This window comes from Afipia sp. MLSD5-FHT05B12 (genome assembly GCF_058793355.1).
Genome location: NZ_JBXAFS010000002.1, coordinates 400,491 through 456,577, shown reverse-complemented (window position 1 = coordinate 456,577; position 56,087 = coordinate 400,491). Strand labels below are relative to the sequence as shown.

General features: G+C 63.4%; 54 protein-coding genes (2 of these 54 cut by a window edge). 27 read left to right on the top strand and 27 right to left on the bottom strand.

The annotated features are described in order from the left end of the window. The 8 genes from ygfZ to AC1Q6J_RS04370 all read left to right on the top strand — a co-directional run. A protein-coding gene (gene ygfZ, locus AC1Q6J_RS04405; RefSeq protein WP_492278111.1) for a CAF17-like 4Fe-4S cluster assembly/insertion protein YgfZ crosses the window boundary here: on the top strand, positions 1-491 show its 3' portion. Its footprint begins 391 nt before the window's first position; 491 of the gene's 882 nt are visible here — the last part of the coding sequence; the start codon falls outside the window, past its left edge; it ends in the stop codon at positions 489-491. After that, positions 488-1,111 carry a DNA-3-methyladenine glycosylase I gene (locus tag AC1Q6J_RS04400; protein WP_492278110.1) on the top strand — a complete coding sequence of 208 codons (624 nt, stop codon included), beginning with the start codon at positions 488-490 and terminating at the stop codon, positions 1,109-1,111. The genes ygfZ and AC1Q6J_RS04400 overlap by 4 nt, the downstream gene beginning before the upstream one ends. Then, positions 1,108-1,725, top strand: coding sequence for a YfbR-like 5'-deoxynucleotidase (locus tag AC1Q6J_RS04395; protein WP_492278109.1), 618 nt, complete (start codon positions 1,108-1,110; stop codon positions 1,723-1,725). The genes AC1Q6J_RS04400 and AC1Q6J_RS04395 overlap by 4 nt, the downstream gene beginning before the upstream one ends. Before the next feature lie 233 nt (positions 1,726-1,958). Continuing rightward, positions 1,959-2,465, top strand: a complete 507-nt coding sequence (locus AC1Q6J_RS04390; protein ID WP_492278108.1) for a tyrosine phosphatase family protein — start codon at positions 1,959-1,961, stop codon at positions 2,463-2,465. A 150-nt stretch (positions 2,466-2,615) separates the two neighbouring features. Further along, a complete protein-coding gene (locus tag AC1Q6J_RS04385) occupies positions 2,616-3,599 on the top strand; it encodes an NUDIX hydrolase (RefSeq protein ID WP_492278107.1) in 984 nt (327 codons plus the stop codon). A gap of 86 nt (positions 3,600-3,685) precedes the next feature. Further along, positions 3,686-6,361, top strand: a complete 2,676-nt coding sequence (locus AC1Q6J_RS04380; protein WP_492278106.1) for a DUF2339 domain-containing protein — start codon at positions 3,686-3,688, stop codon at positions 6,359-6,361. A gap of 44 nt (positions 6,362-6,405) precedes the next feature. Then, complete coding sequence (locus AC1Q6J_RS04375) at positions 6,406-6,981, top strand: TetR/AcrR family transcriptional regulator (RefSeq protein ID WP_492278105.1); 576 nt, start codon at positions 6,406-6,408, stop codon at positions 6,979-6,981. A gap of 60 nt (positions 6,982-7,041) precedes the next feature. Further along, positions 7,042-8,019: a zinc-dependent alcohol dehydrogenase family protein gene (locus AC1Q6J_RS04370; protein ID WP_492278104.1), complete on the top strand. Its 978-nt coding sequence runs from the start codon at positions 7,042-7,044 to the stop codon at positions 8,017-8,019. Positions 8,020-8,053: 34 nt separating this feature from the next. On the opposite strand, the gene AC1Q6J_RS04365 is transcribed toward AC1Q6J_RS04370, so the two are convergent. Next, positions 8,054-8,596, bottom strand: a complete 543-nt coding sequence (locus AC1Q6J_RS04365; protein WP_492278103.1) for a hypothetical protein — start codon at positions 8,594-8,596, stop codon at positions 8,054-8,056. A 140-nt stretch (positions 8,597-8,736) separates the two neighbouring features. Next, entirely contained in the window at positions 8,737-9,723 is a 987-nt protein-coding gene (acuI, locus tag AC1Q6J_RS04360; protein ID WP_492278102.1) for an acrylyl-CoA reductase (NADPH), read from the bottom strand. Positions 9,724-10,254: 531 nt separating this feature from the next. Between acuI and nadA the strand changes: the two genes are divergently transcribed. The 3 genes from nadA (at position 10,255) to nadC (ending at position 14,005) form a co-directional block, all read left to right on the top strand. Then, positions 10,255-11,367: a quinolinate synthase NadA gene (gene nadA, locus AC1Q6J_RS04355; RefSeq protein ID WP_492278101.1), complete on the top strand. Its 1,113-nt coding sequence runs from the start codon at positions 10,255-10,257 to the stop codon at positions 11,365-11,367. A gap of 134 nt (positions 11,368-11,501) precedes the next feature. After that, positions 11,502-13,109, top strand: a complete 1,608-nt coding sequence (locus tag AC1Q6J_RS04350; protein ID WP_492278100.1) for an L-aspartate oxidase — start codon at positions 11,502-11,504, stop codon at positions 13,107-13,109. Between the two features lie 38 nt (positions 13,110-13,147). Further along, entirely contained in the window at positions 13,148-14,005 is an 858-nt protein-coding gene (gene nadC, locus AC1Q6J_RS04345) for a carboxylating nicotinate-nucleotide diphosphorylase (protein WP_492278162.1), read from the top strand. Between the two features lie 238 nt (positions 14,006-14,243). On the opposite strand, the gene AC1Q6J_RS04340 is transcribed toward nadC, so the two are convergent. The 4 genes from AC1Q6J_RS04340 to AC1Q6J_RS04325 all read right to left on the bottom strand — a co-directional run bounded on the left by AC1Q6J_RS04340 (position 14,244) and on the right by AC1Q6J_RS04325 (position 19,436). Next, positions 14,244-15,716 carry a cell wall hydrolase gene (locus AC1Q6J_RS04340; protein WP_492278099.1) on the bottom strand — a complete coding sequence of 491 codons (1,473 nt, stop codon included), beginning with the start codon at positions 15,714-15,716 and terminating at the stop codon, positions 14,244-14,246. Between the two features lie 101 nt (positions 15,717-15,817). Then, positions 15,818-16,123, bottom strand: coding sequence for a hypothetical protein (locus AC1Q6J_RS04335; RefSeq protein WP_492278098.1), 306 nt, complete (start codon positions 16,121-16,123; stop codon positions 15,818-15,820). 132 nt (positions 16,124-16,255) lie between these two features. Next, entirely contained in the window at positions 16,256-19,132 is a 2,877-nt protein-coding gene (ppdK, locus tag AC1Q6J_RS04330) for a pyruvate, phosphate dikinase (protein WP_492278097.1), read from the bottom strand. Positions 19,133-19,292: 160 nt separating this feature from the next. Further along, the gene (locus AC1Q6J_RS04325) at positions 19,293-19,436 is read right to left on the bottom strand and encodes a DUF3096 domain-containing protein (RefSeq protein WP_083992656.1); all 144 of its coding nucleotides are present in this window, start codon (positions 19,434-19,436) and stop codon (positions 19,293-19,295) included. 323 nt (positions 19,437-19,759) lie between these two features. Between AC1Q6J_RS04325 and AC1Q6J_RS04320 the strand changes: the two genes are divergently transcribed. Beyond that, on the top strand, positions 19,760-20,119 hold the full coding sequence (locus AC1Q6J_RS04320) for a DUF1236 domain-containing protein (RefSeq protein WP_492278096.1): 360 nt from the start codon (positions 19,760-19,762) through the stop codon (positions 20,117-20,119). A 236-nt stretch (positions 20,120-20,355) separates the two neighbouring features. Here AC1Q6J_RS04320 and glyS read toward each other — a convergent pair whose 3' ends face one another. The 7 genes from glyS to AC1Q6J_RS04285 all read right to left on the bottom strand — a co-directional run bounded on the left by glyS (position 20,356) and on the right by AC1Q6J_RS04285 (position 27,217). After that, the gene (gene glyS, locus AC1Q6J_RS04315) at positions 20,356-22,779 is read right to left on the bottom strand and encodes a glycine--tRNA ligase subunit beta (protein ID WP_492278095.1); all 2,424 of its coding nucleotides are present in this window, start codon (positions 22,777-22,779) and stop codon (positions 20,356-20,358) included. Between the two features lie 15 nt (positions 22,780-22,794). Further along, a complete protein-coding gene (locus tag AC1Q6J_RS04310; protein WP_492278094.1) occupies positions 22,795-23,214 on the bottom strand; it encodes an endonuclease domain-containing protein in 420 nt (139 codons plus the stop codon). 92 nt (positions 23,215-23,306) lie between these two features. After that, positions 23,307-24,239, bottom strand: coding sequence for a glycine--tRNA ligase subunit alpha (locus AC1Q6J_RS04305; protein ID WP_492278093.1), 933 nt, complete (start codon positions 24,237-24,239; stop codon positions 23,307-23,309). Between the two features lie 506 nt (positions 24,240-24,745). Beyond that, positions 24,746-24,931: a hypothetical protein gene (locus AC1Q6J_RS04300; RefSeq protein WP_492278092.1), complete on the bottom strand. Its 186-nt coding sequence runs from the start codon at positions 24,929-24,931 to the stop codon at positions 24,746-24,748. 15 nt (positions 24,932-24,946) lie between these two features. Further along, the gene (locus tag AC1Q6J_RS04295; RefSeq protein WP_492278091.1) at positions 24,947-25,834 is read right to left on the bottom strand and encodes a S49 family peptidase; all 888 of its coding nucleotides are present in this window, start codon (positions 25,832-25,834) and stop codon (positions 24,947-24,949) included. A gap of 371 nt (positions 25,835-26,205) precedes the next feature. Further along, a complete protein-coding gene (locus tag AC1Q6J_RS04290) occupies positions 26,206-26,997 on the bottom strand; it encodes a tRNA1(Val) (adenine(37)-N6)-methyltransferase (RefSeq protein ID WP_492278090.1) in 792 nt (263 codons plus the stop codon). Then, positions 26,990-27,217 (bottom strand): putative signal transducing protein, encoded by a 228-nt coding sequence (locus AC1Q6J_RS04285; protein ID WP_425992064.1) that lies wholly within the window; start codon positions 27,215-27,217, stop codon positions 26,990-26,992. Before AC1Q6J_RS04285 ends, AC1Q6J_RS04290 begins: the two co-directional genes overlap by 8 nt. A gap of 83 nt (positions 27,218-27,300) precedes the next feature. Between AC1Q6J_RS04285 and AC1Q6J_RS04280 the strand changes: the two genes are divergently transcribed. Beyond that, the gene (locus tag AC1Q6J_RS04280) at positions 27,301-28,311 is read left to right on the top strand and encodes a polyprenyl synthetase family protein (protein ID WP_492278089.1); all 1,011 of its coding nucleotides are present in this window, start codon (positions 27,301-27,303) and stop codon (positions 28,309-28,311) included. Between the two features lie 149 nt (positions 28,312-28,460). On the opposite strand, the gene AC1Q6J_RS04275 is transcribed toward AC1Q6J_RS04280, so the two are convergent. The 3 genes from AC1Q6J_RS04275 to AC1Q6J_RS04265 all read right to left on the bottom strand — a co-directional run bounded on the left by AC1Q6J_RS04275 (position 28,461) and on the right by AC1Q6J_RS04265 (position 33,082). Further along, entirely contained in the window at positions 28,461-29,345 is an 885-nt protein-coding gene (locus AC1Q6J_RS04275) for a 4-(cytidine 5'-diphospho)-2-C-methyl-D-erythritol kinase (RefSeq protein ID WP_492278088.1), read from the bottom strand. Positions 29,346-29,472: 127 nt separating this feature from the next. Continuing rightward, positions 29,473-31,278, bottom strand: a complete 1,806-nt coding sequence (locus tag AC1Q6J_RS04270; protein ID WP_492278087.1) for a tetratricopeptide repeat protein — start codon at positions 31,276-31,278, stop codon at positions 29,473-29,475. 142 nt (positions 31,279-31,420) lie between these two features. Then, positions 31,421-33,082, bottom strand: coding sequence for an electron transfer flavoprotein-ubiquinone oxidoreductase (locus tag AC1Q6J_RS04265; protein WP_492278086.1), 1,662 nt, complete (start codon positions 33,080-33,082; stop codon positions 31,421-31,423). 132 nt (positions 33,083-33,214) lie between these two features. Here AC1Q6J_RS04265 and AC1Q6J_RS04260 point away from each other — a divergent pair, with 132 nt between their 5' ends. After that, complete coding sequence (locus AC1Q6J_RS04260) at positions 33,215-34,003, top strand: uracil-DNA glycosylase (protein WP_492278161.1); 789 nt, start codon at positions 33,215-33,217, stop codon at positions 34,001-34,003. 117 nt (positions 34,004-34,120) lie between these two features. Next, on the top strand, positions 34,121-35,332 hold the full coding sequence (locus AC1Q6J_RS04255) for an MFS transporter (RefSeq protein ID WP_492278160.1): 1,212 nt from the start codon (positions 34,121-34,123) through the stop codon (positions 35,330-35,332). A gap of 1 nt (position 35,333) precedes the next feature. Here AC1Q6J_RS04255 and AC1Q6J_RS04250 read toward each other — a convergent pair whose 3' ends face one another. The 5 genes from AC1Q6J_RS04250 to AC1Q6J_RS04230 all read right to left on the bottom strand — a co-directional run bounded on the left by AC1Q6J_RS04250 (position 35,334) and on the right by AC1Q6J_RS04230 (position 40,690). Beyond that, positions 35,334-36,662: an NCS2 family permease gene (locus AC1Q6J_RS04250; RefSeq protein WP_492278085.1), complete on the bottom strand. Its 1,329-nt coding sequence runs from the start codon at positions 36,660-36,662 to the stop codon at positions 35,334-35,336. A gap of 12 nt (positions 36,663-36,674) precedes the next feature. Next, the gene (locus AC1Q6J_RS04245) at positions 36,675-38,186 is read right to left on the bottom strand and encodes a glycosyltransferase family 39 protein (RefSeq protein ID WP_492278084.1); all 1,512 of its coding nucleotides are present in this window, start codon (positions 38,184-38,186) and stop codon (positions 36,675-36,677) included. Positions 38,187-38,249: 63 nt separating this feature from the next. Further along, complete coding sequence (rnhB, locus tag AC1Q6J_RS04240) at positions 38,250-39,008, bottom strand: ribonuclease HII (protein ID WP_492278083.1); 759 nt, start codon at positions 39,006-39,008, stop codon at positions 38,250-38,252. Between the two features lie 52 nt (positions 39,009-39,060). Continuing rightward, entirely contained in the window at positions 39,061-39,510 is a 450-nt protein-coding gene (locus tag AC1Q6J_RS04235; protein ID WP_492278082.1) for a VOC family protein, read from the bottom strand. A 19-nt stretch (positions 39,511-39,529) separates the two neighbouring features. Next, complete coding sequence (locus AC1Q6J_RS04230; protein WP_492278081.1) at positions 39,530-40,690, bottom strand: PA0069 family radical SAM protein; 1,161 nt, start codon at positions 40,688-40,690, stop codon at positions 39,530-39,532. Positions 40,691-40,919: 229 nt separating this feature from the next. Between AC1Q6J_RS04230 and AC1Q6J_RS04225 the strand changes: the two genes are divergently transcribed. The 3 genes from AC1Q6J_RS04225 (at position 40,920) to AC1Q6J_RS04215 (ending at position 42,667) form a co-directional block, all read left to right on the top strand. After that, positions 40,920-41,492 (top strand): glycosyltransferase family protein, encoded by a 573-nt coding sequence (locus AC1Q6J_RS04225; RefSeq protein WP_492278080.1) that lies wholly within the window; start codon positions 40,920-40,922, stop codon positions 41,490-41,492. Positions 41,493-41,582: 90 nt separating this feature from the next. Next, positions 41,583-42,518 carry a bifunctional helix-turn-helix transcriptional regulator/GNAT family N-acetyltransferase gene (locus tag AC1Q6J_RS04220; RefSeq protein ID WP_492278079.1) on the top strand — a complete coding sequence of 312 codons (936 nt, stop codon included), beginning with the start codon at positions 41,583-41,585 and terminating at the stop codon, positions 42,516-42,518. Further along, complete coding sequence (locus tag AC1Q6J_RS04215) at positions 42,518-42,667, top strand: hypothetical protein (protein ID WP_492278078.1); 150 nt, start codon at positions 42,518-42,520, stop codon at positions 42,665-42,667. The genes AC1Q6J_RS04220 and AC1Q6J_RS04215 overlap by 1 nt, the downstream gene beginning before the upstream one ends. A gap of 8 nt (positions 42,668-42,675) precedes the next feature. Here the strand turns inward: AC1Q6J_RS04215 and moaB are convergent, their stop codons facing one another. Beyond that, positions 42,676-43,227 carry a molybdenum cofactor biosynthesis protein B gene (gene moaB / locus AC1Q6J_RS04210; RefSeq protein ID WP_492278077.1) on the bottom strand — a complete coding sequence of 184 codons (552 nt, stop codon included), beginning with the start codon at positions 43,225-43,227 and terminating at the stop codon, positions 42,676-42,678. A 150-nt stretch (positions 43,228-43,377) separates the two neighbouring features. Next, a complete protein-coding gene (gene ypfJ / locus AC1Q6J_RS04205; RefSeq protein ID WP_492278076.1) occupies positions 43,378-44,322 on the bottom strand; it encodes a KPN_02809 family neutral zinc metallopeptidase in 945 nt (314 codons plus the stop codon). 537 nt (positions 44,323-44,859) lie between these two features. Here ypfJ and AC1Q6J_RS04200 point away from each other — a divergent pair. Beyond that, positions 44,860-45,993 (top strand): site-specific DNA-methyltransferase, encoded by a 1,134-nt coding sequence (locus AC1Q6J_RS04200; RefSeq protein ID WP_492278075.1) that lies wholly within the window; start codon positions 44,860-44,862, stop codon positions 45,991-45,993. A 316-nt stretch (positions 45,994-46,309) separates the two neighbouring features. Next, a complete protein-coding gene (locus AC1Q6J_RS04195; RefSeq protein WP_492278074.1) occupies positions 46,310-47,704 on the top strand; it encodes a calcium-binding protein in 1,395 nt (464 codons plus the stop codon). Positions 47,705-47,839: 135 nt separating this feature from the next. Here AC1Q6J_RS04195 and AC1Q6J_RS04190 read toward each other — a convergent pair whose 3' ends face one another. After that, positions 47,840-48,268, bottom strand: a complete 429-nt coding sequence (locus tag AC1Q6J_RS04190; RefSeq protein WP_492278073.1) for a nuclear transport factor 2 family protein — start codon at positions 48,266-48,268, stop codon at positions 47,840-47,842. Between the two features lie 92 nt (positions 48,269-48,360). Between AC1Q6J_RS04190 and AC1Q6J_RS04185 the strand changes: the two genes are divergently transcribed. Further along, positions 48,361-49,287, top strand: coding sequence for a LysR family transcriptional regulator (locus AC1Q6J_RS04185; protein ID WP_492278072.1), 927 nt, complete (start codon positions 48,361-48,363; stop codon positions 49,285-49,287). Here AC1Q6J_RS04185 and AC1Q6J_RS04180 read toward each other — a convergent pair. Then, complete coding sequence (locus AC1Q6J_RS04180) at positions 49,282-49,755, bottom strand: nuclear transport factor 2 family protein (protein ID WP_492278071.1); 474 nt, start codon at positions 49,753-49,755, stop codon at positions 49,282-49,284. The two genes, AC1Q6J_RS04185 and AC1Q6J_RS04180, sit on opposite strands and share 6 nt — an antisense overlap. Positions 49,756-49,773: 18 nt before the next feature. Beyond that, entirely contained in the window at positions 49,774-50,598 is an 825-nt protein-coding gene (locus tag AC1Q6J_RS04175) for a helix-turn-helix domain-containing protein (RefSeq protein WP_492278070.1), read from the bottom strand. A 160-nt stretch (positions 50,599-50,758) separates the two neighbouring features. Here AC1Q6J_RS04175 and AC1Q6J_RS04170 point away from each other — a divergent pair, with 160 nt between their 5' ends. Further along, positions 50,759-52,045: a flavin-dependent oxidoreductase gene (locus AC1Q6J_RS04170; RefSeq protein WP_492278069.1), complete on the top strand. Its 1,287-nt coding sequence runs from the start codon at positions 50,759-50,761 to the stop codon at positions 52,043-52,045. A 118-nt stretch (positions 52,046-52,163) separates the two neighbouring features. Here AC1Q6J_RS04170 and mutY read toward each other — a convergent pair whose 3' ends face one another. Continuing rightward, positions 52,164-53,288 carry an A/G-specific adenine glycosylase gene (gene mutY / locus AC1Q6J_RS04165; protein ID WP_492278068.1) on the bottom strand — a complete coding sequence of 375 codons (1,125 nt, stop codon included), beginning with the start codon at positions 53,286-53,288 and terminating at the stop codon, positions 52,164-52,166. A gap of 93 nt (positions 53,289-53,381) precedes the next feature. Between mutY and AC1Q6J_RS04160 the strand changes: the two genes are divergently transcribed. From AC1Q6J_RS04160 to smc, 5 genes are all read left to right on the top strand, one after another. Further along, entirely contained in the window at positions 53,382-53,663 is a 282-nt protein-coding gene (locus AC1Q6J_RS04160; protein WP_492278067.1) for a type II toxin-antitoxin system RelE/ParE family toxin, read from the top strand. Next, positions 53,638-53,955: a HigA family addiction module antitoxin gene (locus AC1Q6J_RS04155; protein ID WP_492278066.1), complete on the top strand. Its 318-nt coding sequence runs from the start codon at positions 53,638-53,640 to the stop codon at positions 53,953-53,955. The genes AC1Q6J_RS04160 and AC1Q6J_RS04155 overlap by 26 nt, the downstream gene beginning before the upstream one ends. 9 nt (positions 53,956-53,964) lie before the next feature. Further along, positions 53,965-54,444: a DUF721 domain-containing protein gene (locus AC1Q6J_RS04150; RefSeq protein WP_492278065.1), complete on the top strand. Its 480-nt coding sequence runs from the start codon at positions 53,965-53,967 to the stop codon at positions 54,442-54,444. Between the two features lie 185 nt (positions 54,445-54,629). Further along, on the top strand, positions 54,630-55,280 hold the full coding sequence (locus AC1Q6J_RS04145; protein ID WP_492278064.1) for a DsbA family protein: 651 nt from the start codon (positions 54,630-54,632) through the stop codon (positions 55,278-55,280). Positions 55,281-55,519: 239 nt separating this feature from the next. After that, a protein-coding gene (gene smc / locus AC1Q6J_RS04140; protein ID WP_492278063.1) for a chromosome segregation protein SMC crosses the window boundary here: on the top strand, positions 55,520-56,087 show its 5' end (the start). The gene runs 2,897 nt beyond the window's last position; only the first 568 of its 3,465 coding nucleotides appear in the window; it begins with the start codon at positions 55,520-55,522; the stop codon falls past the right edge of the window.

The window sequence follows — 56,087 nt, the reverse complement described above, 5'->3', positions numbered from 1 at the left end:
GCGTTTTCGTGCCCGACGATCTGGTGGATGAAACTGCCACCGCGCTCGGCGCGGAGGTCAGCGAGAGCGACGCCTATGAAGCACACCGCATCGCCTGCGGTGTGCCGCGCGGCGGGGTCGATTTCATCTACAGCGACGCCTTCCCGCACGAGACCAACATGGATCGTCTGCACGGCGTCGATTTCGACAAGGGCTGCTATGTCGGCCAGGAGGTCGTCTCCCGCATGCAGCATCGCGGCACCGCCCGGACGCGGACGGTCCGCGTCCGGCTCGGCGGCTCGGTGCCGGAAATCGGCCTGCCGGTGACAGCGGGCGACAAGGCCGTCGGTACCATGGGATCGTCGGCGAATGGCGTCGGCCTCGCGCTGCTGCGCACCGACCGCGTGTCCGATGCGCTCGAGGCCGGATTGCCGCTGACCGCGGGCGGCCTGCCGATCAGTCTGGTGTCACCCGATGATGTGAAGGCCGCGCCGAAGCAGGCCTCCGCATGAGAAGCGCGCGCCTGCATGACGATGGCCTGCACCGCTGCCCGTGGCCGGGCGAAGACCCGCTTTACATGGCCTATCACGACACCGAATGGGGCGTGCCGGAATACGACGACCGTGCGCTGTTCGAGAAGCTGATCCTCGACGGATTCCAAGCCGGGCTGTCGTGGATCACGATCCTGCGCAAGCGCGACAATTTCCGCAAAGCCTTCGACGATTTCGAACCGGCCAGGATCGTGCGCTACAGCGACAAGAAGATCGCCGCGCTGATGAACGACGCCGGGATCGTGCGCAACCGCGCCAAGATCGAAGGCACGGTCAACAGCGCCAAGGCCTATCTGAAGATCATGGAAGAAGGTCCCGGTTTCTCGGCGTTCCTGTGGGACTTCGTCGACGGCAAGCCGAAGATCAACAACTTCAAGACCACGGCATCGGTGCCCGCCGCGACGCCGGTTTCGACCAAAATGTCGAAGGAACTGGTTGCGCGCGGCTTCAAGTTCGTCGGGCCGACCATCGTCTACGCCTTCATGCAGGCCACCGGCATGGTCAACGATCATCTCGTGACGTGCCATTGCCACGAGACATGCGGCAGGCTGAAGAAGCCGAAGCGCGTAAAATCAAAATGACCGCGAAGAAACCATCCCCGTCGAAGACGATGGGGCGCGCCTGGCAGCGCATGCTGTCGGGCCGCCGCCTCGATCTGCTCGATCCCTCGCCGCTCGACATCGAGATCGAGGACATCGCGCACGGCCTCGCGCGTGTCGCACGCTGGAACGGACAGACCAACGGCGCGCACATCTTCTCGGTCGCGCAGCACACGCTGCTGGTCGAAGCCGTGCTGCGCCAGCAGACGCCGCGCGTCGATCACAGCATTCGCCTCGCAGCGATGCTGCATGACGCGCCGGAATACGTCATCGGCGACATGATCTCGCCGTTCAAGGCGGTGATCGGCGGCTCATATAAAGTGGTCGAGAAGCGGTTGCTGTCGGCGATCCATATCCGTTTCGGCCTGCCCGCCGTGCTGCCTGCCGAGATCGAGCAGCAGATCAAGGCCGCCGACATGGGCGCGGCCTATCTGGAGGCGACGCACCTTGCAGGCTTCGCGCAGGCCGAGGCCAGGCGCCTGTTCGGCCGCGATCCGAAGCTGCCCGCCGCGACCGAAAAGGATTATGTGACGCCATGGTCCGCCGGGCGGGCGGAAAAGCAGTTTCTCGCGCGATTCAAGGCGCTGCTCGGGTAAAGATCGCAATGCTTTCTTATCCCTCCCCCTTGTGGGGAGGGCGGCGCGTCGAAAGCGAAGCGAACGGCGCGCGGGTGGGGGTGAAAGGGTAGTCTCAACACTTGCTGAGTTCCCACAAGTTGCAGCCCCCACCCCGGCGCTTCGCGCCGACCCTCCCCCACAAGGGGGAGGGACAACTAACATGGCGATTTGGCTGTCGCAGGCATATACTCGTGCGGAACATAAGGACCGCCATGATTCACGTCTGCTCGCTCGCCGCCCTCCCCGCCACCGTCGAAGCCACCGGCGCGCAACACATCCTCACCGTGATGGCGAATGTCGCTCAGGTGGTGCGGCCGGCGTCGGTGCTGGAAGCCAATCACCTGCGCATCCAGATGGACGACATCAACGAGCCGGCGCAGGGATTCGTCGCGCCGTCGCATGAACATGTCGAACGGGCGCTGGCCTTCATCCGCAAATGGGATCGCACCACACCCATGGTGATCCATTGCTACGCCGGAATCAGCCGCTCCACCGCGAGCGCATTCATGGCGGCGTGCGCGCTCAATCCGCATCGGGATGAAACCTCCATCGCCCGGCAGATCCGCGCCGCATCGCCGAGCGCCTATCCCAACCGCCTCATCGTCACACTGGCGGACGAAGTACTCGGCCGCGACGGACGCATGGTCCACGCACTCGACGCGATGGGTCCGGGCAACATGACCATCGAGGGCCGACCGTTCCGGGTCGACCTCGAATGAGAAACGTATCTCCTTGCCGTCACCCTGAGGAGCCGCAGCGCAGCGAAGGCCTCGAAGGGCGACGGCATCACGCTTGCGTCCGCATCCTTCGAGGCTCGCCGCCAACGCGGCTCGCACCTCAGAATGACGACCTCATTATTCTCAGCCGCGATGACCGATAAAGTCCTCACACCGATCGAGATCGGGCTGACGGCAGCCATCGTGTCGATCGATGGCAACGAGCCGTCGATCCTGACCGCCTCCGGCGGCGACGGCAACGAGCTTGAAGGCCTGCCGTTCGGTCCGTTCGACGCGGTCGCTCACCGCACGCTGGATATCGGCCTGCGCTCATGGGTGGAGGAGCAAACCGGCCTGCGGCTCGGCTATGTCGAGCAGCTCTACACGTTCGGCGACCGCGGCCGCCATGCCCAGCGCGGCGACACCGACGCCCATGTCGCCTCGGTCGGCTATCTTGCGCTGACGCGCGCGGCGGACAACACCTCGAAGCCGCAGGTCGCGGGCGCGACTTTCAAGCCGTGGTACCGCTACTTTCCGTGGGAAGACTGGCGCGACGAGCGCCCGGCGATGATCGAGAGAGAGATTCTCCCCGCGCTGGAAGAGTGGGCGGCGCAGTCCGAGAAACCGGACGCCGCGCGCGCGCTGGCGCGCGGCGACCGTGTGCGGCTCTATTTCGGCACCCATGGTGCGCAGTGGGACGAAGAGCGCGTGCTCGACCGCTATGAACTGCTCTATGAGGCCGGGCTGATCGAGGAATCCCGCCGCGACGGACGCCCCGCCGCGCTGGCGCGCAAGACCCTGCCCGCGCTCGGATCGCCGATGCGGTTCGACCACCGCCGGATTCTCGCCACCGCCATCGCGCGGCTGCGCGCCAAGCTGAAATATCGCCCGGTGGTGTTTGAACTTCTGCCGCCGGAGTTCACACTAACGGACTTGCAGCGTACCGTTGAGGCGATCTCGGGGCGTCATTTGCACAAGCAGAATTTCCGCCGGCTGGTGGAGGCCGGCGCACTGGTCGAACCGACCGGCGAGATGTCGACCCAGACCGGCGGACGGCCCGCGGCGCTGTTTCGCTTCCGCCGCGAGGTGTTGCAGGAACGGCCCGCGCCCGGATTGCGGGTACGGGGACGACGCTGAGTTTAAGGCCCGGTTGTTCGGGGCTGCTTTGAATTTTTCGCGTGATCCGAAAGCCCTCGCTGAGGCGGATCACGCAAGGAGGAACGATGGAATTTATTGCGCTGGTCCTTGCACTCATCGCTGTCATCTGGGCGCGCAAGGCCAATATCCGTTCGCACGAAGTCAACGCGCGGCTGACGCAGCTTGAAGCCTCGCTCGCAGGCGGCGCCCGCCCCGTGACAATGCCGGCAGATGCCCCCATCGCGCCGCCGATCGTGCCTGACACAACGACGTCCGAGACGGACATCACCGAACGAGCGCCGTCCACACCGCCGCCGCTGCCGGCAGGAGGTGCGCCGTATCAAGGGCCGGTTGACGATGCGGCGCCTGAGACACCCGCCGAGGCCGGTCCCGGTTTCGAAGAACGTCTCGGCACCCGCTGGGTGGTCTGGGTCGGCGGACTGACTCTCGCGCTCGGCGGCGTGTTTCTCGTTAAGTACTCTATCGAAGCAGGCCTGCTCGGCCCCGGCACGCGCGTGCTGCTCGGCGGCCTGTTCGCGCTGGCGCTGCTCGCCACCGGTGAATACGCGCGGCGCAAGGAAAGCCTGTCCTCGATCGCGCCGCTGCCGATCGCCAACATCCCGGCCATCCTCACCGCTGCCGGAACGGCAGTCGCCTTCGCGACCGTGTACGCGTCCTATGCGCTCTATGGTTTTCTGTCGCCGCCCGTCGCCTTCGTCCTGCTCGGGGCGGTCGCGCTGGGCACGCTTGCCGCCGCTTTGCTGCACGGTCCGGCACTCGCGGGTCTCGGCGTCATCGGTGCGTTCGTGACGCCGGTGCTGGTGGCGTCGGACAAGCCCGACTACTGGGCGCTCTATATCTACATCGCCATCGTGACCGCAGCCGCCTTCGGCCTGGCGCGCATTCGCCTGTGGCGCTTGCTTGCCGGCACCACGATCGTGTTCGGCGCGGTCTGGATGCTGTTCGATATCGCGCGTCCCGATACGCTCGGCCCGCATGCGTTCGACATCATCGCCGGCTTTGTTCTCGCCGCAATCCTGGTGGTGGCCGGGTTCATGTTCGGGCCTTCGGCGGAGCAAGGCCGTGTCGAATCGGTGTCAACGATCTCCCTCTCGGTGTTCCTGTTCGGCGCGACAGCACTTGTACTGTGCAACAATCACGCCGATGCCGCGATGATCGTGTTCGCGCTGCTGGTCGCCGCGACTTTCGCGATTGCATGGCGCGCGGAAAGCGCTGTCGGCGCAATCGGCGCAGCCGCTGTGCTGGTGTTCGCGGTGTTTGCGGAATGGGCCATTCGCGCCAATCCCGATCTCGCCGTGGTGCCTGGCGGTCCCCTGCCCGGCGTCGGCCCGCGCGCCGATGACGGTTCGATCAGCATGCATCTCGTCACGGCGGCAGGTTTCGGCGCAGCGTTCGGCGCGGCGGGTTTCCTCGCTCAGGGCCGTTCCATCAGCGCCATCCTTCCGGTGATCTGGGCGGCGGCCGGCGTGTTCACGCCGCTGGCGCTGCTGGTCGCGCTCTACGCGCGTATCGCGCATCTCGACCGCTCGATCCCGTTTGCGATCATCGCCATTGCCGTCGCGGGTGCATTCGCTGCGGCAACCGAACTCCTGACCAAGCGCGAGGCGCGTCCCGGCCAGATGATCGCAACCGCCTTGTTCGCCACCGGCACCCTCGCCGCGCTGGCGTTGGCGTTCACGTTCGCGCTGGAGAAAGGCTGGCTCACCATCGCGCTGGCGCTGATGTCGCTCGGCACGGCGTGGATATCCATGAAGCGGCCGATCCCGTTCCTGCGCTCGCTTGCCGCGATCCTCGCCGGCATTGTGGTGCTGCGTATCGGCCACGAGCCGCGCATCGTGGGCAACGATCTCGGCACCACGCCGATCTTCAACTGGCTGCTGCTCGGCTACGGCATTCCGGCGGCCTCGTTCTGGCTCGGCAGCATCTTCCTGCGCCGGCGCGGCGACGATGCTCCGCTGCGCAGTATCGAGGCCGCGGCAATCCTGTTCACTGTGCTGCTCGCCTTCACCGAGATTCGTCATTACATCAACAATGGCGATATCTATCGCACATCATCGAGCCTGATCGAGATCGGCCTGCAAGTCTGCGTTGCGCTGGCCATGGCGATCGGACTGGAGCGGCTTCGCATCCGGACAGGCAGCGTCATCCACAATGTCGGGGCGCTGCTGCTGACATGGTTCGCAGGACTCGCGGTTCTGTTCGGCCTGTTCTTCATCGCGAACCCGTTGATCTGGAGCATCGAGATCGCGGGACCATTCATCAACCCGCTGATCCTCGGCTATGCAATCCCGGCGATCCTCGCCCTGCTGTTGTCCTATGCCGTGGCGGGACGCCGTGCCGCGGCCTATGCCAACACCATCGCCGCTGGTGCGCTCATCCTCGCGCTGGCTTACATCACGCTGGAGATCCGCCGCCTCTATCACGGGCCGTTCCTGAACAGACTCAGCGCCTACGACGCCGAGCAGTACACCTACTCAGTGGCGTGGCTGGTGTTCGGCGTGCTGCTGCTGGGGATCGGCCTGCTGCTGCCGTCGCAGCGCGCGCGGCTGGCCTCCGCCGTGATGATCGCCATCACCATTCTCAAAGTGTTCCTGATCGACATGTCGAACCTGACCGGAGCCTGGCGGGCGTTCTCGTTCATCGGTCTGGGCCTCGTGCTGGTCGCGATCGGATGGCTGTACCAGCGCATCCTGTTCAAGCAGACGCGGCCGCCTGCGCAGGAGCCCGCCGCTGGCGCGTGAACGATTTGCTTTGCGATTGACGTGCGAGGTCCTAGATAGACGCCATGGCGAGGCCCCGCACGTTCGATCCCGATGACGTTCTGAATATTGCGCTCGACGTTTTCTGGCGCAAAGGATTCCGCGGCACGTCGCTCGACGACATCACGGCTGAAAGCGGCCTCGCCAAACCGAGCCTCTACGCTGCCTTCGGGGACAAGAACGCACTGTTCCTGAAAGTTCTCGACCGCTATCACGACGGGATCATCGCACGTACCGGGAAGTTGCTCGCCCGAAACTCGTCCGCCCGCGACGCGATCTCTGACTGGCTGGAAAGCTTTGTGCCCTATTGCTCGGGCAGCAAGGGCACGCGCGGCTGCCTCTCCATCAACAATGCCACCGAGTTTCCCGCCGATCAGGCCGATCTGCTTGCCAGCGTCGAACGCTACAATGCCCGGCTCGAGGACCTGATCCGCCGCCGGCTCGAAACCGACCGGGATCAATTCTCCAAGGATTTCAACCCCAAAGCCGCGGCCTACTTCATCATCACGCTTTACAACGGGCTGATGGTGATGGCGCGGCAGGCGCCGAGCGCAGCCAATGTCAGAGCTGCCATACGCACCGCCATATCCTCGCTCGATTGACTCGGGTATCTCATTATGTACTTTAAAGTACATAATGAACCCCAGCTAGGATAGTTCTCGATGAAAGCGATTCAGATTGCCAGTTACGGCAAGCCTTCCGACGTGGCGAAATGCGTGGAACTCCCCGACGTCTCAGCACCGGCGGCCAATGAAGTCGTCATCGAGGTCGAGGCATCCCCGGTCAATCAATATGACCTTCTCATGATCTCGGGCGGCTACGGCTATCGGCCCGAATTGCCTCTCATTGCCGGTACTGAAGGGGCCGGACGTGTGGTCGCCGTCGGCAGCGCCGTGAAGCATTTGAAGGAAGGCGATCGCACGCTGGTGCCGTTCCTTCATCCCTCATGGGCACAGCGGATCAAGACCGACGCACCCTGGCTGCGCCCGCTGCCGTCCGGCGACATCAAGCAGTTTGCGATGATGAGCGTCAATCCGCCGACCGCCTATCTGCTGCTGACGGACATCGTGAAGCTGCCGCGTGGGTCGTGGGTGATTCAGAACGGCGCCAATTCCGGTGTTGGCCGCGCCGTCATCGCGATTGCAAAGGTCCTTGGCCTCAAAACCATCAATGTCGTGCGCCGTGAAGACGTGATCGCCGAGCTGAAAGCCATCGGCGGCGATGTTGTTCTTCTGGACGGCAGCGATCTTGCCAAACGCGTCGCGGCGGAAACCGGCAAGGCCCCGATCCATCTGGCGCTGGACGGAATTGCCGACGCGTCGCCCATGAACATGATGGGCTGTCTGTCAGATGCAGGAACGCTGGTGTCCTACGGAGGGACCAGCCGCAAGCCGATGGCGGTTCATCCCGGCAACCTGATTTTCAAGCAGCAGACCGTGCGCGGCTTCTGGCTCTATTTCTGGTACCAGAAAGCGACAGCCGAGCAGTTTACGACGATGTTCGACTATCTTGCGCCGCTGGTCGCGAGCGGAGAAATCTCTACGCCTGTCGCAGCGACATTCGGCTTGGAAGACGTGAAGCAAGCCATCGCCAAGGCCGGCGAAAGCGGCGGCAAGGTGCTGTTCACGCCGAATATTTGAGCCTGCGCGCTGCGGCCTGCCGCAGCGGCATCGCTTACTCGCTGGCGGAGCGGCGCAGCTCAAGCGCCGGTTCGGCACGAACCGAAGCCGGACGCACTTCGGCGCGCGGGGTCGCGTCCGCCGACTGGGTCACGCCCGGCGCGCGCAGCGAGCGCGGACGCGAAATCGAACGCGCCAGGAACACGCGCGCATTGCCGTGACGGCGGAAATCGCAATAGGCAAAGCCCATGCCCGACACCGAGCCGCGGAAGCTGACATTGTCGGTCTTGTTCAGGTTGAAGCACGGCTCGAACGGAATGCCCTTGATCGACGCGCAGATCTGCTGGCCGCGCACCTGAAGCGTATTGGACGGCAGCCGCATATGGCGCGTCTCGCCCGCGCCGCTGAACTGCACCGCGCCCGCCGCCGCGCCGTCATTGGTGATCTTGCCGACACCCTTGGTGCCGTCGAAGCAGGTGAAGGCGAACATCTTGTTGGCCACGAACCTGCGCGCTTCGTCCGCATTCAGGGTTTCAGCGAACACCGGCGCGGCAACCGAACCGGCAAGCAGGGCTCCAAGAACGATGCGCACGAGCATGCGAGCTACTCCAACTGACTGAACCGCGGATCACGAAAACCCACCGGGCCGAGCGCCCGGCGGTTTACCCCTTAACCCGCTGATTACCATACCAACCATGGCAACATTGGAGCACCATGGTTTGTAAAGTCTGAACATCCTCAGGAAATTCTCACCACCGTGCGGCCACGTAGCTGGCCCGCGAGAATTTTCGGGGCCACATCGAGAACCTGGTCAAGGCTGATTTCCGTAGTCATTTCAGCTAGTTTCGCGTGGTCGATATCCGTGGCGAGCCGCGCCCAGGCGGCCTTGCGCGGGCCAATCGGGCACATCACGGAATCGATGCCCAAAAGGCACACCCCGCGCAAAATGAAGGGTGCCACCGACGACGGCAGGTCCATGCCGCCCGCAAGCCCGCACGCGGCAACCGCGCCGCCGTACTTCGTCATCGACAAAAGATTCGCCAGGGTGGCCGATCCGACGCTGTCGATGCCGCCCGCCCAGCGCTCCTTGCCAAGCGGCTTGCCCGGCGCGGACAATTCATTGCGGTCGATGATCTCGGCTGCACCGAGGCTGCGCAGATAATCGCCTTCAGCCGCGCGGCCGGTCGATGCGATGACGTGGAAGCCGAGCCTGGAGAGCAGCGACACCGCCACCGATCCGACGCCACCAGCCGCGCCGGTGACGATCATCGGGCCGCTCGTTGGCGTGAGGCCGTGCTTCTCAAGCGCCAGCACCGACAGCATCGCAGTGAAACCCGCGGTGCCGATCGCCATCGCCTCGCGCGTGGTCATGCCGTCCGGTAAACGCACCAGCCAGTCGCCCTTGACGCGCGCCTTCTCGGCATAGGCGCCGAGATGGGTTTCACCGAGACCCCAGCCGGTCGAGACAACCTTGTCACCGGCCTTCCAGCCGGGATGCGAGGACTCCAGAACCGTGCCCGCGAAATCGACGCCGGCGATCATCGGAAAGCGGCGCACCACCGGCGACTTGCCGGTGACAGCAAGACCGTCCTTGTAGTTCACGGTGGACCACTCGACGGCTACGGTGACATCGCCGTCCATCAGGTCCGCATCGTCGAACTGCGTCAGCGACGCCGTGGTGCCTTTTTCAGCCTTGTCGATCCGAACTGCCTTGAACATTGCCAAACCTTCTCTCCGTCTTTTCTTGTGCGGTTGAAATCCGGCCTCCTGATTGGCGGCTCCGGTCCACTTTGCCAAGCCCTTCCGGCGTGATCCCCGAGAAGCGGGAACTGGTTTTCGGAGAAGATCGTGCCCTCAGCGAAAATAAGTCCGCAGCCATCGTCACATCGCTGGGCGACCCGCGGACGCATTCCCGCCATGCGGGAATTTTGCGGCATGCCTCTGGCGAGGTGCCGGGCGACCTGCTATATTTGTTTTGCTCGTTATGAGAATAAGTAACGGGCAAGGCGAGTAAGGGAACGCTGGGCCACCAAGTCCGTCGTTGCTTTCAGGAACCCGAGTTTAGAACGCCGGCCACGGAGCGAATTCCGCAAAAGTGGGTACCGGTTTTGCGCAGAATTCGCGTCCGATTTTTAGTCGGGAGCATTTTCTTCACGCGAACCGGAAGACCACTTCGCTGGAAAATGCTCATGGGCCGGATTTCTCAAGGCCCTGATATGCTCAAAATGAGTATATCAGGCATTCAAGGAGGCTGCGATGCCGATCTCAGGAATTTACGGTCCCGGCGATTTCGGGAATCCGGTCCACCGCCAGCCGGCGGGCGTGACCCGTCCCCGTCTCACCGACGCCGAGCGCGCGCACGCATTGCCGATGCCCTCGCTGGAATGGACGCCCGAGGTCGAGCGCGCCACCGCGCATCTCTACGCCAAGGTGAAGAACGTCATTCCCGAGATCGAGTGGCCGTTCATGGCGCCTTACGTCAAGGCGATCAACGATCTCAAGAACCAGCGCAACGCGGTGATCCTTGCTCACAACTACCAGACGCCGGAAATCTTCCACTGCGTGGCCGACATCGGCGGCGACTCGCTGCAACTCGCGCGCGAGGCGACGAAGGTGAAGGAGAAGGTCATCGTCCAGTGCGGCGTGCATTTCATGGCGGAGACCTCGAAGATCCTGAACCCGGACAAGACCGTGCTGATCCCGGATTCGCGCGCCGGCTGCTCGCTGGCGTCATCGATCACCGGCGCGGATGTGCGCCTGCTGCGCGAGCGCTTCCCCGGCGTGCCGGTGGTGGCTTACGTCAACACGTCTGCCGACGTGAAGGCGGAGGTCGACATCTGCTGCACCTCGTCCAACGCCGTGCAGGTGGTGGAGAGCCTCAACGCCGACACCGTGATCTTCCTGCCGGACCAGTATCTGGCGAAATACGTGGCCTCGAAAACCAGCGTGAAGATCATCGCGTGGAAAGGCGCCTGCGAGGTGCATGAGCGCTTCACCGGCGACGAACTGCGCACCTATCGCGAAGCTGATCCGAGCGTGCAGATCATCGCGCACCCCGAGTGCCCGCCCGATGTGATCGCGGAAGCGGATTTCACCGGCTCGACCGCGCACATGATCGACTGGGTCCGCAAGCACCAGCCGAAGCGCATCGTCATGGTCACCGAATGCTCGATGGCGGACAACGTGCAGGCCGAATTACCGAATGTCGAGTTCGTCAAGCCATGCAACCTGTGCCCGCACATGAAGCGCATCACGCTGCCGAAGATTCTCGACAGCCTGATCTACATGCGTGAGGAAGTGACCATCGATCCCGCGATCATCGGCAATGCCCGGCGTTCGGTGGAGCGCATGATCAATCTGAAGAACTGAGGGCGCCCTTCGAGGCTCGCTCCGCTCGCACCTCAGGGTGACGACGGAAACAACATCGGACGTCATCCTGAGGTGCGAGGTGCAATCGCGCCGAGCCTCGAAGGATGACAAGAGTACAGCGCAAGGCATCTGCCATGAGCACATCGAACATCGCGTCTTTGTCTACTCACGCATCCTCCGACGTCATCATCGTCGGTGGCGGACTTGCGGGCCTGTTCTGCGCGCTGAAACTCAGCCCCCGCCCGGTCACGGTGATCTCCGCCGCGCCGCTTGGCGAAGGCGCGTCAAGCGCATGGGCGCAAGGCGGCATCGCGGCGGCGGTTGCCGACGGCGACAGCGCCGAAGCTCATGCCGCCGACACCATCGCGGTGGGCGGCGGCATCGTCGATGAGGACGTCGCGCTTGCGCTGGCCCGCGAAGCCGGCGCGCGCATCCATGATCTCCTGCAATACGGCGTGCCGTTCGACCGTGACCTCGAAGGCAAACTGGCTGTCGGGCGCGAGGCCGCGCATTCCGCGCGGCGCATCGTCCACGTCCAGGGCGACCGCGCCGGCAAGGCCATTATCGCGGCGCTGATCGAAGCGGTGCGCAAGACGCCCTCGATCCGTGTACTCGAAGGTTACACCGCCGAAGCGTTGCTGACCGAGGGCGACGCCGTCACCGGGTTGCAACTGCGCAAGGCCGGCGACGCGGTTGCAGCGCCGGTCATGGTGCCCTCACGCGCGATCGTACTCGCGACGGGCGGCATCGGGCATCTTTATGCGGTCACGACGAATCCCGCCGAGGCCAGCGGATCAGGTCTCGCCATCGCCGCGCGCGCCGGCGCGATCATCGCCGACCCGGAATTCGTGCAGTTCCATCCGACCGCCATCATGGTCGGCCGCGACCCTGCGCCGCTCGCGACAGAAGCCTTGCGCGGCGAAGGCGCGACGCTGGTCAACGGCAAGGGCGAACGCTTCATGCTGGCGCGCAACCCGCTTGCGGAACTCGCGCCGCGCGACATTGTCGCGCGCGGGGTGTTCGCGGAAATCGCCGCCGGGCGCGGCGCGTTCCTCGATGCAACGAACGCGCTCGGCCAAAAATTCGCGGAGAAATTTCCGACCGTCTATGCAAGCTGCATCGCGGCAGGTCTTGATCCCGCGACGCAGCCGATCCCGATTGCGCCCGCCGCGCATTACTACATGGGCGGCATCGCCGTGGATCATCACGGCCGCACCTCGCTGAAAGGCCTGTGGGCCGGCGGCGAAGTCTCAAGCACCGGCGCGCATGGCGCCAACCGCCTTGCCTCAAACTCGCTGCTGGAGGCCGTGGTCTATGCCGCGCGCATCGCCGAGGACATCAATGGGAAGATATTCGCCGCACCGGTTCGGCTGCGTGACGAGACGACGCTGCGCAACAGTGCCATGCCGCAGCTCCGCGAGGCCAATCTGCGCGCCATGATGAGTTCCCATGTCGGCGTGGTCCGCGACGGCGAGCGGCTGATGGATGCGATCCAGACGTTCGCAGTCATCGAGCAGACCACTGGCAACATCGCACTGCGCAACATGGCGACCACGGCGCTGATCGTCGCCGCCTCCGCGTGGTCGCGCTGCGAAAGCCGCGGCGCGCACTTCCGCTCGGATTATCCGGCGGAAGATCCGGCACAGCGGCATCGCACAATGACGACGCTGATCGAGGCGCGTAACATCGCCGCGACGATGGCCGATGCCGCGCCTCGCAAACGCACTTCGACAGGAGCCTGATCTTGAGTATCAGCGACGTTCTCAATCCCGCCGCCCTGATGCATCCGGACGCATTCCTGTCGCCGCTGGCCATCGACGATGCGGTGACGCGCGCGCTGGCCGAGGATCTTGGCCGTGGCGGCGACGTCACGTCTGTTGCGACCATACCCCCCACGGTTCATGCCCATGCGGTTCTTGTTGCGCGGCAGGCCGGCGTGATCGCGGGCTTGCCGCTGGCGGTGGCGGTGTTTCAGCGCCTGTCGCCCGACATCAACATTCAGGCCCATGTGCATGACGGCAATGCCGTCGCCAGGGGCGTGCATGTGCTGACAATCTCCGGCCCTGCCCGCGCCGTGCTCGCGGGGGAACGCACCGCGCTGAATTTCGTCGGACGTCTCTCCGGCATTGCGACCCTGACCTCGGACTACATCCGCCATGCCGGCGTCACCAAAATGCGGGTCTGCGACACCCGCAAGACCACGCCGGGACTGCGCGCGCTGGAAAAGTACGCCGTGCGCTGCGGCGGCGGCTTCAACCATCGCTTCGGCCTCGATGACGCCGTGCTGATCAAGGACAACCACATCGCGGTCGCAGGCGGCGTGAAGCCCGTGCTGGAACGCGCGCGGGCGCATGTCGGGCATCTGGTCAAGATCGAGATCGAGGTCGATACGCTCGATCAGTTGCGCGAGGTGCTGGCGACGGGCCTCGCCGACGTTGTGATGCTCGACAACATGGACATCCCGACCCTGCGCGAGGCGGTCGCAATCACCAATAGACGCGTGGTGCTGGAAGTGTCCGGCGGCGTGACGCTGGCGACGATCGGCGAGATCGCGACAACCGGCGTAGACTATGTGTCATCCGGCGCGCTGACGCATTCGGCGCCGAACTTCGACGTCGCGCTGGATATCGACGCGTAGGGCGCACCATCCCTCCCCCTTGTGGGGAGGGTCGCATCGGCGACCCTTGGTCGCCGTAATAGGCTAATTTGAACGCCGATGCGTTGCATCGGCTATGGCGAAGCGGAGGCCGGGGTGGGGGTCTGTCGCAACTGCTGTGAGGTCACCCCCACCCGACGCATTGCTCGCTTCGCTCTCAATGCGCCACCCTCCCCACAAGGGGGAGGGAAAAGAAGCACGACAGTCGATTTGCTGGCTGCTACTTCCCGGCTTCGATCTCCGCCGAACTCTTCGCCGCCTCGGCGAGCTTTGCGGAGATCGCCGCAGTTTCCGCAGCCGTGCCCCAGGTCGGCGCGTCCTTGCCGTCGCCCCAGGCGCGCGGACGATAGAAGGTATGTACGCCGTATTTGTACATCTTCTTCATCTCGTTGACCCATGACGGGCGCACCCAGTAGGCGTGATAGTGCGTCGACTTGCCGACTTCCGGCAGCCACAGCCGTCCGTCGAGGCTTTCGCGCGCGATCTTCCTGGCGCGCTCCCACATGTCCGGCTCTTTGACCACATCGCGGATGCCGTCGCAGGCGAAGGTGAACTGGCAGGACAGGTGGCGGTGCGAATTCTGGTAGACGACGCCGCACACCGTGCTCGGATAGTAACCGGAGAAGGCGCGGTTCAGCACGACCTGCGCCACCGCGATCTGCCCGCGCACCGCTTCGCCGCGCGCTTCGAAGTAGATCGCATCGGTCAGGCACTTCTCGGATTTCGCGCGCGTCCTGGCGTCGAGGCCGAGCCGCTCCGCCGGCGTCCGCGGCCGCTGGCTCTCGCCGGTGACTTCGCCCTTGCTTGCGACGCTTTCGCCGCCGGTGGACGGGGCTGAAGACTGGTTCTGCAACGCCGCAGGCATCTTCATGTCGGGGTCGATACCCGGCACCACGATGACCGGCTCTTCGCCGGGCTGCCAGCGCTCAAGCGATCCGCTTGTCACGCCGAGCGAGGAATTGCCGAAAAACAGGGTCGCGGTCTGGAACGAAAAACCGTCGCGGTTCGATTCCGGCGTGGCGGCGGCACCGTCCTGATTGGTGTTCGCGCGCGCCGCGTTGAGCGGATGATCGGCGGGAAGGTCCTGAAGCGAAACGGACGACTCATATTGCGGCAGGCGTGGCGCATTCAGCGCGGCTTCGAGTTCGGCATCGAGCGGCGCCGATGCATTCACCACCGGAGCGGCCTCCGCTTCAGGCGTGACCTCGGCCGTTTTCGCGCCCCTGACGGACGCGTTGGAATTCGGTTGATCCTGCCCGGGCTGCGGCTGCGGCGCGACGGCGGGGGCGGCAGCCTCAGGAACGTAAACCGGAAGACGGTCGCCCTTCGACGAGCGCACGACTTTCGGGAAATCCGACTTTTGCAGCGGACGCAGCACCGGCCCGAGCGGATCGCGGCTGACCGAGCCGGTGAAATCCACGCCCGTGCTGTCGAGGCTGGCCAGACGATATGGGAGTGTTTCGCGGGTATTGGTGCCGATCGGACGGGGCAGATTGAACGAGGCGACCTGCAACATGCGGCGCGACGATGCGAAGATGTATTCCTGCCAGCGTTCAGCGACGCCGGGCTGACGTGCCAGCAGTGACGCAAGATCCTGATAGCCGATTTCGGTCGGGCTCACTGTCAGAAGACAGAGAACAAAGCCGAAGGGCGCGAACCGCGCGCCCTTCGACCCGTTACGCAACACAGACATCGATACGCTCACGCAACTAACGCTTATACACACGCAACCGAACCGCACATTCAGTGCAATTCGATCGATTTCGTTGGTATCGAATTAAAGTTGCCGTGGGGTTAATCGGCGCGTCCCGCGCGCCACACGCAAGCGCGCGCCTGAAATCGGCGCATCACATCGAAAGCGTTGGTAAACAGCGCCTCCAGCAAGGTGGTAAAGATCGCGTCAACAAAACTGGTGAACGCGATTTGACGCAGTTCCATATCGCGTGCGGGCACATGATGTCGCGATGGTGCTTCACCCGCGATGTCGTCCCCGCGAAGGCGGGGACCCATAACCACTGAATACTGAAGTGGAGCATGGATCGCCGTCATCCTGAGGTGCGAGCACTTGCGAGCCTCGAAGGAAGGCGGCGTGACACGCATCCTTCGAGGCTCGCGCGCCAAGCGCGCTTCGCACCTCAGGATGACGCGGCATATGCCTTATGGACGTCCATGGGGCCCCGCCTTCGCGGGGACGACATCCATTATGACGTGGGGCCGGTGCGCCCGATCAGTTCACGCCTGGCTGGCGACGGCCTTGCCGAGCGCAGCCTGCGCGGCCGCCAGACGCGCGATCGGCACGCGATACGGCGAACACGACACGTAGTCGAGGCCGGTCTCGTGGCAGAACGCGACCGACGCGGGATCGCCGCCATGCTCGCCGCAGATGCCCATCTTGAGACCGGGCCGCGTCTTGCGGCCGCGCTGCACGCCGATTTTCACCAGTTCGCCGACACCATCGCGATCGACCGAGATGAACGGATCGATATCGAGGATGCCGCGCGCGACATAGGTGCCGAGGAAGCTCGCGGCATCGTCGCGGCTGATGCCGTAGGTGGTCTGCGTCAGATCGTTGGTGCCGAACGAGAAGAACTCGGCGGTCTTTGCGATCTCGCCCGCGAGCAGACATGCGCGCGGCAGTTCGATCATGGTGCCGGTCTGATAGTTGAGCTTCACGCCGGTTTCCTTCGTCACCGCCTGCGCGGTGGCGTCGATCCGCGCCTTGGTGATGTCGAACTCGGCGCGGGTGGCGATCAGCGGCACCATCACCTCGAGACCGACCGGCTTGCCGGTGCGCTTGCCGGCCTCGACCGCCGCCTCGAAAATGGCGCGCGCCTGCATCTCGGCGATTTCCGGATAGGCGATCGCGAGACGGCAGCCGCGGAAGCCGAGCATCGGATTGAACTCGGAGAGTTCGCGCGCACGATCCGCGATCTTGCGGGCGTCGGTATTCATCGCGCGGGCGACTTCCTCGATCTCGCTCTGCGAATGCGGCAGGAATTCATGCAGCGGCGGATCGAGCAGACGGATGGTGACCGGCAGGCCCTTCATGATCTCGAACAGATCGACGAAGTCGGCGCGCTGCATCGGCAGCAGCTTTGCCAGCGCCGCGCGGCGCGAGCCTTCGTCCTCGGCGAGGATCATCTCGCGCACCGTGCGGATGCGCGTTTCCTCGAAGAACATATGCTCGGTGCGGCACAGCCCGATGCCTTCGGTGCCGAACTTCAGCGCGGTGCGCGCATCGGCCGGCGTGTCGGCATTGGTGCGGACCTTGAGCCTGCGGACCTGATCGGCCCAGCCCATCAGCGTGGTGAAGTCGCCGGACAGTTCCGGCTCGATCATCGGCATGCGGCCCGCCAGCACCTGGCCCATCGAGCCGTCGATGGTGATGACATCGCCCGCCTTGAAGGTGCGGTTGCCGACGGTCATCAGCCCGCGGCCGTAGTCGACACGCACGGTGCCGCAGCCTGACACGCAGGGCTTGCCCATGCCGCGTGCGACCACCGCCGCGTGGGAGGTCATGCCGCCGCGCGTGGTGAGGATGCCCTCAGCGGCGTGCATGCCGTGAATATCTTCGGGCGAGGTCTCGACGCGAACCAGAATGACCTTGCGGCCATCGGCCTGAAGCTTGGCGGCCTCATCGGACGAGAACACGATCTCGCCGGCGGCGGCGCCGGGCGAAGCCGGCAGGCCGGTGGCGATCACGTCGCGCTTGGCGACCGGATCGATGGTCGGATGCAGCAACTGGTCGAGCGAGGCCGGATCGATCCGGGTGATCGCATCCTTCCTGGTGATCAGGCCTTCGCTGGCGAGATCGACGGCGATGCGCAGCGCGGCCTTCGCGGTGCGCTTGCCGTTGCGGGTCTGGAGCATCCACAGCTTGCCCTGCTCCACCGTGAATTCCATGTCCTGCATGTCACGGTAGTGCTTTTCGAGCAGCGTGTAGATCCGCGTCAATTCCTTGAACGCGTCCGGCATCGCAACTTCCATCGATGCCTTGTCGGAGCCGGATTCCTTGCGCGCGTATTCGGTGATGTCCTGCGGCGTGCGGATGCCCGCCACCACGTCTTCACCCTGCGCGTTGATGAGGAATTCGCCGTACAGCCGCTTCTCGCCGGTGGACGGGTTGCGCGTGAACGCCACGCCGGTCGCCGAGGTGTCGCCCATGTTGCCGAACACCATGGACTGGATGTTGACGGCGGTGCCCCATGACTCCGGAATGTCGTGCAGGCGGCGGTAAGTCACCGCGCGCGCATTCATCCACGACGAGAACACCGCGCCGATCGCGCCCCAGAGCTGCGCATGCGGGTCCTGCGGGAAGTCCTCGCCGGTTTCGCGCGCGACGGCGTCCTTGTACCTGCCGACCAGATCGACCCAGTCGTCCGCGGTCAGTTCGGTGTCGAGCGAATAGCCCTTGCTGTCCTTGTAGGTGTCGAGGATGTCCTCGAAGTGATGATGCTCGAAACCGAGCACCACGTCCGAATACATCGTGATGAAGCGGCGATAGCTGTCATAGGCGAAGCGGCGGTCGCCCGAGAGCTGCGCCAGCGCTTCCACCGTGGTGTCGTTCATGCCGAGATTGAGCACGGTGTCCATCATGCCGGGCATCGACGCGCGGCCGCCCGAACGCACCGAGACCAGCAGCGGGTTCCTGGCGTCGCCGAAGGTCTTGCCGGCGATCTTGCCGACCGTGACCAGTGCCTTCTCGACCTGCGCCTTCAGATCCTTCGGATAGGATTTGCCGTTGGCGTAGAAATACGTGCAGACCGAGGTCGGAATCGTGAAGCCGGGAGGCACCGGCAAACCGAGATTGGCCATCTCTGCGAGATTGGCGCCCTTGCCGCCGAGGAGATCGCGCATGCCGGCCTTACCCTCGGCGCGCCCGTCACCGAACGTATAGACCCACTTGCCAGCCTGCGCTGTCTGCTTCGCCGCCGGCTTTGCAGCTTTCTTCGCGGCAGACGCGGATGTCTTCGCCGCGGCTTTGCCCGCAGGTTTCGCGGCAACCCGCTTCGCTTTCGCGGCGGGCTTCGATTTGGACGCTGATTTTGGAGAGGACTTCGCGGCGGATTTCTTCGATGAGGCTTTGGCCATGGCTTCCAGACGCTGCATGAGTGAAACGGCAGCGGCGTTACACCACGGTTGCCCGCCGGCACGCAAGCGACTCCCGGCGGATATCCGCGCTCCCGGTCACGGACGGTTACAGATTGTTACAGAATCGGACAAAACGCGACGTTTTGTTACCAACTGTGTAACAATCTGAAATATTCCGTTACTTAATGATGCCCAATCCGATGATCCCGATCAGGATCAGATAGATCGCCACGATGAAATTCAGCAGCCGCGGCATGACGAGAATCAGCACACCGGCGATGAGAGCAACGATGGGCTGAATGTTGGCGACGCTGATGGACATGGGAGTCTCCCGGCATGGAAGGAAAAGGACAAACGACACGGCGAATGCGAATCGGAAAAAGGAATTTATCCTCGTCTCGCGCATCGCAACAGCCAACGGCCACGATAAGCGGTGAGTTCCATGACAATTCAGACTTCTCCGCGCCACAAGCCGCCATCGCGCCCACGAAAATGCCCCGGTGAAATCACATTCCGGCAGGAACGATGATGAGCGACAGCCATTGTCACCGCTGTTGATCGGCCTGTGCCGGTTTCCGAGCGTGATTGACGTGAGCGAAATCGCTTTGCGCGCGATCAGGCTCTCTTTTCATCAAGGAGAAAGCCATGCGTAATCCCCTTCTCGCAGCAGCGCTGCTGGCGACCGCCACGGCGATGCCGCTCGCGGCTCAGGCCCAGCAGCGCATCATTGTCGAGGAAGGCGTGACGACCGGCCTCGCACCCGGCGTCGGCATCATCACCGAGGATGAGCGTCCGCGCTTCAGGCAGTACATCGTTCAGGAACGCGTTCCGTCCTACGCGATCGATACGCCGGTGCGCGTCGGCACCGTGCTGCCGGAGAGCGGCGTGACCTATTACGACGTGCCGCAGCAGTACGGCGCGACCAGCTATCGCTACACCGTTGTGAACGACCGGCCGATCCTGGTCGAACCGCGCACGCGCCGCGTGATGCAGGTGATCGACTGACCTCTGTCGTTTGAGCCGAGGGTTGTCCCCGCCCGTTCAGCTCGAACGAAACGGCCCCGCCACGGCTCCCGCCGGGCGGGGCTTTTTGCGAACGCTGTCCTGAAGGTCACCCCACCCGACGGGCCTCCGGCCCGCCACCCTCCCCATCGAGGGGAGGGATATTCTGTCGCCAAGTTGTCGACCTTCTTCTCCCTCCCCCTTGTGGGGAGGGTCGGCGCATCGCGCCGGGGTGGGGGTCAGTCCTGAATCTTCGAGAAATCCGCCACCGCGCGCGTCGCTTCGCGGATTTCGTTGAGCAGCTTGAGGCGGTTTTCGCGCACAGCCTTGTCGTCGTCGTTGACCTTCACCTTGTCGAAGAAGGCATCGACGGCGGGACGCAGCTTGGCCATCGCGGTCATGGCGCTGGCGAAGTCTTCCTTCGCCACGGCAGCACTCGCCTCGGTCTTCACCTGAGTGATGGCGCTAGCGAGCTTCTTTTCTTCATCGACGTTGAACAGTGATGCATCCGGCGCGCCGTCGAAGGTGCGCTTGTCCTTCTTCTCCTCGATGGCCAAAATATTGCTCGCGCGCTTGGTGCCGGCGAGCAGATTCTTGCCGTCGTCGCTGTCGAGGAACTTGCCGAGCGCCTCGACGCGGCGCACGACCATCAACAGATCGTCCTGCTGACCGGCTACGCTCCCCTCCCCCTTGCGGGGAGGGGTCGGGGGTGGGGGTAAAGAGGAAGACCCTGCTTGTGGCTCACCCCCCTCCCCAACCCTCCCCCGCAAGGGGGGAGGGAGTTCACCCGCGGCGAACACCGCGTCAACGAGATCATGCCGCGCGCCCTGATCGCGCAACTGAACCTTGAGACGATCGGCGAAGAAGGAGAGAAGGTCGATACTGCGACTATCCACAAGTCGCCCACCAAATGGCTGCGTAATACGCATCGAAACGTCTGATCCAACTATTACGGCAACACCAGAATCGTCTGGTATAGCAGCGCGCCGTTTATGAGTTGCTACAGCCGCGATTTGCTTTCCTAAAAGCACGAAATGAGGTGAAGTCAGAGACGCAATAGCAAGGCGCAACTTGTTCTCAACGATCAACCTAATCACACCCAGCGCCGCACGCCGCAGCGCATACGGGTCCTTGCTTCCCGTCGGCTTTTCATCAATCGCCCAGAAACCGACCAACGTGTCGAGTTTGTCCGCAAGCGCCACTGCAATGCTCACCGGATCGGTCGGCACGCGATCCGCAGGCCCCTGCGGCTTGTAGTGATCCTCGATCGCCGCCGCAACTGAGGCATCTTCGCCCTGCGCCAGCGCGTAATAGCGGCCCATCAGGCCCTGCACTTCGGGGAATTCACCGACCACTTCCGTCAGCAGATCGGCCTTCGCAAGCTGCGCGGCGCGCTTGGTCTTCGCAACATCGGCGCCGACCAATGGCGCGAGTTCGGCGGCAAGCCGCTCGATGCGTGCGATGCGCTCGGCCTGGGTGCCGAGCTTTTCGTGGAACACGATCTGCTCGAACTTCGGCAGCCGGTCTTCCAGCTTCGTTTTCAGATCGGTCTCGTAGAAGAACTTCGCATCCGACAGGCGCGCGCGGATGACGCGCTCGTTGCCCGCGACAATCGCCTTGCCGCCGTCGGTGGCTTCGACATTCGCGGTGAGAATGAACCTGTTGGCTAATCTTTCCCCCTCCCCCTTGCGGGGAGGGGTCAGGGGTGGGGGTGACGTCGATTGCTGCACACCCCCCTCCCCAACCCTCCCCCGCAAGGGGGGAGGGAGTTCACCCGAGTTGGGGAGAGAAAGAACGAAACACTTCTGGTTGTTGCGGATGGTGGCGCGGATCACTTCGCCGGGGATCGACAGAAACTCTTCGTCGAACGAGCCCATCAGCACCACCGGCCATTCGACCAGTCCGGCGACCTCGTCGAGCAGCGCCTGATCCTCGACCAGTTCATAGCCCTGCGCGAACGCCAGTTCCTTGGCGTCCTCGAGGATGATGTTCTTGCGGCGCTCGGGATCGAGTACGACCCTGGCGGCTTCCAGCTTCGACACATAATCGTCGAAGCGGCGCACCTCGATGGCGGCGGGCGCCATGAAGCGATGGCCGTAGGTGGTCTGCCCGGCCTCGATGCCGGCGACATCGAACTTCACGATCTCCGGCTCTTCCGTCTCGATGCCAAAAGTGGCGACGATCGAATGCAGCGGACGCACCCAGGTCAGCGCGCCATTACGCGCGGAGCGTTCGCCCCAGCGCATCTGCTTCGGCCACGGGAAGGTGCGGATGATCAGCGGAATGATTTCCGCGATCACATCGATGGCGGGACGGCCGGCTTTCTCCATCAGTGCGATGTAGAAATCGCCCTTCGGATCGCGCTGGATCTTCGCTTCATCGAGCGACTTCAATCCGGCAGCCTTGAGGAAGCCCTGCACGGCGGCGTCAGGCGCGCCGATCTTCGGACCCTTGCGCTCCTGCTTCAGATCCGGCTGGCGCTGCGGAATGCCATGCACGGTGAGCGCGAGACGGCGCGGCGTCACGAACGCCTTCGCGCCCTCATAGACGAGACCCTCGGCGACCAGCTTGTCGGTGACCATCTTGCGCAGGTCATCCGCCGCCTTCGCCTGCATGCGCGCGGGAATTTCTTCGGAGAACAGTTCGAGGAGAAGATCGGGCATCGGCTTTTCTGTTCTCTACTCCCCTCCCCCCGCTTGCGGCGGGGAGGAGTCTGGGTTTGCAAATAACTCCCCTCCCCCTTGCGGGGAGGGGTCGGGGGTGGGGGTCAGCGCATTCTGGATAGCAACGAGCACGCCGTCGATATTGCTCAACACGTCGTGATTCCAGAAACGCAAGACCCGATATCCTCTCTCTTCAATCTGCCGCGTCCGGCGCATGTCAGCCGCGTTCTCCACGTGCTGACCGCCATCCAGTTCGATGACAAGTTTTGCGCGCCGGCTGACAAAATCCGCGATGAACGGACCGATCAAGGCCTGACGTCGGAAATGCGAACCACTCAGCGCGATGTCATGTCGGAGCCGATGCCATAGCACCCGCTCGGCCTCGGTCGGCTGCGCCCGCATGCGATGGGCAAACTGTCGCTGGCGATCGTCCATAGTCCGAGATTGAAGCACATAGGACAATGCCTGTGGACCCCCACCCCCGACCCCTCCCCGCAAAGGGGAGAGGAGCATAGGCATTGCACCTCTCACGCCGCCCTTCCCGCTTCGGTATGCACCCAGGCTTCGCCGCACGCCTTGGCGAGTTCGCGCACGCGCAGGATATAGCTCTGCCGCTCGGTGACAGAGATCACGCCGCGCGCGTCGAGCAGGTTGAACACATGGCTGGCCTTGATGCACTGGTCGTAGGCCGGCAGCGCCATCAGATGCGCCTCGCGCCTACCATCCTTCCAGCCCGCTTCGAGATATTTGCGGCACGCACTCTCGGCCATCCTGAACTGCTCGAACAGCATCGCGGTGTCGGAGTGTTCGAAATTATGCCGCGAATATTCCTGCTCGGCTTGCAGGAACACATCGCCGTAGGTGACCTTCTCGTCACCCTCGCGGCCGTTGAAGTTGAGATCGTAGACGTTATCGACGCCCTGCACATACATCGCGAGGCGCTCAAGACCGTAGGTCAGTTCGCCGGCCACCGGCGCGCACTCGACGCCCGCGACCTGCTGGAAGTAGGTGAACTGCGAGACCTCCATGCCGTCGCACCAGCACTCCCAGCCGAGACCCCACGCACCGAGCGTCGGGCTCTCCCAGTCGTCCTCCACGAAGCGGACATCGTGAAGCGCAAGATCAACGCCGATCGCCTTCAGCGACTTCAGGTAGAGATCCTGAATGTCCGGCGGCGACGGCTTCAGGATCACCTGAAACTGGTAGTAGTGCTGCAAGCGGTTCGGGTTCTCGCCGTAACGGCCATCCTTCGGGCGCCGCGACGGCTGCACGTAAGCCGCGTTCCAGCGCTTCGGGCCGAGCGCGCGCAGCGTCGTCGCCGGATGGAACGTGCCCGCACCGACTTCCATGTCGTAGGGCTGCAGGATGACGCAGCCATGGTCGGCCCAATAGCGTTGCAGCGTCAGGATCAGACCCTGAAACGATCGCTCGGGACGCATGTGCGGAGGCAGGGAATCCATCGGAAATCTTTAACTTCTGGAATTGGGGGTGATTTGCGCGCGGACCGTATCGGCGCAGGCTAACGGAATCAAGGCGATAGCCTGTTTATGGGGGCAATTCCTGACGGATTCGGCTGGATTTTAGCGATCCCCCGAACGGCGATTTAACCGCCGCGGCAAGCCGCCTGCCGGTGTCCGCACTTCGTTAGCAACTGCCCCCTAGCAATGGCGGCATTGCAACCAACGGCCGGACTTCAACCGGCGGTGCTTTTTGGCAGGGACGACAATGATTGCCTTTCAGGTTCTGGCCGCGGCGGCCATCATGGCCGCGCTCTGCATCATGACAATCAACGACGTGCGCAGGCTCGGCTGATGTCGTTCCCCGGCATCATCCTTCGAGGCTCGCAAACGCTCGCACCTCAGGATGACGGCTCCGCGTCTTCTTCAAATTCCCGCCACCCAATGGAACGTCATCCTGAGGTGCGAGCCGCCGTTTGCGGCGAGCCTCGAAGGATGGGCATCGGGCCTTATCCCGGCCGGTATGTTCCACTATCGGGATCGCGGCGAAGCCTGGGCATGCGCTCCTGCTCGGCGGGTTTCGCCTTGCGCGCATCGTCGAGTTCGCGATTGATGCGCTTGCCTTCGCGCACCGCGAGGCGCACCAGCGCCGCGCCTCCCAGAATTCCGGCAGCGATCAGGATCAGCGGCGGCATGATCGGTCTCCTCTCCTACAGTCCGTAACGCGCCCAGATCGCGCGCTCTTCCAGCGCCGAAATCAGGTCCTCCGAGAATCCCGGGAAACCCGGCAGCGCCACTCCAGCGCCGGACTTGCGCCCGGTGAGCCCGGAGAGAAGCCCCGCCGCTGGCGCGATCACCGGCGTCTGCACTTTCTCGCCATAGCGCGCGCGCAGCACCGTGCGCAGATCGCCGACGGCGTCCGCAAGGCCGAGTTTCACGGCGCGCTCGCCAGCCCAGTATTCGCCGGTGAACAGATAATCGCCCTCGCTCTTGAGCCGCGCGCCGCGGCTGTCCTTCACCAGCGCGATGAAGGTGTCGTGGATCTCGCGCTGGATCGCTTTCAGCCGCGCGACGTCCTCGGAATTTTCCGGGAGAAACGGATCGAGCTGCGACTTGTTCTCGCCGGATGTATAGACCCTGCGCTCGATACCGACCTTCCTGATGAGGTCGACAAACCCAAAGGTGCCGCCGACCACGCCGATCGAGCCGACGATGGACGACGGATCGCAGAAAATCTCGTCGCCCGCGCAGGCGATCATGTAGCCGCCCGATGCCGCCACATCCTCGACGAACACCAGCACCCGCAGCTTCTTCTCGGCGGCGAGCTGGCGGATGCGCTGATAGATCTGCCGCGACTGCACCGGCGAGCCGCCCGGCGAATTGATCACCAGCGCGACGGCTTTCGCGCCCCTGGTCGAGAAGGCCCGCTCCAGCGTTCGCGACACCCCGGCCAGCGACATGCCCGGCCGCAGCGGCGTCACCGCGCCGATCACGCCCGAGAGACGCACCACAGGCACCACCACGCCGCCGCGCCAGCGCGCCGGCAGCAAATTCTTCAACCTCTCGGCAAAGTGAACCTCGCCGTTATTCTCAGCCATGAAACGTCCTTCATGTTCACGGTTTATTATTCGGTAACTGGCATCAGGAGCCAACAGCACATTGAACAAATGTTAAGCACGTCCTTTGTGCCGAAAGTGCGTGCTAACGCTTTGATCTGACGCGCTTTCCTTGAACTTTCGCCGCTTGCCGGCAAGCGCGCCCAAGAAACTGGAACGCACTTTGCTTTGCAACAGATACGCAGGCTGCAACGGCGCAGCCACTAAGGTGCAGAAATGAAGATTTACCTCCTGATCCTGCTGATTGGCGCCCTTTTCGCTGCCATTCACTTCACCCAGGCCCCTGAAACCGAACCAAAATCAGTAACTCAATAAGCAGGCTGCCTGCCTGCTGAGCATTCAGCGATCTGGTTTCACCGGTCCTTTTGAACCTTCGCCAGCGGCAGAACGGCTTTCCCGCCGAGGATCGCCCGAGCCTCCGAACCGGCTTCACCGTCCGTATCCAGCAAGACCAGACCAGGATGCAGCGCCATCGGCGCGCGCCCGCCTTTCACGGCATTCACCAGCAAGCGGATCGCCGGCGCACCCGGCGTGGAATGGACCGGCAAGATCTCGATACTGCCGAAACCCCGCGCCAGCGCGGTCAGTACTTCGGCGAGCCCGTCCGCCCGCCAGATCAGCGTCAGCACGCCGCCGGATTTCAGCACGCGCCGCGCCGCATGGGTCCATGTCTCCAGCGTATCGGCCGCCGCCACATGCGCGGATTGCCGCGCGGCGTCCGGCGATGCCCGATGCCTGGCGGCATCGTTGAACGGCGGATTCATCAAGACAACATCGGCCGTGTCGGGACCGAGCCCGGACGCGGCAAAAGCATCCGCGCTCGCGGTGACATCAAGCGCCATCACGTTTGCCTTGATGCCGTTGGCCTCGGCATTGATGCGCGCCAGCGCGGCAAGCGCTTCATCGATTTCGGCAAGCACCAGATCGAGCCCGGCGACGCGGCGCGCGAGCGCGAGTCCGGCCGTCCCAACGCCCGCGCCGAACTCCACCACGCGATCACCCGGCTGCGCCGGCGTCGCCGCGGCGAGCAGGACTGCATCGTGACCCGCGCGGTGGCCGCGCCTCGGCTGGCGCAGCCGCAGTTGACCGCCGAGAAACATATCCTCGGTCACATCCGGAATTTCAGTCCGGGCGGGGTCAGTCATTGTCCCGCAGCTCATGGGCCAGACCCGCGTCAGTGAGCAGGCGCCGCGCGGCCACGGCGTCGTCCTCATGGACCAGAATGCGGCGGGGCAACACCCCCAGCGATCCGTCCATAATGCTCATGTTACTGTCGAGCACGAGGTGGTGGATATTGGCGCCGTCCAGCAGCGCGCCCACCGCGGACACCAGCACCGCATCATTGGTCCGCACCAATTCCTTCAAGGCAGCCGCCTCCGCCGTTTGTTGCTCTTGCCGCGTCGCACGGCAGTTTCTATTGTGCCCTTACATTCATCCGGAGACCGGACGTGGCGGTTATTGTACCCTTTGAGAGCCACTCGACGCCATCGATAGATCGGCTGGTTGAGCTTGTTGCGCCCGATATGGAGCGCGTCAACAGCACGATCCTGTCGCGCACCGGCTCGGAAGTCACGATGATCCCGGAGGTCGCCAACCACCTGATCTCGTCGGGCGGCAAGCGCCTGCGGCCGATGCTGACGCTGGCGATGGCCAACCTCACCGGCTACACCGGCGAGGGTCATATCAAGCTCGCCGCCGCCGTGGAATTCATGCACACCGCGACGCTGCTCCATGATGACGTGGTGGACGAAAGCGAATTGCGGCGCGGCAAGCTCTCGGCGCGGATGCTGTGGGGCAACGAGGCCAGCGTGCTGGTCGGCGACTTCCTGCTCGGCCAGGCGTTCCGCATGATGGTCGAGGTCGGTTCGCTGCGCGCGCTCGACATTCTCTCTTCCGCCGCCGCCACCATCGCCGAAGGCGAAGTGATGCAGCTCGCGGCAGCCAAGAACACCGCGACCACCGAGGACGAATATCTCGCCGTGATCCGCGGCAAGACCGCGGAACTTTTCGCGGCCGCCTGCGAGGTTGGCCCCGTGATCGCGGGCCGGCCGAAGGCGGAACAGACCGCATGCCGTTCGGTCGGCATGAATCTCGGCATCGCATTCCAGCTGGTCGATGACGTGCTGGACTACGGCGGCAAGGCCGCCAAGCTCGGCAAGAACGTCGGCGACGATTTCCGCGAAGGCAAGATCACGCTGCCGGTGGTGCTGGCGTTCCGCCGCGGCAACGATGTCGAGCGCGCATTCTGGATCCGCACGCTGGAAAAGGGCGAGATCGCGGACGGCGATCTCGATCATGCCATCGGTCTCATGACCAAGCATCGCGCGCTCGAGGACACCATGAGCCGCGCACAACATTACGGCGCGATGGCAGTCGATGCGCTGGCGCTGTTTCCGCCGTCACCGATGAAGACCGCGCTCGAGCAGGTTGTCGCGTTCTGCCTGGCAAGGTCGCACTAGGTCTTCACGCTCAAGCACTGCGTCTTCTTCGCCGTCATCCTGAGGTGCGAGCACTTGCGAGCCTCGAAGGACGACGGCGCATTCGCGCTTCTCAACCGTCATCCTTCGAGGCTCGCCGCAAGAGCGGCGCGCACCTCAGGATGACGGTTTCAGCTCAGCACGCCGGCGTGGACCCACCAGCCGGGATGAGCCTGTGAAATGGCCTTCGCGGCCTGACCGGCGTCGCCGATGGTCTTGTAAATCGCAAAGCACGTCGCGCCGGAACCCGACATCCGCGCCAACTCCACGCCTTCCGTCGCACGCAATGCCGACAGCACCTCGCCGATGATCGGCTCAACCTTCAACGCGGGTTTTTCAAGATCGTTGGTGCCATGTCCAATGGCCTCGATCCATGCATCGAATGACGCACCCTTGGCCGGCCAGCCCGGCGACAGCATCACGTCGCCCGCGCCGGCGTGAAATTCGCCCTTGCGCAGACCGAGCGCTGCGAACACATCCTTGGTGGCGACACCGACACGCGGGTTGACCATCACGCACGGCAGCGCCGGAATATCGAGCATCGACAAATTTTCGCCGACGCCGGTCATGGTGCAGGCGCGCGAGGCGAGGCAGACCGGAATGTCCGCGCCGGTTTCACGCGCGACATCGACAATGCGCTGATCGTCGATCGCGAGATTGTTGGCCCGCGCCAGCAGCCGCAACGCCGCCGCGGCATCCGCTGAACCGCCACCAATGCCGGCCGCGACCGGCAGATGCTTGTCCAGCGTGAAGTGCCCGAACGTGAGACCCGGAATGCGCTCGCCGAGCAACCGCGCCGCGCGGATCACCAGATTGTCTGACATTTCGCCGCAGTCCTGCGCGCCGGGACCGCCGGTCGCGAGGCCAAGTTCAGGACCGGGCGTCAGCGTCAGTGTGTCCGCGCAGTCGGCGAACACCACGAGACTCTCGATATCATGATAGCCGTCGGCGCGGCGGCCTAGAACGCGCAAGGTGAGATTGACCTTGGCGCGCGCGGTTTCGGTCAGCATTGCCATTCCAGCCAGCGTTGCGCTGTCTGCGCATCCGCGCATCCATGCGATAGGCCATGCTTATCAAGGAAGATCGATTGCCGGGTCAAGTCCGGCAATCGAGGGACGCATAAAGAGCCGCAGGAACAGGCGATCAGCCGCCCCGGCCGTCTTCCTTCTTCTTCTCGGCGGCCGCCGCGTTGGACGTGTCCTCGGGCAGGCCGTCACGCAGCTTGGCCTCGATCTTCGGAAGCTCTTCCGCCTCAGGCTTCAGGTCGCGCGCATGCGCCCACTGGAATTTAGCCTCCAGCGTCCGTCCGACGCGCCAGTAGGCATCGCCCAGATGATCGTTGATGGTGGGGTCTTCCGGCTTGAGGTCGATCGCGCGTTCGAGATGCTTCACGGCGTTCTCGTAATCGGAGATGCGGTAATAGGCCCAGCCCAGAGAATCCACGATGTAGCCATCGTCCGGCCGCTGATCGACGGCGCGGCGGATCATCTTCATGGCCTCATCGAGATTGATGCCCTGGTCGATCCAGGAGTAGCCGAGATAGTTCAGGACATGCGGCTGCTCGGACTGCATCTCGAGCGCCTTCTTCAAATCGATTTCGGCCTTCGCCCACTGCTTCGAGCGCTCAAAGCAGATGCCGCGGAAGTAATAAAGCACCCAGTTCTGCTTCTCGGCGCCGGCCTGCGCCTCGATGCCCTTGCCGTAGGTCTCGCCGCAATCCGCGAACTTCTTGCGCGCGCGCTCGATGTTGCCGAGCGCCATGATCGCCTCGAGATCCTTCGGATCGTCGGCAACCACGTCGTTCAGAATCTTGATGCCCTCGTCGGTGCGATCGACGGCGTCGAGATCGGTCGCGAGCTGGATCTGCGCATTGCGCTTGAGCGGCGAATTCGCAGGCACGCGCTCATAGATCTTGATCGCCATCTGCGGCTTCTTCACCGACTCATAAAGGTCCGCCAGCGACAGCAGCGCGAGGGAATGGTTCGGGTTGAGGTAGAGCGCGAGCTGAAGATAGACCAGCGCGAGATCCTCACCGCCCCGCCGCGTCAGCGAAGCGCCGATGCCGTACAGCGCCTCGGCCGCTCCCTGCTGCGGATTTTCCGCCAGCGGCGGAAGCTTCTTGCCGGCCTTGGTTTCGCGAATGCCTTCCACCACCAGCGGATGACGCGCAAGTTTCTTGTCGAAACCCTGATAGATGGCGGTGGCCGCCGCCGGGCCCTTGTTACGCGACAGCCAGCGCGCATAGGCGTCCGACACCCGCAGCGCCGAGTCGTCGAGCTTGTAGGCGCGCTCGAAGCGGACGCCGGCTTCCTTCTGCTTGTTAGCCAGTTCCAGGATCATGCCCGAATGCAGGTCCTTGAAGATCGGATACCACTCCGGTCCCGCCAGCTTGTCGATGGCGCTGATCGCGGTCTGCGTATTGCCAGCGCCGTAACTCGCCCAGCCCGACAGCAGCGTGGCAACCAGATCGGTGATCGGCCCGCGGACTGACTGATTGATATTCTGCTGCGCGGCGCCGTATTGCTTCTGCTTCAGCGAGCGCACGCCCGCCACCAGCCGCGCGACACGATTGTTCTTGTCGATGGTGAGAATGCGGTCGGCAAGCTTCACGGCTTCGTCGATGTCGCCATCGGCAAGCGAGGCGATGAAGGCGCGGTCGAGCAGTTCGTTGTTCTTCGGATCCGAACGCAGCGCCGCGCGATAGAACGCAGCCGCCGCGGTCGCGTCGCGATCGACGCTGGCATGGCGCGCGGCGAGATAGCTGCCGGAGACCGTGAGACCGATCAGATCGCGCGCGCTCGGGTACGGCGCCTGCTTGGCGTCTTCGCTGGCGCTGGTGCGGGTCTGGGCCGCAAGCGGGCCGGCGGACGCAAGAACCGATGCGATCGCGAGAGTGGCGACGGCCACGCGGCTGAAACGACGTTGGAGGATCACGCTCGCCGGCTCCATGGATTGAAAGGGGTGCGGCCGGTCAGGCCAGCAGCACCGGGACAATGGCTTGTTTGGCCCGTATCCGCAAGGATTCGAGCGGCCGAGGAGCCTGTCTTCTATGGCGCAATCGTGGCGATCCGCCGTTCTCGCGCAATCGTGCTTACATTGACTGATAATTAGGCCCGCCGCCGCCTTCCGGCGGAACCCACGTAATGTTGCCGTTGGGGTCCTTCACGTCGCAGGTTTTGCAATGGACGCAGTTCTGCGCGTTGATCTGGAACCGCAAATCCGCGCCCTCGCCAACCCACTCATAAACGCCAGCCGGGCAATAGCGGTTCGAGGGACCCGCGAACACATCATGCTCGGAGGTCTTTTGCAGGTTCATATCCGCGACCTTGAGGTGGATCGGCTGATCCTCCTCGTGGTTGGTGTTGGAGAGGAATACCGACGACAGTCTGTCGAAGGTCAGCTTGCCGTCGGGCTTCGGTCCTGGAATCGGCTGATGCGCCTTGGCGGGATCGAGCGTCTTGCGATCGGGCTTGGCATGCGACAGCGTCCCGAACAGCGAGAAGCCGAACAGCGTGTTGGTCCACATGTCGAGACCGCCGAGGCCGACGCCGATGATTGTGCCGAACTTCGACCACAGCGGCTTGACGTTGCGGACCTTGCGCAGATCCTCGCCCACGGCGGAATCGCGCCAGGTATCTTCGTACTCGGCCAACTCGTCGTTGGCGCGGCCTTCCGCCAGCGCGGCGGCGACATGCTCGGCGGCCTGCATGCCGGTACCCATCGCGTTGTGGACGCCCTTGATGCGCGGCACGTTGACGAAGCCGGCCGCGCAGCCGATCAGCGCGCCGCCCTTGAATGTCAGGCGCGGCACCGACTGGTAGCCGCCTTCGGTGATCGCGCGCGCGCCATAGGCGATGCGCTTGGCGCCCTCGAAGACCGGGCTGATCTTCGGATGCGTCTTGAAGCGCTGGAATTCCTCGAACGGCGACAAATACGGATCGTCGTAGTTCAGATGCACCACGAAACCGACGGCGACGAGGTTCTCGTTGTAGTGATAGAGGAACGATCCGCCGCCGGTGGACATGTTGAGCGGCCAGCCGAACGAGTGCTGGATCAGCCCCTTCTTGTGCCTGGCCGGATCGATCTGCCAGACCTCCTTGAGTCCGATGCCGAACTTGGACGGCTCCCTGCCCTTGTCGAGTTCGAACTTCGCGATCAATTGCTTGGTGAGCGAGCCGCGCGCGCCTTCGGCGAACAATGTGTACTTGCCGAGCAGCTCCATGCCGCGCGTGAAGCTGTCTTTCGGCTTGCCGTCACGGCCGACACCCATGTCGCCGGTAGCGATGCCGCGTACCTCGCCGTTCTCGCCATAAAGGACTTCAACGGCTGCGAAGCCCGGATAGATTTCGACACCGAGCGCTTCGGCGCGCGGGCCAAGCCAGCGGCAGACGTCGCCGAGCGAGCCGATATAGCAATGATGGTTGTCCATCAGCGGCGGCATCATGAAGTTCGGCAGCCGGATCGCGGCGCTCGATGTCATCCAGAAGAACTGATCGTCCTTCACCTGGGTCTTGAGCGGGCAGTCAGCGTCCTCGCGCCAGTCCGGGACCAGCTTGTCGAGCGACACCGGATCGATCACCGCGCCCGACAGAATATGCGCGCCGACCTCGGAGCCTTTTTCGACGACGACGACGCTGAGGTCCGGATTGATCTGCTTCAGCCGGATGGCGGCGCTCAGGCCGGAAGGCCCTGCTCCGACGATCACAACGTCGAACTCCATGGAATCGCGCGGCGGAAGCTCTTCGGTGCTCATGATGTCATCTCAAAATTGGGTGGTTCAGAATGCTTCTAATCATCGTTCTTCCCGATTTTTGGCGCAAGAACAACCCCGTTTCGCTGCGGCGCAATCCGATCTAGATTGGGTCGCGTGACCGCCCCCGAACAAATGCCCACCGCGCGCGAACTTCTCGCTTTCTACCTGGAAGCAGGGGTGGATTGCGCGTTGTCGGAAACCCCCGTCAATCGTTTGTCCGAGGAGGCGGCGGCCGAGGAAAAGCCGGCGGCCAGGCCCGCGCTGTTCCGCACTGCGAACGCTGCGCCAGCGCCGGTGCCCACGGACACCGTGCCAGCACCCGATGCGGCGATCGCATCGGCACGCGAGATCGCACCCAGGGCGGCATCGCTGCAAGAGCTGCGCGCGCTGCTCGAACGATTCGACGGCTGCGCGCTGAAATCCACCGCGACGCGGCTGGTGTTCGCCGATGGCAACCCCGAAGCGAGGATCATGTTCGTCGGCGAAGCGCCGGGACGCGACGAGGATCTCGAAGGGCTTCCGTTCGTCGGACGCTCCGGCAAGCTGCTCGACCTGATGATGGCGGCAATCGGCCTCGACCGCAGCACGGCCTACATCGCCAACATCATCCCGTGGCGTCCGCCCGGCAACCGCGATCCGTCGCCGCAGGAAACCCAGATCTGCCTTCCGTTCATCCGGCGGCAGATCGAACTGGTCGATCCCGATGTGCTGGTCTGTCTCGGCAAACCGTCGTCGCAGGCGGTGCTGGACCTCAAGGACGGCATCATGAAGACGCGCGGCAAGTGGTTCGACTACGACACCGGCACGCGCAAGATCAAGGCGATGGCGACATTCCACCCCGCCTATCTGCTGCGGCAGCCGATCTACAAGCGGCTGACCTGGCAGGATCTGCGTGCCGTGCAGAAGGCGCTTCAAGGCTGAGGCCGCGGCAGATCGCAAGAATGACAAAGCCTCCATGCATCTGCGCGTGTAGCGCGCGCGCGCCGTTCAGGCCATAAGCCGCCGGTGCTGCGCACGGAGCAGCTATGCGGGACGCTTATCATGAATATGCACGTTGCAGACGGAGCGATCGACGACACAGTGGCGCGGGCGAATGTGCGGCGGCTCGCGGCCGCGCAGGCACTGACCGGCGCGAATGCCGCCGTGGTGTTTGCGACCGGCTCGATCGTCGGCGCGCAGCTCGCGCCCAGCATATCGTTCGCGACATTGCCGCTGTCGATTTACATGCTCGGCCTCGCAGCCGGCACGCTGCCCACCGGCATGATTTCGCAGGCCTACGGCCGGCGCGCAGCGTTCATCGCGGGCACCGGCTGCGGCGCGCTCTGCGGCGTTCTCGCCGCCGTCGCCATCCTGCAAGGCTCGTTCTCCCTGTTTTGTTTCGCGACATTCCTCGGCGGCGTCTATGGCGCGGTGTCGCAATCCTATCGCTTCGCCGCGACCGACAGCGCGAGCGTCGCCTATCGGCCGAAGGCCATCTCGTGGGTGATGGCGGGCGGCGTGTTCGCGGGCGTGCTCGGTCCGCAGCTTGTGCAGTGGACCATGGATCTGTGGCCGCCATATCTGTTTGCCGTGAGCTTCCTGGTTCAGGCGGTCGTTGCGCTGATCGCGATGGCGGTACTTGCCGGCGTCAATGCACCAAAGCCTGTCGCTGCCCAAATGACCGGAGGGCGGCCGCTCACTGAGATCATCAGGCAACCGCGGTTCATCGCCGCCGTGATTTGCGGGGCAGTCTCCTATACGGGAATGAACTTCCTGATGACGTCTGCCCCGCTGGCGATGAAATTCTGCGGATTGACGCTGAGCGATTCCAACTTCGGCATCCAGTGGCACATCGTCGCGATGTTCGGGCCGAGTTTCTTCACCGGACACCTGATCGCGCGCTTCGGCGCGGCGAAGGTCGCCGCCGTCGGCCTCGTGATGGAAGCCATCGCCGCCGTGATCGGGCTGTCGGGGATCACCGCCATGCATTTCTGGGCGGGACTGTTCGTGGTCGGCGTCGGCTGGAATTTCTCGTTCGTCGGCGCATCGGCGCTGATCGTGGAGACGCATCGCGCGCAGGAAGGCAAGAAGGTTCAGGCCTTCAACGACTTCATCGTGTTTGGCCTGGTGGCGATCGGCTCGTTCTCCTCGGGCCAGTTGCTCGCCAGCTACGGCTGGTCGATGGTCAACATCGTCGTGTTTCCGGCGGTGGCGATTGCGCTGGCAGGCCTTGCCATCGCCGCGCTGACGCAGCGGCGGGCCGCTGTGTGAGCTAGCCGACCGCGAACTTCACGACGAACACCAGCGCAAGCAGCATCACCGCCGGCTTGGCGTCCGAAAAACGTCCGGCCAGAATCTTCACCACCGCATAGGTGATGAAGCCAAGCCCGATGCCGGTCGCGATCGAATAGGTCAGCGGCATCGCAATCGCCGTGACCACGGCGGGCGCGTATTCCGTCACATCGTCCCAGGCCATGTCGGCAAGACCGCGCGTCATCACGCAGGCAACATAGAGTAACGCCGCAGCCGACGCATAGGCCGGCACCATGCCGGCCAGCGGCGCGAAGAACAGCGCCATCAGGAAGAACAGCGCGACGAATACCGCCGTCAGCCCGGTGCGCCCGCCCGCCGCGACCCCAGATGCGCTTTCTATATAGCTCGTGGTGGTTGAGGTGCCGATCAATGCGCCGAACATCGCGGCGAAGCTGTCGGCCATCAGCGCCTGCTTCATGCGCGGCAGGTTGCCGTCCTTGTCGAGAAGACCAGCCCGATGCGTGACGCCGATCAGCGTTCCGGCGTTATCGAACACATCGATGAAGAGAAAGCTGAACACCACGATCAGGAATGTCAGTTCGGTGGCGCGCGAGAAATCGAGCTGGAACAATGTCGGCGACAGCGACGGCGGCAGCGACACCACGCCGTTGAAGCTGGTCAGCCCCAGCGGCAGCCCGAGCAGCGAGACCGCGAGAATGCCGAGCAGCGTCCCGCTGGCGATATTACGCGCGTTCATCGCCACGATCAGCGCGAAACCCAGCAGGCACAGCACCGGCGCGGGATGGGCAATGCCGAGCGGTCCCGCGGTGACAAGCGTCGCCGGGCTGGCGACCACGATCTTGGCTTGCTCAAGCGCGATGATCGCGAGAAATAATCCGACGCCAGCGGAGATCGCAAACTTCAGGTTTCGCGGAATGGCGTCGATGACATATTCCCGCAGCCGGAAAAACGTCAGTGCGAAGAAGATCACGCCCGAACAGAACACCGCGGCCAGCGCCTGCTGCCACGTGTACTTGTAGCCAAGCACCACGGTGAAGGCGAAGAACGCGTTGAGCCCCATGCCGGGCGCCAGTGCGATCGGATAGTTCGCCAGAAACGCCATCGCCAGCGTCGAGACCGCCGCCGCCAGACAGGTCGCGACGAACACCGCGCCCTTGTCCATGCCCGCATTGGCAAGGATCGCGGGATTGACGAACACGATGTAGACCATGGTCAGGAATGTGGTGAACCCCGCGACGAATTCGGTGCGGACATTCGTGCCGTTTTGCGTGAGACCGAACCGGCGGTCGAGGAACGTCGTCGCAGTCTTTTCCGGCGGCTCGCTCATCTCACCTCACAGCTATCGGGGCCGCGGCCGCACAATGGCCCAGCCGATCCGCAGCAGCGGCTGGCGGCCCTTGACCGTGCGCTCGAACGCGCGCGGCACTTCCGGCACGAGACCGGGAAATCGTTTCATAATGTCATCGGGCGGCGTGCCCGCGGTATCGGCGGCGCGCCAGACCACCACGCCGCCGCTCTCGTTGAAGCGCTCCGGCGTCATCCACGGCGTCTGCTGCGGGGTCGCATCGAACATCCCATGCGGGCGCGCGGCGGCTGCGAAACCGATCAGCGTGGCGATGTGCGGATCGCCCGCGACCGCCGCAAGCGGGCGGCCTGTGCGCCGCTCAAAGCTCTCGCCGAAGAAACGTCCGATCTCGCCCGCCGGCAGCGAGGTCTTGACATCGGCGCTTCCGATCCATGGCTGGATAAAGGTGATGCCGAGGATCGTGGCGACGGGCGCCGCCATGATGACCAGCCAGACCGAGCGCAAGAGCTGTTGCCGCCGCAGCGCGATGAGATCGCCTGCGGCGACGACAATGGCGAGGCCGGACAGCAGCAGCGCAATGCCGTCGCCGCCAATGATCTGATCCATGCCCAACAGGGCCGCGATGAAACTGAGCGCAACGGGCGGGACCAGCGCGAACACATAAACATACAGCCGCGCGAAGGGATCGAGCGGCGGGCGGAAGATCAGCGGCGGATCGTCCGCTTTGCGATCGAGGTAACGCGAATTGACGATCAGCAGCAGCGCCATGCCCGAGAGCGCGAACAGCAGCCCGGCCAGAAGTCCGCCCCATCCGAGCAGCCGGTCCTGCAATTGCGCCGCCGCCGGCAACGATGGCAGCGTCATGGCGTCCGCGCGCAGCAGCCACACCAGATACGGCAGCACCACCACGAACACCACGACGGCCGCGTAAAGCGGATCGGTCGAGACCAATGCGCGCCTGCCCTTCTGCGTCGCCAGCACGAAGACCGCCAGCATGACCAGCAGCGGCAGTGCCGCCGACGTGGTCAGGATCAGGAGGCCGATCTCGACCGGCAGCATGAACCAGGCCCTGCGCCGCCCCTGCCCGATGATCTGCCAGGTATGAAGCAGCGTCAGCGCCCAGAGCGGCCGCGCCAGCATCAGCGGGCCGAACTCGGCGCCGGGAAAGGCGAAGGCGGTGATGGTCGCCGTCAGCAACACGGCAAGGACCGCCTGCTGCGCGCCGACGATGGCGCGGCCGAGTGCGAACAGCGCCCAGAACGTCACGATGAAGCAAAGCTGCGACAGCAGATAGACGCCGAAGATGTGATTGCCGGACAGACGGAATGCGACATCAGCGAGCCAGAACGCCGCCGGCGGGCCGAGATGGGTGCCGACCTGGTATTCGCGGCCAAAGGCCAGCACCGTCGCCACCTCGCCCGGCGGGCTTCCATACAGCAGCCACGGCAGGAACAGCCACAGCGCCGCCTGCGCCAGCACCACAAGCCAGAAGATCAGGCGCGGCCGGGCGCGGACCAGTTCAACGATCAGGGATGTGAAACGCATGAAACGCCTGCGAGGGACCCGCCACTTGATAAAGCGCACGAGGCGATCAGGCAACCGAACCGCTCAGACCGCCGCGATGGCCTCGTCGGACGATATGACCATCTCGATCTGGGCCGGCGCCGGGGTGTCGTCCTCCCCGAAGTGCTTGCGGCGCGACGCCGCGACAGGCGCGAAAAAGCGGCGGTGATGGACGGTCGGCCCGAGCCGGTCGAGCGCTTCGAGGTGGGCCGGAACACCATACCCCATGTGCTGCTCGAAGCCGTAGCCGGGGTGATCCTGCGCCAGCCGGCACATCAGACGGTCGCGCGAGACCTTGGCCACGATCGAAGCCGCCGCGATCGACATCACAATGCCGTCGCCGCCGATCACCGCGTCGCAGTCGCAGGATACAGCCAGCCTGTCGCGGCCATCGACAAAGACATGTTTCGGCGTATCAGGCAGCGCACGCACCGCCCGCGCCAGCGCCCACAGAGACGCACGCAGGATATTGTCGCGATCGATCCGCGACGGCGGCGCAATCGCGACCGAAACCAGCGCGGTCGCGCAGATCTCCTCGAACAGTTCCTCGCGGCGCTCCCGCGTCAGGCGCTTGGAATCGTCGATGCCTTTCGGGATTCGCTTCGGGTCGAGAATCACGGCGGCGGCCACCACCGGACCGGCCAGCGGTCCACGCCCGGCCTCGTCGCAACCGGCGACCGGCCAGACGCCGCGCTTGATCAGCACGCGCTCACGGCGAAAGCTCGGCTTCGTGACGGCGATCACGCCGCTTCGTCTGGCTTTTTTCGCAGCAACTGGAACCGCTGAGGGCTTCGCTCGACTCATGCGGCTATGCTTGCGTTCTTAAAGTTGAACGCGCAACCGCTAATCCCCACTATTATTCCGGAAGATGGACACGCCTGTCATCCCCGGCCTCAATTCCGGGGGCAATGACAACTTCCCAAGGATGGCCGTCGGGATCGGAGAAATATCCTGAATATCCGCCATAATCGGTGCGATGCGCGGGCTTTTGCAGGCGCGCGCCCTGAGCGACAGCGAACTTCAGCACATCATCGACTTCGTTCTCGCTGCGGCAGTTCCACGCCAGAGTGATTCCGCGAAAGCCCGCGGGCTGCGGCTGCGCCGGGAGACCAGCATCCAGCGCCAGCTTGTCCCATGAATACAGCGCCAGAACCGTCGCGCCGGTGTCGAAAAACGCGACCTCCTCACCAGTCGCGCGGAGCTTTCGCTCAAAGCCTAGAGATTCGTAAAACGCGATGCTCCGGCGCATGTCGCTGACGCCAAGCGTCACGACGGTGAATCGCGCAACCGGTTTGAGGAGACTCATTAGACAACGCCCCTTGCAGTCAGAACAGATCCAGTTGCTCGTTTGCCGGCTTGGGCCGCGCGAAGTGGGCTGTCGTCAGCTTGGAGCGCCGCTTGTTGAGGCCGAGCTTCTCGCAGGCGATCTCGAACCGCCGCCCGATCATCCAGGCCATCGGCCCGGTGCCCTTCATGCGAGTACCCCACTGCGAATCGTAGTCGCGGCCGTCGCGCATATCGCGGATCAGGGTGAAGACGTGGCGGTATCTGTCCGGATAATTCGCCATCAGCCACTCGCGGAACAGGTCGCGCACTTCGAGCGGCAGCCGCAGCAGCACGTAGCTCGCTTCCTTGACGCCGGCATGGGCGGCGGCATCCAGAATGCGCTCGATCTCGGAATCGTTCAGCGCAGGAATCACGGGCGCGACCATCACCGTTGTCGGAATGCCGGCCTCGGCCAGATGGCGCAGCGCCTCCAGCCGCTTCGGCGGCGTCGCCGCGCGCGGCTCCATGGTGCGCGCGAGTTTCGGGTCCAGCGTTGTCACCGAAATCGCGACCTTGGCAAGATTCCGCTTCGCCATTCGCGCCAGAATGTCGATGTCGCGGGTCACCAGCGCGGATTTCGTGACAATGCCGACCGGATGCCCGGTGCGCTCCAGCACCTCGAGAATGCCGCGCATGATTTTGTGTTCGCGCTCGATCGGCTGATACGGATCGGTGTTGGTGCCGATCGCGATCATGCGCGGCTCATATCCCGGCGCGGCCAGTTCCTTTTCGAGCAGGTCCGGCGCATCGGGCTTGGCGAACAGCCTGGATTCGAAATCGAGGCCCGGCGACAAACCGAGATAGGCGTGGGTCGGACGCGCGAAGCAATAGACGCAACCGTGCTCGCAGCCCCGGTACGGATTGATCGAGCGGTCGAAGCCGATATCCGGCGAGTCGTTGCGGGTGATGACCTTGCGGGCGGTATCGAGCGCGACGGTGGTCTTGAAGGGAGGCAGGTCTTCGAGGCTTTGCCAGCCGTCGTCGAAGGTGACGCGCGCCTCGGCCTCATAGCGCCCGCTGGCATTGGATTGCGCGCCGCGGCCCCTGCGCCGCTGGCGATCAATCGCCACTTCAATCTCGGCAAAGGGAGAAGGACCACCCGCCGGATCAGAGGGGGGCGTCACCGGCGGGTGCTTGAGGGCATGGGATGCATGGCTCATGGGAAGAACATAGCATCGCATGAGAACAAAACAAGAACTTGAATGACCCCGCCCCACAGATTTTCTTTGGGGGTATCCCACCTCGGCGGAGCATCTGCGAGAAGGCAGTTCCCGGATCGTGGCGTTAATGAATGCCGCAAAAAGCTGCACCGGACGGGCTGTTCTGAGTGTGACAAGATGATAACGATGCCCGCATCTGTCGTCTGGCGCTCACGTATTTCAGCAAGTCATGATCAGCGTTGTCATTCCAACCGAAGGCGTCGAGCAACCTGTTGTTGCCACCCTCGCGGCCCTCGTGCCGGGCGCCGCCGCCGGCATCATCCGGGACGTGGTGCTGGTTGATCGTTCGCAGACCGGCACGATCGAACGGGTGGCCGATGTCGCCGGGTGCAATTTCCTGAAGTTCGAAGGCTCGCGCGCCGCGGCGCTCGCGGCAGGCGCTGAGCAAAGCCGGTCTCCCTGGCTGCTGTTCCTGCTTCCGGGCGCGGTGCTGGATTCCGGCTGGATCGACGAAACCTCGCAGTTCATCCAGAACGTGTCCCTGAGCGGCCGCCAGCGGGCCGGCATCTTCCGCTATGCGCGCCCGCCCTATGAGGACGCCACGGTGCGCGACGGGATGAAATCGCTCGCGCGCTTCATCTCCGGCCCGTCCACCGATCAGGGCCTGCTGATTTCCCGCGACCATTATGAGCGGGTCGGTGGCTATGCCCCCGCCGCGCGCCGGGCCGAAGCCAAACTGATCGCCAAGCTCGGACGCGCCGGCCGCGCCGTGCTGCGGACCCGGATCTTCGTGGCGGCCTGAGAATAGTTGACCCTGTCAACAATAATACTTGACTGCGTCAACAAAACTCCCAAGATGCCCGTCTGACATCAGACGAGGCGTCGTTCGCCGATGGGCGCATCTTCCAAAGACGACAAGGATATTCGGATCGACGCGGTCCGGCGGTTCAACCGCTTCTACACCCGCAAGATCGGCGTGCTCGAGCAGCACCTGCTCGAAAGTCCGTTCACGCTGACCGAAGCCCGCGTGCTGTTCGAACTGGCGCACCGCGGCGGCGCTCTCGCCAAGGAGATCGGCGCCGAACTCGGCCTCGACCCCGGCTATCTCAGCCGCATCGTTCAGGCTTTTACAGAACAGGGGCTGATGACGCGCAAGCCGGTGCCCTCGGACCGCCGGCAATTTGAACTCGCGCTCACGGCCAAGGGCAAACAGGCCTTCAGCCGCCTCGAGCGCGCCTCGCAGCAGGAAGTCGGCAAGATGATCGAACAGTTGCCCGGCGACGGCGGGCAGCGTCTTGTGGCCGCGATGACGACGATCGAGCGGCTGCTGGATGATGCCGCCGGGCGTCCGGAAGTGACGCTTCGCACTCACCGGCCCGGCGACATGGGATGGGTCGTGCAGCAGCACGGCATGCTTTATGCCCGCGAATACGGCTGGGACATCTCGTTCGAGGGGCTGTGCGCCGAGATCGCCGCGCAGTTCCTGAAGGACTTCGATCCGGCACGCGAGCGCTGCTGGATCGCGGAGATCGACGGCCGGCGGGTCGGCTCGGTGTTTCTGGTGAAGCACTCCGACGACACTGCGAAAATTCGTCTGCTGCTGATCGACCCGGCGGGCCGCGGTCTCGGAATCGGCAAACGGCTGGTCGATGAGTGCATCACCTTCGCGCGGAGCCGCGGCTACCGCAAGATCACGCTGTGGACCCAGAGCATGCTGCTCGCCGCGCGCGGGATCTACCAGAACGCGGGCTTCAAGCATGTCGCGACCGAACCGCACCACAGTTTCGGGCACGACCTGATCGGCGAGACGTGGGAGCGTGACCTGTGATGTCCTCGCGTCGCGAACCAGCGCGGCGCGCCACGCCGGACCTCATCGCGTTTCACAGGATCAACGCGAAGCGGCTTCGCCATGAAGCACGCCGCGATGTGGCGCGCGCGGTCTTGGCGTGGCTGGCAAAAATTCTCGGCCGGCGCTGACGCGCGGACTATTTAGCTTTGCCGCGCTTCAGGTGTTCGTCCAGCCGCGGCATGATCTCCACGAAGTTGCAAGGCCGGGTGCGGTAATCGAGCTGATGCGCGAGAATGCCGTCCCAGCCATCCCTGCATGCGCCCGGCGAGCCCGGCAGGCAGAAGATGAATGTTGTACCCGCGACTCCCGCAGTGGCGCGGCTTTGAATCGTCGACGTGCCGATCTTGGCGTAGCTCATCATGTGGAACGCGATCGAGAAACCATCCATCCGTTTCTCGAACAGCGGCTCGACCGCTTCCGGCGTCACGTCGCGGCCGGTGAAGCCGGTGCCGCCCGTGGTGATGACCACATCGACGCCGGGATCGGCGATCCACGCTTTCAGCTTCGCGCGGATCTCCTCGACGTCATCGATCACGATATCGCGCGCGGCGAGACGATGACCCGCCGCGATCAGCCGATCCGCCAGCGTGGTGCCGGACTTGTCGTCGGCGAGCGAGCGCGTATCGGACACCGTCAGCACCGCGACATTGAGCGGGATGAACGCTTTTGATTCATCAATAGAAGACATTGCGTGCGTTTTCCTTGCCGTCACCCTGAGGTGCCGTAGCGCAGCGAAGGCCTCGAAGGGCGACGGCATTTTTCATTGTCATCCTTCGAGGCTCGCAACAAGGGTTGCTCGCACCTCAGGATGACGCACCGAGTAACTCACCGGCCGCGGCTAAAGCTGCACGCCGGACGCGAACGTATTGCAGGCCTGCACACTGCCCTGCTGATAGCCGGTCATGAACCAGCGCTTGCGCTGCGCAGCCGAGCCGTGAGTGAACGAGTCAGGCACGACGCGGCCCGTCGATTGCCGCTGCAACGTATCGTCGCCGATGGCGGACGCCGTCTGCAACGCCGCATCGATGTCGCCCGCTTCAAGGAAGCCCGGCCGTTTCTTTTCTTCGCGGTTGACCCAGACACCGGACAGGCAATCCGCCTGCAACTCCACCCGCACCTGAATGTTGTTCGCCTCGGCCTTGCTGCTCGCCTGCTCCTGCATCTGCCGCGCCTTCGACAGGATGCCGAGCAGATTCTGGATATGATGGCCGGCCTCATGCGCGATGATGTAGGCGGCGGTGAATTTGCACGCGCTGCCGGAACATCCACGGAACTTGGTTTCGACCTCGCGGAAGAATCCGGTGTCGAGGAAAATCTGTTTGTCGGGCGGACAATAGAATGGGCCCATGGCCGACTGCGCCATGCCACAGCGGCCGCCATTGGTGGCGTTGCGGAACAGGACGATGCGCGGACCGCGATAGGTCTGACCGCTGGCGGAGAAGATTTCGCTCCAGCGGTCGTCGATTTCGCCAAGCACGCCGGCGATCATGCTGCCCATTTCGTCCGTTGGCGCGCCGGCCTTTGGCGGGCTGCCGGTTCTGCGGTCGGTCTGATAGGTCGGTGCCTGCTGTCCGCCGGTGAGGATTTCCGCGCCTCCGATCAGGATGCGCGGATCGATGCCCACCGCCCAGCCGATCAGGCCGAGCACAATGACAGTGCCGATACCCAGACCGCCGCCTCCGCCCATCGGGAATCCGAAGCCGCCACCGCCGCCCCCGCCATAGCCGCTATCGTCGCGGCGATCGTCGATGTTATCGCTGCGGCGAAAATCATCGTAACGCATCGGAAATCTCCTCAACCGGCGGGCGCGTCATGGCGACACGCAACGGAGCCGCAAAGTATCTGTTAACGATTCATACCGCGCCCGGCAAAAATTGCCTAGTGTGGTGGTTCGCAAGTCCGCATTACCTCTACGGCGCACTCTTTGCGGACTTGCGAACCAAAACCACATTAGAATCAAAATTTTCCGGTGTCCGCTTGAATCCGAAGTTCGCTGCGGAAGATGCTGCAAAATAAGGCGAACTTCGGATTCAGGACACCGGTGCGGCGTTTCGATGTGTTTCCACTCCGTCACATGAATGCGGGCTGAATTTCGCAGCGAAACACGCGCTACGCCAGCAATTCCAACTCTTGCCTGCATTGCACATGCGCGTGCGCGTTCACGCGCTTCCGTCACGCGGCGGCTTTCGGATTCGATTTCGGAATCGTCACAAACCTGTTTTCGATTAAGCCGATTTTTACCTTGAGCATTCATGGTGACGACAGTCGGATTTGTTAGTCCCGCGTCGCCGACTGCGTCGCCTGAGTCAGGTTTTGAGTCATGGTAGTGTCGCGTCGCGGGGCGTCTGCAAAGGCGCCCCGCACTCAATTTGAAAATGCTCCGAGTTCGCATATCGTCATCGGCGATTGCGTCGCGGAAATGTCGAAAATGAAAGCCGGATCGGTCGATCTGGTCTTCGCAGACCCGCCGTACAATCTGCAACTGAAGGGCGATCTCAAGCGCCCCGACGAATCCCATGTCGATGCGGTCAACAACGACTGGGACAAGTTCTCATCCTTCGCCGCCTATGACGACTTCACGCGCGCATGGCTGCTCGCCGCGCGCCGCGCCATGAAGCCATCCGCGACGATCTGGGTGATCGGCTCCTATCACAACATTTTCCGCGTCGGCGCGATCATGCAGGATCTGGGCTTCTGGATTCTCAACGACATCGTGTGGCGCAAGACCAACCCAATGCCGAATTTCCGCGGCCGCCGCTTCACCAATGCCCACGAGACGATGATCTGGGCGGCGCGCGACGAGAACGCCAAGGGCTACACCTTCAATTATGAAGCGCTGAAGGCGGCCAACGAGGACGTCCAGGCGCGTTCCGACTGGCTGATCCCGCTCTGCACCGGCGACGAGCGCCTCAAGGGCGGCGACGGCAAGAAGGTTCATCCGACCCAGAAGCCCGAGGGCCTGCTGGCGCGGGTGCTGCTGTCGTCATCGAAGCCTGGCGATCTCGTGATCGATCCGTTCAACGGCACCGGCACCACCGGCGCCGTCGCCAAGCGTCTCGGCCGCAGCTATATCGGCTTCGAGCGCGACCAGACCTACGCGGACGCCGCTGCGAAACGCATCGCCGCCATCGAGCCGCTGCCGGAAGCCACGCTGGCTCCGTTCATGACCGCGCGCGGCGCGCCGCGTGTCGCGTTCTCCGAACTGGTCGAGCGCGGCATGATCCTGCCCGGCACCAGGCTGGTCGATTCCAAGAAGAAGCACGCCGCGCTGGTTCGCGCCGACGGCGCCATCATGCTCGGCGACAAGGTCGGCTCGATCCATCGCATGGGTGCGCTCGCTCAGGGCGCCGAGGCCTGCAACGGCTGGTCGTTCTGGCATGTGGAGACCAAGAAGGGTCTCAAGCTGATCGACGAACTGCGTGCCGAAATCCGCAGCGAGATGGCGGCGGGCTGACCCGCCGCGCTTCGAGCGGCCGATCGCGCTCATTCCGCCTTGCTCGATATCCGCAAACGTCCGGCCAAAGCGCCGTAAATCCTCGATCCGGCTCGGGCAAACCGACCCTGACGGGAGCCGCGCTACGTCCCGCGAATTGCATTGCAATGCGGCATACACAGCTCGCGCGCAAAATTGACTCCTGTCAAATATTGGTAAATTATTACTCTAGTTTTAGAAAAATCGCTTTGACCTGGGCGTTTTGCCCCCTCCTTCTCTCGCATTTTTTTCGCGTGAAAATATCAAACAACAGTTCGTTTCGATTGGAGTATTGCCTATGGCAAAACCATCAGTGACAAACATTCGTCCCCCGACAACACCCCCCAAAACATCTTGGAACCTGGATAATCCGGCCGATCAAAACGATCCGTTTTTTGCAGACGCCTCCACCGATCTGGCTTCGTTCCACAATCTGCTCGCGAAACTGAACCTTGCGGAAACAGGAATCACCCAAAGCGTCCTCGATACCTACGGCTATGTCTTCATGGGCGTGAATGGCGGCATGGACGAGACCGTCATCGGCCGCCAGGGAGATTCAGGCATCATCGTCACCGGCAACGGCAAGGATAATGTCACCGGGGGTGACTACGACGACCTGATCTTTACCGGCAACGGTTCTGATGTCTCGCACGGCGGCAACGGCGACGACATCATGTTCGGCGAGAACGGTCCCGATCAGGTTTTCGGCGATGCCGACAACGATCAGATCTTTGGCGGCAACGGTCCTGACAAGATCATCGGCGGAACTGACCGCGGCGAATTCAGAATCGCTGTTGGCGCCGACGTTCTGACCATCAAGCCGCATCTCGTGGACGGCAACGGCAATGACGATATCTGGCTGACCGACCCGAACGGAACCCATACCGCCGCAGGGACAAGCGACAACACCGTTCGCAAGGAAGGCGACTACATAAAGCTCGATGCGAACGGCCATCCGATCGAATTCACGAGCGGCGGAGACCCGGTTATCCACGCGGTCTTCAGCTTCTCGCCGGAAACATCGGGTGACTACACAATCGGCTTCTACAATGGCAACTCTCCCGACGGGACCGGCGAGCCGGACCCTGATTTTATTCACGCAAACGGTCTCGTCGCAGGCCAAAAGTACTACTATACGTTCACCAATTCCGACGGCGGCGTTGTCAAGATCAACGTGTTCGAAGGCGACGTGCCTCTGCCAGACCCATCCACAGGCAATCCCAATCTTTCAACGACGCCGATTGCCAGCAGTCAGGCTGACCCTATCCCGCCGTTGAGTGCCCTTTTCGACAAAACGCACACCGACGACGGATTTACCTTCGTCGCCGGTGACATTCTCACGGGCGGCAATCCGGACGCGGCGTTGCTTCCCGTTGGATTGAGCGCGACGAATGTCTACGACCAGTCGTTCAAGGTGGGTATCAGCGACGGCGCTCCCGACATATTCATCTATAACAAAGTCGGCGGCGTCTATGACGGCGTCGATGTAATCACCGACTACAACAAGCTCGAGGGCGATGTGCTCGAACTGCATGGAATTGCTGAATCGAGTGTGAGGTATTTCGAGGAAACCGTCGCAGGTCAGAACAACCTCATCGTCGCGTTTGACGACGGCAGCGGCCTCGTCCACGACGCGGCGATCAAGCTGCTCGGCGTCCAGCATTCGTCGGATCTGAGCCTGCTGTTCACCTGACATCGCACTCACAAGGGCGCGTGACACAATCGCACAATCCCGGGCCGGCAGGCCCGGGATTTTTTATGGACTCACGGTACTGTTGCGATTGCCGACCCTGTCGCGGCCGGTCGCCATCGCCGATGCTGTCCCCTTTCAGCCTGCTGCCCGCAACCCGGCTTTCGGAAACGGACCGAGCACCCGCTCGACCAGCGCGGTGTCGCAGTATTCCTTGATCTGCTTGATCGTGCCGTTCTCGACCCGCCAGACCATGCAGTACTCATTGTTGTAACGCTCGCCTGACTTGGTGATGTTGTCACCCCTCGCCTCGACCACGACGGTGTCGCCCTCGGCAATGAAGTTAAAGGCGAGCGTTCGCGGGCGGTCGGTCAGCAGGGTTCGCAAATGACCAAGAAGGCCGTTTGTAATCGCATCCTTCCCCGTGAACGTACCCGACCACGAACACTGGCCGGTCTGGACCCACGTAGCATCGTCCGCGAGATGATCGATGAAGGTCGTTCCGCTGCGGTTGGCGGAGTCGGTGAAGATTTGCTGAATCAGTTTCCTGTTGGCTTCGGCGCTCATGAGTTTTGTCCTCTGCTTGAGTTGATGGATAGATCATGAGCGGTGCATCGGTATTCTTCCAATCGATGCTTCGTATGATATATATTTACTGCATGAATTTGGCTTCGCTCGATCTCAACCTGCTGGTCGCTCTCGACGCGCTGCTGCTCGAGGCCAATGTCGGTCGCGCGGCGATGCGGATCGGGCTGTCGCAGCCCGCCGCCAGTCACGCGCTGCGGCGGCTGCGCGATGTGCTCGGCGATCCGCTGCTGGTGCGCACCGGCGCGCGCATGGAACTGACGCCGCGCGCGCAGGCGCTCCGTGCGCCACTGGCGCAGGCGCTGGATCAGGTGCGCGGCCTGTTCATGCCGGACGAGTTCGACGCCGCGCGCAGCGAGCGGCGCTTCCGCCTGATGATGCCGGACCTCGCCGTCGAGCTATTGATGCCGCCGCTGATGAAGAAGCTGGATGCCGCGGCGCCCGGTGTGCGGATCGACGTGGTGCCGTGGCGCGGCCCTGCGATCTTCACCGCCGAGTTCGCGCGCACCATCGACATGGTGATCAGCATCGGCGATGCCTTCAAGGGATTTCACCGGCAACTGCTTTACACCGACTCCGACGCGCTGGCGGTGAGACACGGACATCCGGCGGGCGCGCGGCTGAAAAACAGGGAGACGTTCTTCAAGGCGCGGCATGCTGCCGTCGTCATTCGCGGGCAGAGCGAGGACCTGATCGACACATGGCTGCGCAGCAAAGGCATGGAGCGGCGGATCGCGCTGGTGGTGCCGAGCTATATCGAAGCGCTGCACGTCGCCGCGCGCACCGATCTCGTCGCCTTCGTGCCGCGCCGCCTGATCGCCGCGCTGTCGAAGCAACTGTCGCTAACGACAGTCACACCGCCGCTCGATCCGGGGATCGACGAACAGTTCATGTTCTATCCGACCCGCGCGCAGATGGACCCCGGCTCGATCTGGCTGCGCAAGCTGATGCTCGGGATCGGGCGGAATCTTGAGCGGCAGATACGCCGCGCTCCATCATGAAAGCTGTTTCTGAAGCTTTCCGTCGATGTAGGCGCTGACGATCGTGTCGTCAGGCGGATAGTTCTCAGGAGCGACCGTCGTGATCTGGGCCTGGATGCATTTCCACGTGCCGTTCTCGAACAGATACGTGTCGGTATATGTTGTCATACCGGTCACATCCACGCCGTCGCGCCGGCGCGTGCATTTGTTGGTGGATCGCACCAGTGCAACATCGCCGATGACAGTAATGAGTTCGTCGCGGGTGTCCCAGTAGACGATCACTTTGGGATCGAAACCCGTCGCCCACTGCTTCAGATAAGTCGCGCGGTCACGGCGCTGGCCGTTAGGCCGGATATCCATGAAATCCGGATGAAGAATGGCGTCATGCGACGCCACGTCGTTGGTGATGAAATTATGGATGAAACGCGCATTCAGCGCGCGCAGTTCGCTCATCGTCTCGGCCGATTGAAGATTGGGTCGATCCAGCATTTTAATCCCCTGAGTTTGTCAAAGCGCCAGTGCGCGCGCCTTTTCGGCAGTTGCATCATCGGCAGGATAGAAACACTCGATTTTCAGTTTTTGCAGCGTCGCGTCGGTCGGCATTGCGAACGTCGTAAATGTGGAAAAGAAAGTGAGGTGAAAATCGCCTTTCTGAAGCTGCATCGTCTTCACCGGAGATGATCCGGCCACATCGCGCGGCAGCCGCCATTCCGCGGGCAGACCGGGATAGGCCATGATCTCCGTAAGCAGCTTGGCTGCAATTCCGCCGCCCTGCGCGACCTCCCGATGAAGAATCTGAATCATCTGACCGGCGAACTCATTCCAGTTCATAATGAACTGCCGCAGGCCTTTCGGATGAAACACGATGTGCATGGCGTTCTCGGCAAATTCCGGCTCCATGTCGTAGGCGTCATGGAACGGCTTGAACAAACGCCGCGACGCTTCATTGCGGAGCCGAATATCCCAATGCCCGTCGATGACGATTCCGGGATACGGCTCTTGCTGCCGGAGGATGAAGTCCAGCGCCTGACGGACGTGTTGCAGATTATCGGCTGCCAGACCGCTGTCGCCGTAGGGCGGGACGAAACCCGCCGCGACGTGCAAGGCATTGCGCTCTTCCAGCGGAAGATCGAGCGCGGTCCCGAGTAACTGCACCATTTCGCGGCTCGGATGGGCGCGGCCGGTTTCCAGAAAACACAGGTGCCGTGCCGAAACATTCGCATCGCCTGCCAGTTCGACCTGGGTCAGGCGGCGGACACTGCGCCAATGCTTCAGCAGACTGCTGAACGGTCCGACCGCCGTATCCTGCGAAAACGAATTCTGGATGCTCATCCAAGCGACCGTAGACTGTCAGGTTAGAAGATCAATTACCTTGAACGTAAGTCGGCAACCTGCAGGGCTGCGAAGAGAATCTGAAAGCCTTTGATCCGTTTAGCAGTTGCACCCTCATCGTTTCCCATGTCATGACGCAGGTCAGTCACAGGAGCGTATCATGACGGTTCTCATCGCGGGCGGCGGGATCGGCGGGCTGACGCTCGCACTGAGCCTTCATCAGATCGGCATTCCGTGCCGCGTGTTTGAAAGCGTGCCGGAACTGAAGCCGCTCGGCGTCGGCATCAACGTGCTGCCGCATGCGGTGCGCGAACTGACCGAACTCGGCCTGCTGAACAAGCTCGACGCCGCCGGTGTCAGAACCAAAGAGCTGTCTTATTTTTCAAAGCAGGGAAAACCGATCTGGAGCGAACCGCGCGGGATGGAGGCCGGATACAAGTGGCCGCAATTCTCGATCCATCGCGGCACGCTGCATCAGATCCTGCTCGACACCGTGATCGAGCGTCTCGGCGCGGACAATCTGCTCAACAGTCATCACATCGCGGGTTTCACCGACTCGCCGGAGGGCGTGTCGGCGAGTTTCATCGACAAGGCCACCGGCAAGGATGTGGGCACCTACGACGGCTCGCTGCTGATCGCCGCCGACGGCATTCACTCCGCCGTGCGCGGCAAGCTCTATCCCGACGAAGGTCCGCCGATCTGGAACGGCCGCATTCTCTGGCGCGGCATTACCGAGAGCGACGCATTTCTCTCCGGCCGCACCATGATCATGGCTGGCCACGAGGTCCTGAAGTTCGTCTGCTATCCGATCTCGAACCGGCTGCCGAACGGCAAATTCCGCATCAACTGGATCGCGGAGCGCTATTTTCCGCCGGAGCACCAATGGCGTCGCGAGGACTACAACCGCGCGGCCAAGCTCGACGAATTCCTGCCCTGGTTCGAGAACTGGACCTTCGACTGGCTCGACGTGCCCGGCCTGATCCGCAACTGCTCGCATGCCTACGAGTATCCGCTGGTGGACCGCGACCCGATCGACCGCTGGACCTTCGGCAACATCACACTGATGGGCGATGCCGCGCATCCGATGTATCCGATCGGCTCCAACGGCGCATCGCAGGCGATCCTCGACGCCCGCGTGCTGACGCGCGAAATCCTCAAGCACGGCGAAACGGCAGCAGCGCTTGCCGCCTATGAGGCCGAGCGCCGTCCCGCGACCACCGAACTCGTCAAGCTCAACCGCCGCAACGGACCCGAGCAGGTGATGCAACTGGTCGAGGAACGCGCGCCCAACGGGTTCAATGTCGTGACCGAGGTCATGTCGCAGCAGGAACTGGAAGACGTCGCCAACACCTACAAGCGCGTCGCGGGCTTTCAGGTCGACGCGCTCAACGCCAAGCCGCCGATCGTGCCGAAACCCGAGACGTCGTTCCTGTCGAGCGCGGGGTAGCTATTCGCCGCGACGGGCGTCATCCTGAGGTGCGAGCCGCACTTGTGGCGAGCCTCGAAGGATGAGAACCGCAGGCGAGCGAAATTCGCATCCTTCGAGGCTCGCAAGAACTCACACCTCAGGATGACGAATTTCGTTTAGCGACCGCGTCCCCCAATCCGTGCGCAATCACCTTGCGCATCACATTCGGCAGCGCCTCGTCCTTCAGCGTCGCGACCGGCACCCAGCGCATGCCTTGCGGCGCACGCGTGCGCGCTGGAGTACTCGCAACATAGACCACAAGCTCGAGCGGGAAATGCGTGAACACATGGCTCACCACGCCCGCCTTGCGATGCCAGCGCCGCACATTGAGCGCCGGCGCCTGTCCGCGCGCATCCCTGTCGTCGTGGCCGGCCAGCCATTCGGAGGTCGGCACTTCGGTCATGCCGCCGAGCAAACCTTTCTCGGGCCGCGTGCGGACCAGCAGTTCGCCGCCGCGCGTAACGACGAAGGCCGCGCCTCGACGTAGCGCGCCGGTCTTCTTCGGCGCCTTGCGCGGAAACGTCTCCTGATCGCCGCGCTCGCGCGCCGCGCAATTGTCGTTGAGCGGACAGAGCGCACAGGCGGGTTTCTTCGGTATGCAGATCGTAGCGCCGAGATCCATCAGCGCCTGCGCGCTGTCGCCCGCACGCGCCTCCCACAGCAATGTCGCCGCCAGTTGCTGAATCCGCGGTTTGGATTTCGGCAGCGGCTCTTCCACCGCGAACAGCCGCGACATCACACGCTCGATGTTGCCGTCCACCGGCATCGTCTGCCGATCGAACGCGATCGCGGCGATCGCCGCCGCCGTGTAGGGCCCGACGCCCGGCAGCGTGCGCAGGCCTTCTTCGCCATCGGGAAACGCGCCGCCATGGTCGCGCAGCACCGTGACGGCGCAGGCGTGAAGATTGCGCGCGCGAGAGTAGTAGCCAAGTCCCGCCCACATCCGCAGCACGTCATCGAGCGAAGCCGATCCCAGCGCCGCGACCGTCGGCCAGCGCGCGGTGAATTTTTCGAAATACGGCCCGACCGCTTTCACGGTCGTCTGCTGCAACATGATTTCCGACAGCCACACCCGGTAGGGATCGCTCGCGCGCCCCGGCAGCGCACGCCACGGCAGTTGCCGCCGATGGCGGTCATACCAGGCAAGCAACAGCGCCGGGCGATCGGCTTTCACCTCCGGCAAATGAAGTTTATGTTTACGGACGGACGTAGAGAACGGCATTCCGTCACTCTAACAGATGCAACTCGGCACATGGCAAGCGTCCGGCCGGCAATCGAGCCTTGCCTTCTATAACGTACCGCGTTATACTTATGAATGATCCAGAGTTTTGCCGATCCGGAAACCGAATTGATCTGGACCGGGCGCCGGAGCCGGAAGCTGCCACCGGATATACAATCGGTAGCGCTTCGAAAGCTCCGTATTCTGAATCAAGCGCGCGTTCTGAATGACCTCCGCGTGCCGCCGGGGAATCGCCTTGAAGCCCTCAAGGCGGATCGTCTCGGTCAGCATTCGATCAGGATCAATAATCAATGGCGCATATGCTTCCTGTGGCATGAGGGAGGACCGAAAGATGTCGAAATCACCGACTACCACTAGGAGCGGACTGCTCCCCAATCCGCATCCGGGAGAAATCCTGCTTGAGGAGTTTCTGCGGCCGATGGACTTGAGCCAGAATGCTCTTGCGCGGGCGGTGCATGTGCCCCCGCGGCGCATCAATGAGATCGTACTCGGCAAGCGCGACATCTCTGCTGACACCGATCTCAGGCTGGCACGTTATTTCGGTCTGTCCGAAGGATTCTTCCTTGGCCTGCAACTCGATTACGACCTGATGCAACGGCGGCGGGAGATCGAGCGCGATCTCAAATTGATCCGGCCGCGCGCAGCGTAAGAAGCACCCATGAACAAGCCCGGTCCCCTCACCGCGAAGCCGTTATCCGCATTGCTCGGCAGTGCGATCAACGACGTCTTCGCCAAGCAGGGCTTTGCCTCGCGCGAACTGGTGACGCGATGGGCGGAAATCGTCGGCGCCCATGTGGCGGCCCATTCGGAACCGCTGAAAATCCAGTGGCCGCGCCCGGTCGAGAACCAGGTCCCTGAACCGGCCACCCTGGTGCTGCGGGTCGAAGGCCCGATGGCGCTGGAAATCCAGCACACCTCGGACGTCATTCTGGAGCGGGTCAACCGCTTCTTCGGCTGGAACGCGGTGGGGCGGATCGCGCTGCGTCAGGCGCCACTGTCGCAACGGCCAAAGCCCAGGGTCAGAAAAGCACCCGACCCGACCGCCGTCGCCAGGGTCGAAGCCTCGCTCGGCACCGTGGAAGACGACGATCTGCGCGCGGCGCTGGCGCGGCTTGGCGCGACGATCAAGCGAAATTGAGCCATATGTGACGGCGCTTGGCTGCGGCCCGGCATTGCCACAATTGTCGTTTCAAGCTACGGCATGATCCCCGAAAAGTGGGAACCGGTTTTCGGGAAGGATCATGCCAGATCAGACCCGATTGCGTTCCCCATCAGGCGTGACGACGCCGTTCGCACGTATTTCCCGTTTCCCGGAGCAGACCGTTGAACATCACGCGCCGCACCTTCACCGCCGCCTTGTCCCTCGCCGCCGCCGCGCTGGGTCTTTCGCCATGGCAGCTTTCCAGCCCGGCCAATGCCCAGACCGCCGCCGAGATCAATCAGGCCGGCGAACTCGGCGACATGGCGCTCGGATCGAAGGACGCCCCCGTCACCATCATTGAATACGCCTCGATGACCTGCCCGCACTGCGCGGCGTTCACGAAGGACGTGTTCCCGCAGATCAAGACCAACTACATCGACACCGGCAAGGTGCGCTTCATCTTCCGCGAATTCCCGCTGGATCAGGTGGCGCTCGCCGCCTCGGCGCTGGCGCGCTGCGTCGCCAAGGACGATGCGCCGAAATACTTCGCGATCGTCGACATCCTGTTCAAGCAGCAGAACGATCTGGCGTCCGACGCGCTCGGCACCATCAACCGCGTTGGCAAGCAGGCCGGTTTCAGCGAGCAGATGATCAAGGACTGCGTGCAGAGCGATCCGAAAATCCAGAAAGGCATTCTGGACGTGCGCGAACACGCCTACACCAAGCTCAAGGTCAACTCGACGCCGTTCTTCTTCGTCAATGGAACCGTGGTGAAGGGCGAGACCTCGTTCGAGGCCTTCGAAAAGATGATCAAGCCGCTGCTGAAGAGCTAAACATGGCGGGCGGAACCGGCCCGGTTCCATGGACCATCCGACCGAAACACACTGAAATCCCTCGGAAATCCCTTTAAATCCCTTGGGAAAAGCCTTGTGGGCCGGTTGCCCTCCAGGGCCGGCATCGCCATTGTGCGGACAGTTCGAGGCGCATTCCGCGACTCAGTTATACTGGCACAGGCCTGCTATGACCTTGCCCCGGCTACGTAATTCGGCCCGGCCAACAGAGCACCGATTGCATGAAACTCACCCGTCTTCGCCTTCACGGTTTCAAGTCCTTCGTTGAGCCGACCGACTTCCTGATCGAGCCGGGCCTGACCGGCGTGGTCGGTCCCAACGGCTGCGGCAAATCGAACCTCGTTGAAGCGCTGCGCTGGGCGATGGGCGAGACCTCGCACAAGTCGCTGCGTGCCGCCGACATGGACGCGGTGATCTTTGCCGGCTCCGGCAATCGCCCGGCGCGCAATCACGCTGAAGTGGCGATGACCATCGACAATTCCGATCGTTCGGCGCCGTCCGCCGTGAACGATCAGGAAGTGCTGGAAATCTCGCGCCGCATCGAGCGCGAAGCCGGTTCGGTCTATCGCATCAACGGCCGCGACGTGCGCGCACGCGACGTCCAGATTCTGTTCGCGGACGCCGCCACCGGCGCGCGCTCGCCCGCCCTCGTCCACCAGGGCAAGATCGGCGAAATCATTCAGGCGCGTCCCGACCAGCGCCGCCGTGTGCTGGAAGACGCCGCGGGCGTCGCGGGTCTTCATGCGCGCCGTCACGAAGCCGAACTGCGCCTCAAGGCGGCCGAAACCA

What these genes read in the sequence shown, in the direction of transcription:
- AC1Q6J_RS04200 (WP_492278075.1), top strand. Translation starts at nt 44,860, where the DNA reads ATGGTAGTGTCGCGTCGCGGGGCGTCTGCAAAGGCGCCCCGCACTCAA.
- AC1Q6J_RS04335 (WP_492278098.1), bottom strand. Translation starts at nt 16,123, where the DNA reads ATGCGTGTCACGCCGCCTTCCTTCGAGGCTCGCAAGTGCTCGCACCTC.
- AC1Q6J_RS04230 (WP_492278081.1), bottom strand. Translation starts at nt 40,690, where the DNA reads ATGAGCCATGCATCCCATGCCCTCAAGCACCCGCCGGTGACGCCCCCC.
- AC1Q6J_RS04310 (WP_492278094.1), bottom strand. Translation starts at nt 23,214, where the DNA reads ATGGACGATCGCCAGCGACAGTTTGCCCATCGCATGCGGGCGCAGCCG.
- moaB (WP_492278077.1), bottom strand. Translation starts at nt 43,227, where the DNA reads ATGTCTTCTATTGATGAATCAAAAGCGTTCATCCCGCTCAATGTCGCG.
- nadC (WP_492278162.1), top strand. Translation starts at nt 13,148, where the DNA reads ATGCATCCGGACGCATTCCTGTCGCCGCTGGCCATCGACGATGCGGTG.
- AC1Q6J_RS04150 (WP_492278065.1), top strand. Translation starts at nt 53,965, where the DNA reads ATGAACAAGCCCGGTCCCCTCACCGCGAAGCCGTTATCCGCATTGCTC.
- AC1Q6J_RS04215 (WP_492278078.1), top strand. Translation starts at nt 42,518, where the DNA reads ATGTCCTCGCGTCGCGAACCAGCGCGGCGCGCCACGCCGGACCTCATC.
- AC1Q6J_RS04305 (WP_492278093.1), bottom strand. Translation starts at nt 24,239, where the DNA reads ATGGATTCCCTGCCTCCGCACATGCGTCCCGAGCGATCGTTTCAGGGT.
- AC1Q6J_RS04400 (WP_492278110.1), top strand. Translation starts at nt 488, where the DNA reads ATGAGAAGCGCGCGCCTGCATGACGATGGCCTGCACCGCTGCCCGTGG.
- AC1Q6J_RS04300 (WP_492278092.1), bottom strand. Translation starts at nt 24,931, where the DNA reads ATGCCGCCGCTGATCCTGATCGCTGCCGGAATTCTGGGAGGCGCGGCG.
- AC1Q6J_RS04340 (WP_492278099.1), bottom strand. Translation starts at nt 15,716, where the DNA reads ATGTCTGTGTTGCGTAACGGGTCGAAGGGCGCGCGGTTCGCGCCCTTC.
- AC1Q6J_RS04180 (WP_492278071.1), bottom strand. Translation starts at nt 49,755, where the DNA reads ATGCTGGATCGACCCAATCTTCAATCGGCCGAGACGATGAGCGAACTG.
- glyS (WP_492278095.1), bottom strand. Translation starts at nt 22,779, where the DNA reads ATGCCCGATCTTCTCCTCGAACTGTTCTCCGAAGAAATTCCCGCGCGC.
- AC1Q6J_RS04390 (WP_492278108.1), top strand. Translation starts at nt 1,959, where the DNA reads ATGATTCACGTCTGCTCGCTCGCCGCCCTCCCCGCCACCGTCGAAGCC.
- AC1Q6J_RS04260 (WP_492278161.1), top strand. Translation starts at nt 33,215, where the DNA reads ATGCCCACCGCGCGCGAACTTCTCGCTTTCTACCTGGAAGCAGGGGTG.
- AC1Q6J_RS04265 (WP_492278086.1), bottom strand. Translation starts at nt 33,082, where the DNA reads ATGAGCACCGAAGAGCTTCCGCCGCGCGATTCCATGGAGTTCGACGTT.
- AC1Q6J_RS04295 (WP_492278091.1), bottom strand. Translation starts at nt 25,834, where the DNA reads ATGGCTGAGAATAACGGCGAGGTTCACTTTGCCGAGAGGTTGAAGAAT.
- AC1Q6J_RS04365 (WP_492278103.1), bottom strand. Translation starts at nt 8,596, where the DNA reads ATGCTCGTGCGCATCGTTCTTGGAGCCCTGCTTGCCGGTTCGGTTGCC.
- AC1Q6J_RS04370 (WP_492278104.1), top strand. Translation starts at nt 7,042, where the DNA reads ATGAAAGCGATTCAGATTGCCAGTTACGGCAAGCCTTCCGACGTGGCG.
- AC1Q6J_RS04195 (WP_492278074.1), top strand. Translation starts at nt 46,310, where the DNA reads ATGGCAAAACCATCAGTGACAAACATTCGTCCCCCGACAACACCCCCC.
- AC1Q6J_RS04325 (WP_083992656.1), bottom strand. Translation starts at nt 19,436, where the DNA reads ATGTCCATCAGCGTCGCCAACATTCAGCCCATCGTTGCTCTCATCGCC.
- AC1Q6J_RS04250 (WP_492278085.1), bottom strand. Translation starts at nt 36,662, where the DNA reads ATGAGCGAGCCGCCGGAAAAGACTGCGACGACGTTCCTCGACCGCCGG.
- AC1Q6J_RS04235 (WP_492278082.1), bottom strand. Translation starts at nt 39,510, where the DNA reads ATGAGTCTCCTCAAACCGGTTGCGCGATTCACCGTCGTGACGCTTGGC.
- mutY (WP_492278068.1), bottom strand. Translation starts at nt 53,288, where the DNA reads ATGCCGTTCTCTACGTCCGTCCGTAAACATAAACTTCATTTGCCGGAG.
- AC1Q6J_RS04395 (WP_492278109.1), top strand. Translation starts at nt 1,108, where the DNA reads ATGACCGCGAAGAAACCATCCCCGTCGAAGACGATGGGGCGCGCCTGG.
- AC1Q6J_RS04270 (WP_492278087.1), bottom strand. Translation starts at nt 31,278, where the DNA reads ATGGAGCCGGCGAGCGTGATCCTCCAACGTCGTTTCAGCCGCGTGGCC.
- AC1Q6J_RS04190 (WP_492278073.1), bottom strand. Translation starts at nt 48,268, where the DNA reads ATGAGCGCCGAAGCCAACAGGAAACTGATTCAGCAAATCTTCACCGAC.
- AC1Q6J_RS04220 (WP_492278079.1), top strand. Translation starts at nt 41,583, where the DNA reads ATGGGCGCATCTTCCAAAGACGACAAGGATATTCGGATCGACGCGGTC.
- AC1Q6J_RS04375 (WP_492278105.1), top strand. Translation starts at nt 6,406, where the DNA reads ATGGCGAGGCCCCGCACGTTCGATCCCGATGACGTTCTGAATATTGCG.
- AC1Q6J_RS04385 (WP_492278107.1), top strand. Translation starts at nt 2,616, where the DNA reads ATGACCGATAAAGTCCTCACACCGATCGAGATCGGGCTGACGGCAGCC.
- AC1Q6J_RS04175 (WP_492278070.1), bottom strand. Translation starts at nt 50,598, where the DNA reads ATGAGCATCCAGAATTCGTTTTCGCAGGATACGGCGGTCGGACCGTTC.
- AC1Q6J_RS04225 (WP_492278080.1), top strand. Translation starts at nt 40,920, where the DNA reads ATGATCAGCGTTGTCATTCCAACCGAAGGCGTCGAGCAACCTGTTGTT.
- AC1Q6J_RS04350 (WP_492278100.1), top strand. Translation starts at nt 11,502, where the DNA reads ATGAGCACATCGAACATCGCGTCTTTGTCTACTCACGCATCCTCCGAC.
- AC1Q6J_RS04245 (WP_492278084.1), bottom strand. Translation starts at nt 38,186, where the DNA reads ATGCGTTTCACATCCCTGATCGTTGAACTGGTCCGCGCCCGGCCGCGC.
- AC1Q6J_RS04170 (WP_492278069.1), top strand. Translation starts at nt 50,759, where the DNA reads ATGACGGTTCTCATCGCGGGCGGCGGGATCGGCGGGCTGACGCTCGCA.
- nadA (WP_492278101.1), top strand. Translation starts at nt 10,255, where the DNA reads ATGCCGATCTCAGGAATTTACGGTCCCGGCGATTTCGGGAATCCGGTC.
- AC1Q6J_RS04290 (WP_492278090.1), bottom strand. Translation starts at nt 26,997, where the DNA reads ATGACTGACCCCGCCCGGACTGAAATTCCGGATGTGACCGAGGATATG.
- AC1Q6J_RS04320 (WP_492278096.1), top strand. Translation starts at nt 19,760, where the DNA reads ATGCGTAATCCCCTTCTCGCAGCAGCGCTGCTGGCGACCGCCACGGCG.
- ppdK (WP_492278097.1), bottom strand. Translation starts at nt 19,132, where the DNA reads ATGCAGCGTCTGGAAGCCATGGCCAAAGCCTCATCGAAGAAATCCGCC.
- AC1Q6J_RS04275 (WP_492278088.1), bottom strand. Translation starts at nt 29,345, where the DNA reads ATGGCAATGCTGACCGAAACCGCGCGCGCCAAGGTCAATCTCACCTTG.
- AC1Q6J_RS04380 (WP_492278106.1), top strand. Translation starts at nt 3,686, where the DNA reads ATGGAATTTATTGCGCTGGTCCTTGCACTCATCGCTGTCATCTGGGCG.
- AC1Q6J_RS04155 (WP_492278066.1), top strand. Translation starts at nt 53,638, where the DNA reads ATGTCGAAATCACCGACTACCACTAGGAGCGGACTGCTCCCCAATCCG.
- AC1Q6J_RS04185 (WP_492278072.1), top strand. Translation starts at nt 48,361, where the DNA reads ATGAATTTGGCTTCGCTCGATCTCAACCTGCTGGTCGCTCTCGACGCG.
- AC1Q6J_RS04160 (WP_492278067.1), top strand. Translation starts at nt 53,382, where the DNA reads ATGATCCAGAGTTTTGCCGATCCGGAAACCGAATTGATCTGGACCGGG.
- rnhB (WP_492278083.1), bottom strand. Translation starts at nt 39,008, where the DNA reads ATGAGTCGAGCGAAGCCCTCAGCGGTTCCAGTTGCTGCGAAAAAAGCC.
- ypfJ (WP_492278076.1), bottom strand. Translation starts at nt 44,322, where the DNA reads ATGCGTTACGATGATTTTCGCCGCAGCGATAACATCGACGATCGCCGC.